Annotated in this window: 49 protein-coding genes and 1 riboswitch (1 of these 50 running past the window's edge); of the genes, 33 read left to right on the top strand and 16 right to left on the bottom strand. The window is 64.3% G+C overall.

The window, feature by feature from the left end; genetic code table 11:
• Nucleotides 1-3,666, bottom strand: partial view of a XopZ family type III secretion system effector gene (gene xopZ / locus J7367_RS15110; protein WP_057659435.1) — the 5' portion only. 501 nt of this gene lie to the left of the window's left edge; the window shows 3,666 of its 4,167 coding nt (coding positions 1-3,666); it begins with the start codon at nucleotides 3,664-3,666; its stop codon lies beyond the left edge, outside the window.
• A gap of 236 nt (nucleotides 3,667-3,902) precedes the next feature.
• Here xopZ and J7367_RS15105 point away from each other — a divergent pair, with 236 nt between their 5' ends.
• Both J7367_RS15105 and crcB read left to right on the top strand, forming a co-directional pair.
• On the top strand, nucleotides 3,903-5,276 hold the full coding sequence (locus J7367_RS15105; RefSeq protein ID WP_057659437.1) for a replication-associated recombination protein A: 1,374 nt from the start codon (nucleotides 3,903-3,905) through the stop codon (nucleotides 5,274-5,276).
• A 2-nt stretch (nucleotides 5,277-5,278) separates the two neighbouring features.
• Nucleotides 5,279-5,346: riboswitch (Fluoride riboswitch) on the top strand.
• 109 nt (nucleotides 5,347-5,455) lie between these two features.
• The gene (gene crcB / locus J7367_RS15100) at nucleotides 5,456-5,857 is read left to right on the top strand and encodes a fluoride efflux transporter CrcB (protein ID WP_022559136.1); all 402 of its coding nucleotides are present in this window, start codon (nucleotides 5,456-5,458) and stop codon (nucleotides 5,855-5,857) included.
• Between the two features lie 316 nt (nucleotides 5,858-6,173).
• On the opposite strand, the gene J7367_RS15095 is transcribed toward crcB, so the two are convergent.
• The 3 genes from J7367_RS15095 to J7367_RS15085 all read right to left on the bottom strand — a co-directional run bounded on the left by J7367_RS15095 (nucleotide 6,174) and on the right by J7367_RS15085 (nucleotide 10,573).
• Nucleotides 6,174-7,379 carry an acetyl-CoA C-acyltransferase gene (locus J7367_RS15095; protein WP_057659439.1) on the bottom strand — a complete coding sequence of 402 codons (1,206 nt, stop codon included), beginning with the start codon at nucleotides 7,377-7,379 and terminating at the stop codon, nucleotides 6,174-6,176.
• A 164-nt stretch (nucleotides 7,380-7,543) separates the two neighbouring features.
• The gene (locus tag J7367_RS15090) at nucleotides 7,544-9,916 is read right to left on the bottom strand and encodes a 3-hydroxyacyl-CoA dehydrogenase/enoyl-CoA hydratase family protein (protein ID WP_007963816.1); all 2,373 of its coding nucleotides are present in this window, start codon (nucleotides 9,914-9,916) and stop codon (nucleotides 7,544-7,546) included.
• A gap of 24 nt (nucleotides 9,917-9,940) precedes the next feature.
• Nucleotides 9,941-10,573 (bottom strand): TetR/AcrR family transcriptional regulator, encoded by a 633-nt coding sequence (locus J7367_RS15085; RefSeq protein WP_007963815.1) that lies wholly within the window; start codon nucleotides 10,571-10,573, stop codon nucleotides 9,941-9,943.
• A 218-nt stretch (nucleotides 10,574-10,791) separates the two neighbouring features.
• On the opposite strand from J7367_RS15085, the gene ndk reads away from it, so the two are divergent.
• From ndk to glp, 8 genes are all read left to right on the top strand, one after another.
• Nucleotides 10,792-11,217: a nucleoside-diphosphate kinase gene (gene ndk, locus J7367_RS15080; protein ID WP_007963814.1), complete on the top strand. Its 426-nt coding sequence runs from the start codon at nucleotides 10,792-10,794 to the stop codon at nucleotides 11,215-11,217.
• A gap of 30 nt (nucleotides 11,218-11,247) precedes the next feature.
• The gene (rlmN, locus tag J7367_RS15075; protein ID WP_254894380.1) at nucleotides 11,248-12,441 is read left to right on the top strand and encodes a 23S rRNA (adenine(2503)-C(2))-methyltransferase RlmN; all 1,194 of its coding nucleotides are present in this window, start codon (nucleotides 11,248-11,250) and stop codon (nucleotides 12,439-12,441) included.
• A gap of 10 nt (nucleotides 12,442-12,451) precedes the next feature.
• A complete protein-coding gene (gene pilW, locus J7367_RS15070) occupies nucleotides 12,452-13,240 on the top strand; it encodes a type IV pilus biogenesis/stability protein PilW (protein ID WP_057659442.1) in 789 nt (262 codons plus the stop codon).
• A complete protein-coding gene (locus J7367_RS15065; protein ID WP_007963811.1) occupies nucleotides 13,237-14,097 on the top strand; it encodes a helix-turn-helix domain-containing protein in 861 nt (286 codons plus the stop codon). Before pilW ends, J7367_RS15065 begins: the two co-directional genes overlap by 4 nt.
• A 69-nt stretch (nucleotides 14,098-14,166) precedes the next feature.
• Complete coding sequence (locus J7367_RS15060; protein ID WP_007963810.1) at nucleotides 14,167-14,805, top strand: tetratricopeptide repeat protein; 639 nt, start codon at nucleotides 14,167-14,169, stop codon at nucleotides 14,803-14,805.
• Nucleotides 14,805-16,022: an outer membrane protein assembly factor BamB gene (bamB, locus tag J7367_RS15055; protein ID WP_057659444.1), complete on the top strand. Its 1,218-nt coding sequence runs from the start codon at nucleotides 14,805-14,807 to the stop codon at nucleotides 16,020-16,022. Before J7367_RS15060 ends, bamB begins: the two co-directional genes overlap by 1 nt.
• 10 nt (nucleotides 16,023-16,032) lie before the next feature.
• Complete coding sequence (gene der, locus J7367_RS15050) at nucleotides 16,033-17,430, top strand: ribosome biogenesis GTPase Der (RefSeq protein WP_007963808.1); 1,398 nt, start codon at nucleotides 16,033-16,035, stop codon at nucleotides 17,428-17,430.
• Nucleotides 17,431-17,741: 311 nt separating this feature from the next.
• Nucleotides 17,742-18,962 carry a gephyrin-like molybdotransferase Glp gene (glp, locus tag J7367_RS15045; protein WP_057659445.1) on the top strand — a complete coding sequence of 407 codons (1,221 nt, stop codon included), beginning with the start codon at nucleotides 17,742-17,744 and terminating at the stop codon, nucleotides 18,960-18,962.
• Between the two features lie 347 nt (nucleotides 18,963-19,309).
• Here the strand turns inward: glp and moeB are convergent, their stop codons facing one another.
• Nucleotides 19,310-20,515, bottom strand: a complete 1,206-nt coding sequence (moeB, locus tag J7367_RS15040) for a molybdopterin-synthase adenylyltransferase MoeB (RefSeq protein WP_176214978.1) — start codon at nucleotides 20,513-20,515, stop codon at nucleotides 19,310-19,312.
• Between the two features lie 185 nt (nucleotides 20,516-20,700).
• Here moeB and J7367_RS15035 point away from each other — a divergent pair, with 185 nt between their 5' ends.
• The 5 genes from J7367_RS15035 (at nucleotide 20,701) to J7367_RS15015 (ending at nucleotide 26,338) form a co-directional block, all read left to right on the top strand.
• Entirely contained in the window at nucleotides 20,701-23,364 is a 2,664-nt protein-coding gene (locus tag J7367_RS15035) for a TonB-dependent receptor (protein WP_057659448.1), read from the top strand.
• A gap of 82 nt (nucleotides 23,365-23,446) precedes the next feature.
• Nucleotides 23,447-23,662, top strand: coding sequence for a hypothetical protein (locus J7367_RS15030; RefSeq protein WP_042675080.1), 216 nt, complete (start codon nucleotides 23,447-23,449; stop codon nucleotides 23,660-23,662).
• A gap of 380 nt (nucleotides 23,663-24,042) precedes the next feature.
• Nucleotides 24,043-24,621: a DUF4142 domain-containing protein gene (locus J7367_RS15025; RefSeq protein ID WP_022559146.1), complete on the top strand. Its 579-nt coding sequence runs from the start codon at nucleotides 24,043-24,045 to the stop codon at nucleotides 24,619-24,621.
• A 3-nt stretch (nucleotides 24,622-24,624) separates the two neighbouring features.
• Nucleotides 24,625-25,155, top strand: coding sequence for a hypothetical protein (locus J7367_RS15020; RefSeq protein ID WP_057659449.1), 531 nt, complete (start codon nucleotides 24,625-24,627; stop codon nucleotides 25,153-25,155).
• Between the two features lie 13 nt (nucleotides 25,156-25,168).
• Entirely contained in the window at nucleotides 25,169-26,338 is a 1,170-nt protein-coding gene (locus J7367_RS15015; RefSeq protein ID WP_057659452.1) for a zinc-dependent alcohol dehydrogenase, read from the top strand.
• A gap of 194 nt (nucleotides 26,339-26,532) precedes the next feature.
• Here J7367_RS15015 and J7367_RS15010 read toward each other — a convergent pair whose 3' ends face one another.
• Nucleotides 26,533-27,303 carry an OBAP family protein gene (locus tag J7367_RS15010; RefSeq protein ID WP_057659454.1) on the bottom strand — a complete coding sequence of 257 codons (771 nt, stop codon included), beginning with the start codon at nucleotides 27,301-27,303 and terminating at the stop codon, nucleotides 26,533-26,535.
• A 147-nt stretch (nucleotides 27,304-27,450) separates the two neighbouring features.
• Here J7367_RS15010 and xth point away from each other — a divergent pair, with 147 nt between their 5' ends.
• On the top strand, nucleotides 27,451-28,443 hold the full coding sequence (gene xth, locus J7367_RS15005) for an exodeoxyribonuclease III (protein WP_057659456.1): 993 nt from the start codon (nucleotides 27,451-27,453) through the stop codon (nucleotides 28,441-28,443).
• 36 nt (nucleotides 28,444-28,479) lie between these two features.
• Here xth and J7367_RS15000 read toward each other — a convergent pair whose 3' ends face one another.
• The gene (locus tag J7367_RS15000) at nucleotides 28,480-28,755 is read right to left on the bottom strand and encodes a PQ-loop domain-containing transporter (protein ID WP_057659459.1); all 276 of its coding nucleotides are present in this window, start codon (nucleotides 28,753-28,755) and stop codon (nucleotides 28,480-28,482) included.
• Nucleotides 28,756-28,934: 179 nt separating this feature from the next.
• On the opposite strand from J7367_RS15000, the gene J7367_RS14995 reads away from it, so the two are divergent.
• The 4 genes from J7367_RS14995 (at nucleotide 28,935) to J7367_RS14980 (ending at nucleotide 32,460) form a co-directional block, all read left to right on the top strand.
• Entirely contained in the window at nucleotides 28,935-30,209 is a 1,275-nt protein-coding gene (locus J7367_RS14995; RefSeq protein ID WP_139792651.1) for a molybdopterin molybdotransferase MoeA, read from the top strand.
• A 37-nt stretch (nucleotides 30,210-30,246) separates the two neighbouring features.
• Complete coding sequence (locus J7367_RS14990; protein WP_057659461.1) at nucleotides 30,247-30,816, top strand: molybdenum cofactor guanylyltransferase; 570 nt, start codon at nucleotides 30,247-30,249, stop codon at nucleotides 30,814-30,816.
• Nucleotides 30,800-31,162: a hypothetical protein gene (locus tag J7367_RS14985; protein ID WP_057659462.1), complete on the top strand. Its 363-nt coding sequence runs from the start codon at nucleotides 30,800-30,802 to the stop codon at nucleotides 31,160-31,162. The genes J7367_RS14990 and J7367_RS14985 overlap by 17 nt, the downstream gene beginning before the upstream one ends.
• 230 nt (nucleotides 31,163-31,392) lie before the next feature.
• Complete coding sequence (locus J7367_RS14980; RefSeq protein WP_057659464.1) at nucleotides 31,393-32,460, top strand: AraC family transcriptional regulator; 1,068 nt, start codon at nucleotides 31,393-31,395, stop codon at nucleotides 32,458-32,460.
• A 111-nt stretch (nucleotides 32,461-32,571) separates the two neighbouring features.
• On the opposite strand, the gene J7367_RS14975 is transcribed toward J7367_RS14980, so the two are convergent.
• The 4 genes from J7367_RS14975 to J7367_RS14960 form a co-directional block, all read right to left on the bottom strand.
• Complete coding sequence (locus J7367_RS14975) at nucleotides 32,572-33,498, bottom strand: SDR family oxidoreductase (protein ID WP_057659466.1); 927 nt, start codon at nucleotides 33,496-33,498, stop codon at nucleotides 32,572-32,574.
• Entirely contained in the window at nucleotides 33,491-34,924 is a 1,434-nt protein-coding gene (locus J7367_RS14970; RefSeq protein WP_057659468.1) for an NAD(P)-binding domain-containing protein, read from the bottom strand. The genes J7367_RS14975 and J7367_RS14970 overlap by 8 nt, the downstream gene beginning before the upstream one ends.
• A 489-nt stretch (nucleotides 34,925-35,413) precedes the next feature.
• Nucleotides 35,414-36,238 (bottom strand): alpha/beta hydrolase, encoded by an 825-nt coding sequence (locus J7367_RS14965; protein ID WP_007964368.1) that lies wholly within the window; start codon nucleotides 36,236-36,238, stop codon nucleotides 35,414-35,416.
• Between the two features lie 693 nt (nucleotides 36,239-36,931).
• Nucleotides 36,932-38,266, bottom strand: coding sequence for an Nramp family divalent metal transporter (locus J7367_RS14960; protein WP_057659469.1), 1,335 nt, complete (start codon nucleotides 38,264-38,266; stop codon nucleotides 36,932-36,934).
• Nucleotides 38,267-38,408: 142 nt separating this feature from the next.
• On the opposite strand from J7367_RS14960, the gene mntR reads away from it, so the two are divergent.
• From mntR to orn, 3 genes are all read left to right on the top strand, one after another.
• Nucleotides 38,409-38,876, top strand: a complete 468-nt coding sequence (mntR, locus tag J7367_RS14955; RefSeq protein ID WP_022559153.1) for a manganese-binding transcriptional regulator MntR — start codon at nucleotides 38,409-38,411, stop codon at nucleotides 38,874-38,876.
• Nucleotides 38,873-39,388 (top strand): tRNA adenosine(34) deaminase TadA, encoded by a 516-nt coding sequence (gene tadA, locus J7367_RS14950; RefSeq protein ID WP_057659471.1) that lies wholly within the window; start codon nucleotides 38,873-38,875, stop codon nucleotides 39,386-39,388. The genes mntR and tadA overlap by 4 nt, the downstream gene beginning before the upstream one ends.
• A 72-nt stretch (nucleotides 39,389-39,460) precedes the next feature.
• Nucleotides 39,461-40,045: an oligoribonuclease gene (orn, locus tag J7367_RS14945; protein WP_007971273.1), complete on the top strand. Its 585-nt coding sequence runs from the start codon at nucleotides 39,461-39,463 to the stop codon at nucleotides 40,043-40,045.
• Between the two features lie 218 nt (nucleotides 40,046-40,263).
• On the opposite strand, the gene J7367_RS14940 is transcribed toward orn, so the two are convergent.
• Nucleotides 40,264-41,256 carry a mechanosensitive ion channel family protein gene (locus J7367_RS14940; RefSeq protein ID WP_057659473.1) on the bottom strand — a complete coding sequence of 331 codons (993 nt, stop codon included), beginning with the start codon at nucleotides 41,254-41,256 and terminating at the stop codon, nucleotides 40,264-40,266.
• The gene (gene ppsA, locus J7367_RS14935) at nucleotides 41,256-43,634 is read right to left on the bottom strand and encodes a phosphoenolpyruvate synthase (protein WP_057659475.1); all 2,379 of its coding nucleotides are present in this window, start codon (nucleotides 43,632-43,634) and stop codon (nucleotides 41,256-41,258) included. Before ppsA ends, J7367_RS14940 begins: the two co-directional genes overlap by 1 nt.
• 142 nt (nucleotides 43,635-43,776) lie before the next feature.
• Between ppsA and J7367_RS14930 the strand changes: the two genes are divergently transcribed.
• The 3 genes from J7367_RS14930 to J7367_RS14920 all read left to right on the top strand — a co-directional run bounded on the left by J7367_RS14930 (nucleotide 43,777) and on the right by J7367_RS14920 (nucleotide 45,854).
• Nucleotides 43,777-44,598, top strand: a complete 822-nt coding sequence (locus tag J7367_RS14930) for a pyruvate, water dikinase regulatory protein (RefSeq protein ID WP_003482830.1) — start codon at nucleotides 43,777-43,779, stop codon at nucleotides 44,596-44,598.
• 188 nt (nucleotides 44,599-44,786) lie between these two features.
• Entirely contained in the window at nucleotides 44,787-45,296 is a 510-nt protein-coding gene (locus J7367_RS14925; RefSeq protein WP_007964391.1) for a DUF1249 domain-containing protein, read from the top strand.
• Nucleotides 45,297-45,365: 69 nt separating this feature from the next.
• Nucleotides 45,366-45,854 (top strand): 8-oxo-dGTP diphosphatase, encoded by a 489-nt coding sequence (locus J7367_RS14920; protein ID WP_057659476.1) that lies wholly within the window; start codon nucleotides 45,366-45,368, stop codon nucleotides 45,852-45,854.
• 359 nt (nucleotides 45,855-46,213) lie between these two features.
• On the opposite strand, the gene J7367_RS14915 is transcribed toward J7367_RS14920, so the two are convergent.
• Nucleotides 46,214-46,972: a 3-hydroxybutyrate dehydrogenase gene (locus J7367_RS14915; RefSeq protein ID WP_057659478.1), complete on the bottom strand. Its 759-nt coding sequence runs from the start codon at nucleotides 46,970-46,972 to the stop codon at nucleotides 46,214-46,216.
• An 84-nt stretch (nucleotides 46,973-47,056) separates the two neighbouring features.
• Between J7367_RS14915 and J7367_RS14910 the strand changes: the two genes are divergently transcribed.
• From J7367_RS14910 to J7367_RS14890, 5 genes are all read left to right on the top strand, one after another.
• Nucleotides 47,057-47,719, top strand: a complete 663-nt coding sequence (locus J7367_RS14910) for a CDP-alcohol phosphatidyltransferase family protein (RefSeq protein ID WP_007964395.1) — start codon at nucleotides 47,057-47,059, stop codon at nucleotides 47,717-47,719.
• Nucleotides 47,720-47,773: 54 nt separating this feature from the next.
• Nucleotides 47,774-49,000, top strand: a complete 1,227-nt coding sequence (gene phaE / locus J7367_RS14905; RefSeq protein ID WP_057659480.1) for a class III poly(R)-hydroxyalkanoic acid synthase subunit PhaE — start codon at nucleotides 47,774-47,776, stop codon at nucleotides 48,998-49,000.
• Nucleotides 48,997-50,073 carry a class III poly(R)-hydroxyalkanoic acid synthase subunit PhaC gene (locus tag J7367_RS14900; protein WP_057659482.1) on the top strand — a complete coding sequence of 359 codons (1,077 nt, stop codon included), beginning with the start codon at nucleotides 48,997-48,999 and terminating at the stop codon, nucleotides 50,071-50,073. The genes phaE and J7367_RS14900 overlap by 4 nt, the downstream gene beginning before the upstream one ends.
• Nucleotides 50,074-50,223: 150 nt before the next feature.
• On the top strand, nucleotides 50,224-50,382 hold the full coding sequence (locus J7367_RS14895; protein ID WP_057659484.1) for a PspC domain-containing protein: 159 nt from the start codon (nucleotides 50,224-50,226) through the stop codon (nucleotides 50,380-50,382).
• 8 nt (nucleotides 50,383-50,390) lie between these two features.
• A complete protein-coding gene (locus tag J7367_RS14890; RefSeq protein ID WP_007964398.1) occupies nucleotides 50,391-50,867 on the top strand; it encodes a hypothetical protein in 477 nt (158 codons plus the stop codon).
• Here J7367_RS14890 and J7367_RS14885 read toward each other — a convergent pair.
• Nucleotides 50,825-52,036: an FAD-dependent oxidoreductase gene (locus J7367_RS14885; RefSeq protein ID WP_057659486.1), complete on the bottom strand. Its 1,212-nt coding sequence runs from the start codon at nucleotides 52,034-52,036 to the stop codon at nucleotides 50,825-50,827. The genes J7367_RS14890 and J7367_RS14885 overlap by 43 nt on opposite strands.
• 193 nt (nucleotides 52,037-52,229) lie before the next feature.
• Between J7367_RS14885 and J7367_RS14880 the strand changes: the two genes are divergently transcribed.
• Nucleotides 52,230-52,457: a hypothetical protein gene (locus tag J7367_RS14880; RefSeq protein WP_017157548.1), complete on the top strand. Its 228-nt coding sequence runs from the start codon at nucleotides 52,230-52,232 to the stop codon at nucleotides 52,455-52,457.
• A 102-nt stretch (nucleotides 52,458-52,559) separates the two neighbouring features.
• Nucleotides 52,560-54,920: a Tex family protein gene (locus tag J7367_RS14875; RefSeq protein WP_022559161.1), complete on the top strand. Its 2,361-nt coding sequence runs from the start codon at nucleotides 52,560-52,562 to the stop codon at nucleotides 54,918-54,920.
• Nucleotides 54,921-55,417: 497 nt separating this feature from the next.
• Here the strand turns inward: J7367_RS14875 and J7367_RS14870 are convergent.
• Nucleotides 55,418-57,671 (bottom strand): PAS domain S-box protein (locus J7367_RS14870; protein ID WP_057659488.1); only part of this gene is annotated, 2,254 nt, incomplete at its 5' end.

Genomic DNA, 57,671 nt, shown 5'->3' with positions numbered 1-57,671 from the left:
CACAGGATCGATTTCGTTGTTGAACATCCACAAGGTGGAGAACGTATTGCTGCCGGCCGAGCGTAGTTCCCTGCTATAGCCGAGATCGAGCGTGGCCATGGACAGCCGCGCCACTGGGGTGGGCGGCGCATTGCCGGTGCTTGGGTGCGTCCACTGCTGGGCGACGAGACTGGCCGATGCGCGTCCTGCAATCTCCACCCTGGATTGCGCGCTCGAATCCTTCAGCACCATCGTCATGTAGCCTTCGATCGGTGTCTGCGAACGGGAGGTTTCCCGCCGTGCTTTTAAGCCGAGCGATGCCCCCAGGGTGGCGCGGCGCGGTCGGCCGTCCATGTTTCCCACACGCACGCCGGCAGCGACGCTGAGGCTGGATTCGGTGGCCGAAGCGTTGCGCTCGGCATGGCCGATCAAGCCGACGGTGATGCTGGGGTGGTGCGCCAGCAGCTCCCCCAGAAAGTCGCGCTCGGTGAACCGGCCTGCATCGCCGCCGGACTGCTCGGCGAGCTGCAGCAAGTGTTCAAACATGGCCAGAAATTGCGCGCGCTGCTCCAGCTCCTGGCCCTTGCCCCGCCGTGGTACGCGGATCTGCACGCCGTGCTCGATGCCCGACTCCTTTTTCATGCGCCACTCGGCTGCGCCCGTGATGCCCACCGGTGCGCGTTCGGTGCCGGGTAGCAGCACGCCCGCGCTAATGCCGGTACTGGCGTTGAACTGCCGCGCCTTCTGCCGCCCGATCTGCAGCGACAGCCCGGTCCGCCCCATGTAAATCTCTACCGAGCGATCGGAACTGGTCTGACCGCCCGCGGAGAGTTTCAGTCCCAGGCCGCTGGGAATGATCGCAAGCGCAGCCGACAGCGGCGTCGTGTTGAGTCCGATCACACGTTGTTCGGTGAGACGCAGCTTGTCGCGCCATTCCAGCCGTTCCATCAGGTTGCGCAGGCATTGGAATAGCGCGCGTGGCGACTTGACGCGGGAGGTGTCGCCCTCATGCAGAAAGCGACTGGCATGACCAACGGCCTGGTGAAAGTGGTTGCGCGCGACCGACGCCCGTTCTTCATCCAAGGGCGCTGCACCGACCGGCAGGTCGCTCGGCTGTCCGGCGTGGTCGAGCAGGCCGCGTTGGATCAGACGCAGCGTTTCCGGCAGACGCATGTGGCCCGCGCGTAATGCAGCCCAGGCGGACGCGACCGCCGGATGGCACGCCGCCGGCTGCAGATCGTCGGCCTCCTTCACGGAGGCAGCCACCGAGTGCTGAAGCTCCTGGGCACGCCGTTCGATCGTACCCAGCGCCTTCGCAGTGAAGGTCAGGTCGGTCGCGTTCTGCTCGTGTGGGAGCCATTGCGCGTATTCCAATAGCGCCTGCATTGCCAGTTCGTCCTGCGATGGCATTCGTCCGCCCGCCAGTTGGATCTGGCGGCGCGCGACGAGCCAACGGGTCAAGTGGCCGGCCGCCTCTCGGAAAGCGTCGTTGGCACGCCGCTCAGCGGTAGGAAGCGCTTCGGAGGCGCCGACCTTCATTCCCAACGCAAGGGCGTTGAAGGGATTGAGGGCGCGCTTGCCGCGCCGTCCGCTGCCTGCTACCGCCCATTGCGCAAACATCTGCAGGCATGCGTTGACGCGCGCATAGGGTGAACCTGCTGCGGTGGTTTCGTAGCCGTTGCGGAACGCATGAAAGGCGCCGCGCTGGGCATCGGTTGCAGACTGCAGGCCCTGCAGCGGCGAGTCTCCATGCACGGCATAGCGCGCTCCCATTTGCGCATCGCCCAGCCAGGTGCGTTCAGCCTGTTCTGCGTCCGGCGTCAGTGCGAGCCGGTGGCTGGCACGCAGGTGGACCTGCGCTGCCTCCAGCCATTCCCTGGAGGGGGGCGTGGGTTCTTCGCGCAGCATGTGCGAAAGAACCTGCATGCCGCGCGGGACGCTGGCCAACAGGCCGACGCAGGCGGTGACCGTCTCCATCGGCTGGACCGCCTCGGCAGCGACGCAGACCTGGGGCGACGGGATCAGCTCACGCAAGCGCACCACGCCCAGGCGTCGCAGCACGTTGGCCGCTGCCGTCGCATCGCCCTCGCTGGCGATCGCCAAGGCCTGCAGGGCGATGCGCAACGCGTCGACCGGCTGCAAGGCGTCGGTCCCGAACGCAGCGCTGCGGCCATGCAGACCGTCAGCCCAGGCGCGTAGAACCTGTCGACTCACGAGGTCGATGGTTTCCTCGCGAAAGCCGGGTAGGGCCTCGAGCAGTGCCTCCATGGTGTCGGCGACGATATCGGCAGCGACGGGCCGGGCCTCTTCGGCCGGCGGATGTGCGGCTGCATGTTCCACCACGCGTTGCATGTCGCCGTTCGCTGCTTCCAGCGCGCTGACCGTCTGTTCGTGCTGCCACAACTCCTCGGTGTTGATTCGCGACGAATGCCGCGCCTGCTGCAGTTTCGCGTCGACCTGGGCGAGGCGCTCCTGTAGGCGCCGCGCATTTCGCTGACAGCGCTCGGCATGCGTGCGTTGCAGGGTCAGCATGTTCTCGTCGCGTGCCAGCCGTGCGCGCAGTGGCTCGATTTCCCGGTTCCGCTCTGCAGCAAGGTGCGAGCCGAGCGTGCGAGGCGCCAGCCTGTTGGCAGAGCTGCTCGCTTGATCTGACTGCAACGCATCGCGCGCTTGCGCATACGCGCTCCGCAATTGATCGATCTCCGCGTTGGCATCCGCAAGTGCTTGCTCTGCTTGTGCTGCCTGCGCCGAGCCGCGGCCGAAAAAGACCGCTTTGGCCAGCGTATCGCCGCGCGCACGCGCCTGCTGCACCGCGTGTTCGAGCCGAGTGCAGGTGCGCTGCAGCTGTAAGCGATCGACGCCCTGCTGCGCGTTGGCCGAGGATGAGCCGGCGTGCGCTGCGACAGCACGCGACGGCTGATCGCCCGGTAGCGCGTTCAATGCAGCGCGCGCGGAGAGAATGTCCGACTCGAGATCGTGGATTGCGGCCGCCACCGCATCAGTTTGCAGATGACATCCCTGCAGCTGTTGCAGCAGTTCGGCGCGTTCGCGCGTCAGCACGTGGATGCTGTCGCTGAGGTTGGCGGCGCGCCGGGCTCTCAAGGCCAACTGCTCGCGTGCAGCCTGTAGCGTTTGTGCATGCGCGTAGATCAGTTCGTCCTGGCGACGCCGAGAGATGCGTGCGGCCAAGTCGAGGTTGGATTGCTCCAGGCGGGCGATCAGCGCCTCGTTGAGATCCTGGGTGGCGTTGGACAGCAGCGGGGGTGCTCGCAGATCACGTGCGGGATCGGCGTTACGATCCGATGGACCGGCTAGTCTGTCCTGCTCGCACTGCAACGAGGAGTAGCGCAGCAGCGCCGTATGTGGTTTTGGCGAACCGCTACTGATGCCCAATCGCTCTGCGGCCTTCCTGCAGGGCCGCGGGAGAGCATGTTTGCGCTTGGGGGGGGCCTTCAATCCGGGCTCCAAGACGCTTGGCTGTCTCGCTTGCTCAAGCAGCGTCGCGGACCAACCCAGCGGATCGTCCTGGGCCTGGATCAGTTCCGCCTCGAACGCGCATGGGTCCGGAGTCGCCAATTTGTTGTGCGTCTGCCGCTTCGCCGAAGGTCTGGATGGATGCGAGATGGTCTCGGCCATCCCGGGAAGGCAAGCGGTGATGACAGAGGGGCGAAGCGGAATGCGGGGCATGATGAAATCCGTACGCTGACGTGCCGCTTGCGCTGGCGCAGCTCGCGGCCGATGCGGGTGCAGGCAAGCGATGACATGCGATCACTCGTTACTGAGTAACAGTATTGCGCTGCGCATTCGATGCGGTGCACCTGCGCGAAGTGGTCGCTTGGAAAGAGAACGTCGGCGTCGCTGCCAGCGATGGTCGAACACTGCGTTGTGGAGCGTCCATCAGGCGCAGGCGGTAGAATGAAGGGGTGAGCAAAGCCAAACGTCCCGACTCGATCACACCCGATCTGCTGCATGTCGATCGCAGCGCCATGGGGCCCCTGGCAGAGCGGATGCGGCCGCGCACGCTTGACGAGATGGTGGGGCAGAAGCGCTTGCTGGCTCCCGACAGCGCCTTGCGGCGCGCGGTCGAATCCGGGCGCGTGCACTCGATGATCCTGTGGGGCCCGCCGGGATGCGGCAAGACCACATTGGCCTTGTTGCTGGCGCACTACGCAGACGCCGAATTCAAGGCGATCTCGGCCGTGCTGTCCGGCCTGCCGGACGTGCGGCAGGTGCTGGCAGAGGCGGCGCAGCGTTTTGCCGGTGGCCGCCGCACCGTGTTGTTCGTCGATGAGGTGCATCGCTTCAACAAGGCGCAGCAGGATGCGTTCTTGCCGCATATCGAACGCGGCACGATTCTGTTCGTCGGTGCGACCACTGAAAATCCATCCTTCGAGTTGAACTCAGCGTTGTTGTCGCGCTGCCGCGTGCATGTGCTGGAAGGCGTGTCGCCGCAGGACATCGTCGCGGCCTTGCAGCGTGCCTTGCGCGATGCCGAGCGCGGCTTGGGGACCGAGACGATCCAGGTCAGCGAAGCATCGCTGCTGGAAATCGCCAGCGCCGCCGACGGCGATGTGCGTCGGGCCCTGACGCTGTTGGAAATTGCTGCGGAACTGGCGGCAGGCGAGGGTGGCGAAATTACGCCGCAGACGTTGCTTCAGGTGCTGGCCGACCGTACGCGCCGCTTCGACAAGAACGGCGAGCAGTTCTACGACCAGATTTCGGCGCTGCATAAGTCCGTGCGCAGCTCCAACCCGGATGCAGCGCTGTACTGGCTGACGCGCATGCTCGATGGCGGGTGCGACCCGGCGTATCTGGCGCGTCGCTTGACCCGCATGGCGATCGAGGACATTGGCCTGGCCGATCCGCGCGCGCAGAGCATGGCGCTGGAAGCCTGGGACATCTTCGAGCGCCTCGGCAGCCCGGAAGGCGAGTTGGCATTCGCACAGCTGGTGCTGTATCTGGCCAGCACTGCCAAATCCAACGCCGGCTATGCTGCCTTCAATCAGGCCAAGGCCGAAGTGCGCGCCACCGGCACGCAGGAGGTGCCGCTGCATCTACGCAACGCACCGACCAAGCTGATGAAGACGCTGGGTTACGGCCAGGATTACCAGTACGACCATGATGCCGAGGGCGGTATCGCGCTGGATCAGACCGGCTTCCCGGATGCGATGGGCGAGCGCGTGTACTACAACCCGGTGCCGCGCGGGATGGAGATCAAGCTGAAGGAAAAGCTCGATCGGCTGCGCGAGGCGCGCGCGCAGGCACGGGCTGACAAGGCCGGCAAGCCCGCGGCATAATCGGCCGCACAGGAGATGGCATTCCTCCTCGAACCGCCCGCACCCGCGCGCTGATGATGCCTGCCCACCCTCGCCGGGGCGGCAGGTCTGTGCCCCGGCATCGCTCTTGACTCAGGAAGGATGACGCCGATGTCGCGCATTATTTTTTCGAAAGCACGCTCCGGTCACGAGGTGTGCGCATGAACGCACCGATGTGGTGGCAACAGCTGTTGCTGGCCATGACCGGTGGTGCACTGGGATCCGGTTTGCGTTTTGCGATCGGTGCCTCGTTGATCCAACGCTTCGGTACCGTCTTCCCGTGGGGAACGCTGACGGTGAACCTGCTCGGGTCGTTCGTTGCCGGCGTGTTGCTGGTCTGGCTGGATGCACGCGGGCCATCGAGCTGGCCGCTGCGGGCCTTGTTGATCGTTGGGGTGATCGGTGGGCTGACCACGTTTTCGTCGCTGATGATGGAGTGCCTGGTATTCGCGCGCACCGACCGCTCGACGATGATCGGCATCTATCTGGCGGTGACCTTGCTGGCTGGACTGGCGCTGGTCTTCGCAGGTGCGCGGACCGGTCAATGGCTGGTGACGCGCTGAGCGCGGCCGCCTGGTCGCGCTCAGCGGCGCGCCCATTGCCGTATCTACATCGCCAGCTTCAATCGCCGCGGCGAGATGATCGATGCATCAGAATGCAACGCATCGCGTTTCGGTGGGCACGCGGGGGGATATGCGTTGGATCGCCTCGCCGGAACGTTGGCGAGATCGCGTTGACCGGCAGAGCAAAGGGCGTACTTGCGCACGCCCTTTGGTGACAGCATGGAGATTTGATCGCTAAACCTGATCTCCGTAGGTCGATGACACCTATGGAACACCAGATCGACCCCGGAAGGCCGACCCGGCGCTCCAGCGCGCCTCACAGCGCTTCGATGATGCCCGCAGCGCCCATGCCGGTCCCGATGCACATGGTGACCATGCCGTACTTCTGCTGACGACGGCGCAGGCCATGCACCAGCGTGGCGGCACGGATCGCGCCGGTGGCGCCCAGCGGATGGCCAAGGGCGATTGCGCCGCCCAGTGGGTTGACCTTGGACGGATCCAGCTCGCTGTCGCGGATGACCGCCAACGCCTGCGCCGCGAAAGCTTCGTTGAGCTCGATCCAGTCCAGCTGGTCCTTGGTCAGGCCGGCCTGCTTGAGCGCCTTGGGAATGGCGGCGATCGGTCCGATACCCATGACTTCCGGGCGCACGCCAGCGACCGAGAAGCTGACAAAGCGGGCCAGCGGAGTGAGGCCGTAATCCTTGATCGCCTGCTCGGAGGCCAGCAGCACCGCGCCGGCGCCATCGCTCATCTGCGACGAATTGCCGGCGGTGACGCTGCCGCCGAACTGGCCGTTGCGAAACACCGGGCGCAGCTTGGCCAGGCCCTCGAGCGAGCTGTCCGGACGCGGACCTTCGTCGGTGTCGACCAGGCGCTTGCGCAGGGCGATCACATTGCCGGCCAGGTCGGGCTGATGCGAGTGGATTTCGTACGGGCTGATTTCGTCGCGGAACTCGCCGGCCGCAATCGCCGCGATCGCTCTCTGGTGCGAGGCCAGCGCGAACGCATCCTGGTCTTCGCGCGACACCTTCCACTCTTCGGCGACCTTCTCGGCAGTGATGCCCATGCCGTACGCAATGGCCACATGGTCGTCGGCGAACACGCTTGGCGACATCGCCACCTTGTTGCCCATCATCGGCACCATCGACATCGACTCGGTGCCGCCGGCCAGCATCAGGTCGGCATTGCCCAGACGGATCTGGTCGGCCGCCATGGCGATGGCCTGGATGCCGGACGAACAGAAGCGGTTGATGGTCTGACCGGCCACCGAATTGGGCAGGCCCGCCAGCAGCACGCCAATGCGCGCCACGTTCATGCCTTGCTCGCCTTCGGGCATGGCGCAGCCGATGATGGCGTCGTCGATGCGCGAGGTATCGATGCCTGGCGCCTGCGCGACCACTGCGCGCAGCACGTGCGCCAGCATGTCGTCGGGACGGGTATTACGGAACACGCCCTTCGGCGCCTTGCCCACCGGCGTACGCGTGGCGGCGACGATGTAGGCTTCCTGGATCTGCTTGCTCATTTGGCTTTCTCCGAAAGCCGGGATTGGGGATTCGGGATTGAGGATTCGTCGAAGCGGATCCCGGTGCCCGAATGTTTCCTGCCCGGCGGATGAATTTGTTTGAAGCGAGAAGCGTCAAGAGTGGGGATCCGCTGTTACGAATCCCCAATCCCGAATCCCAAATCTCAGTTCCTCAACGGCTTGCCCGTCTTCAACATGTGCCCAATCCGGGCCTGGGTCTTTTCCTGCTGGGCCAGTTCGACAAAGTGCTTGCGCTCCAGCTTGAGCAGCCATTCTTCATCGACCAGCGCGCCGCGATCGACTTCGCCACCGCACACCACCGTGGCGATGCGGCTGGCGATTTCGTAGTCGTATTCGCTGATGAAGCGGCCTTCCAGCATGTTGACCAGCAGCATCTTGAAGGTGGCGATGCCGACGTCACCGGCAACCTGGATGTGGCGTGCCGGCAGCGGGGCGCGGTAGCCGCCCTCGGCCAGTGCGCGCGCTTCGGCCTTGGCGATGTGCAGGCTCTCGTAGCTGTTGAACACCACTTTGTCGGTGGCGCGCAGCAGGCCCAGTTCCTTGGCATTGACCGCCGAGTTGGAGACCTTGGCCATTGCCACGGTTTCGAAGGTCTTTTTCAGCTCGGCAAACACGTCGCCGCCCGGGCCTGCGGCGATCGACGCACGTACCGCGATTTCCTTCAGGCCGCCGCCGGCCGGCAGCAGGCCGACGCCAGCTTCGACCAGGCCGATATAGCTCTCCAGCGAGGCCACCGTCTTGGCGCTGTGCATCTGGAACTCGCAACCGCCGCCCAGTGCCAAGCCGCGCACGGCCGAGATCACCGGCACCTGCGCGTACTTGATGCGCTGGCTGGTGGCCTGGAAATTGGCGACCAATGCTTCGAAGGCATCGACCTTGCCAGCCTGCAGCAGGCCGAGCGCGCCGGCCAGGTCGGCGCCGGCGGAGAAGGGCTCCTTCTGCTGCCAGATCACCAGGCCGGCGAAGTCCTTCTCGGCGCGGCCAACGACTTCCTGCAAGCCATTGAGCACGTGGTCGGAGACGGTGTTCATCTTGGTCTTGAAGCTGACCACCGCGATGTCGTCGCCGTCATGCCACATGCGCACGCCGTCGTTCTCGAACACGGTTTCGCCGGGCGAGAACTGCTCGCCCAGCAACGGATCGGGGAAGCGTTGGCGCTTGTACACCGGCAGCGCCGAGCGCGGCAGCTTGGCGTCGCGCGCCGGGCTATACGAGCCTTCGGCGCCATGCACGCCATCGCGACCGTCGAACACCCAGTTCGGCAACGGTGCGCTGCTCATGCTCTTGCCGTTGGAAATGTCTTCGGCGATCCACTGCGCCACCTGCTTCCAGCCCGCTGCCTGCCAGGTCTCGAACGGGCCCAGCGACCAACCGTAGCCCCAGCGAATCGCCAGATCCACATCGCGTGCGGTCTCGGCGATATCGGCCAGATGGAAGGCGCTGTAGTGGAACAGGTCGCGGAACGTCGCCCACAGGAACTGCGCCTGCGGATGCTCGCTTTCGCGCAGCTTGGCGAACTTCTCGGCCGGATTCTTGATCTTGAGGATCTCGACCACTTCCGGTGCGGCACTGCGATCGGCGGCGCGGTAATCCTGCTTGTGCAGGTCCAGCACCACGATGTCCTTGCCGACCTTGCGGAAGATGCCGGCCCCGACCTTCTGGCCCAGCGCGCCCTTGGCGATCAGCGCCTCCAGCCACTTCGGCGAGGTGAAATACTGATGCCACGGGTCGTCCGGCAAGGTGTCGCCCATGGTCTTGATGACGTGCGCCATGGTGTCCAGGCCGACCACATCGGAGGTGCGATAGGTGGCCGACTTGGGACGGCCGACCAGCGGGCCGGTCAGCGCATCGACTTCGTCAAAGCCCAGGCCGAATTCCTGCGTGTGATGGATGGTGGACAGGATCGAGAACACGCCGATGCGGTTGCCGATGAAGTTCGGCGTGTCCTTGGCATACACCACGCCCTTGCCGAGCGTGGTCACCAGGAAGGCTTCCAGGCCTTCGAGCACGGCCTTGTCGGTGCCCTTGGCCGGAATCAACTCGGCCAGGTGCATGTAGCGCGGCGGGTTGAAGAAGTGCACGCCGCAAAAGCGGTGGCGCAGCTGCTCGGGCAACACATCCGACAGCTTGTTGATGCCCAGGCCGGAGGTATTGGATGCCAGCACTGCATGCTCAGAGACGAACGGGGCGATCTTCTTGTACAGGTCCTGCTTCCAGTCCATGCGTTCGGCGATCGCTTCGATGATCAGATCGCAGTCGCGCAGTTGCTCCAGCCCGCTCTCATAGTTGGCTGGCGTGATCGCCTCGGCCAGCGCCTTGCTGGCGAGCGGGGCAGGGCTCAGCTTGCCGAGATTGGCGATCGCCTTGAGTACGATGCCGTCGGCCGGGCCTTCCTTGGCAGGCAGGTCGAACAGCACGGTGTCGACACCGGCATTGGTGAGGTGGGCGGCGATCTGCGCGCCCATGACGCCGGCACCGAGCACGGCGGCGCGACGGACTAGCAACGGGTTGGACATAGCGATAGGCCTCTTGTGGAACGTTTACGGTGTGGAATGGGCGCGGAAACCGGGCTCCGCGAAACGAATGAGTTCGCGCGCCGCGCGCGCGCGATGGTCGGCCTCGCTGACGCCCGCAGGCCGCTTGATGAGCCCGAAGTCGGCCATGGCATAGGTCAGTGCGCCGGCAAGAAAATCCAGCCGCCAGTACAGCTCTTCCTTGCTCAGGCCCGGCACGCAGCCGGCAATGGCCTTTCCGAATTCGCGCAGCACATGCCCGTAGTGGTCGGACAGGAACTTGCGCAGGTTGTCGTTCTTTTCGGCATATGCGCGTGCGATCACGCGTACGAACGCGCCGCCGTTCTGGCGGTCCTGCGCCATCGCCAACGCCGGCTCGACGAAGGCAGCGAGCACGGCTGTGAGCTCGCCGGGCTGCGACTTCTTCGCCGCTTCCAGCTGCTGCAGGCGCGCTGCGGTCATTTCGTCCATGCGCCGGCGGAACACCTCGTTGACCAGGTTTTCCTTGGAGCCGAAGTGGTAATTGACCGCCGCGATATTGACGTCGGCCTGCGTGGTCAGCTGGCGCAGCGACGTGCCGGCGAACCCGTGCTGGGCGAACAGCTCCTCGGCCGCACCGAGAATGCGGTCCTTGGTGGAGAAGTGGGCGGGCTTGGGCATGCGCGAAGACAGGACTCAATCAAACGATTGTTTGAGTCTACGGGCTCGCCCGCCGGCAGGTCATGTCGCAACGCAGCACGATTCAGGAGGCGGTGTGCAAACGCAGCGTTGACGAGATAGAATTGACCATCGCAAAGAAGCCTAAGCCCGCGTTTTGTCGCGGGTTTTTTTCATGATAACCTCGGGCCTTCAGTGGCCCGCCCAACGGAGAACTTCCCATGGCGCTGGAGCGCACCCTGTCCATCATCAAGCCCGACGCCGTTGCCAAGAACGTCATCGGCGACATCTACAGCCGCTTCGAAAAGGCTGGCCTGAAGGTCGTGGCCGCCAAGTACAAGCAGCTGTCGCGTCGTGAAGCCGAAGGCTTCTACGCCGTTCATCGCGAGCGTCCGTTCTTCAACGCGCTGGTCGAGTTCATGATTTCCGGCCCGGTGATGATCCAGGCGCTGGAAGGCGAGAACGCCGTTGCCGCACACCGCGACCTGCTGGGTGCGACCAATCCCAAGGACGCTGCGCCGGGCACCATCCGCGCCGACTTCGCCGATTCGATCGATGCCAATGCCGCCCACGGCTCGGATTCGGTCGAGAACGCTGCCAACGAAGTCGCGTATTTCTTTGCCGCCACCGAAGTGGTCTCGCGCTGAGGCCGAGTGAGTCGAATCGTGAATGAGGTCGTGATCCCTTCCGTGCTGCAGGACGGCTCCGTCCGTCCCCCGGAGCCGCGCAAGCAGAACCTGCTCGACCTCGATCGCGAGGGTCTGGAGCGCTTCTTCGCCGATACGCTCGGCGAGGCGCGTTACCGTGCCCATCAGGTGATGAAGTGGATCCATCATCGCTACGTCACCGATTTCGACCAGATGACGGACCTCGGCAAGGCGCTGCGTGCGAAGTTGCACCAACACGCCGAGGTTCTCGTCCCGAACGTGGTGTTCGACAAGCCTTCGTCCGACGGCACCCACAAATGGCTGTTGGCCATGGGCACCGACGGCAAGAACGCCATCGAAACCGTGTACATCCCCGACAAGGGCCGCGGCACGCTGTGCGTGTCCTCCCAGGTCGGCTGCGGCTTGAACTGCACCTTTTGTTCGACCGCCACCCAGGGCTTCAACCGCAACCTCACCACGGCCGAAATCATCGGCCAGGTGTGGGTGGCGGCGCGCCATCTGGGCAATGTGCCGCACCAGCAGCGCCGTCTCACCAATGTGGTGATGATGGGCATGGGCGAGCCGCTGATGAATTTCGACAACGTCGTGCGCGCGATGAGCGTGATGCGCGACGATCTTGGCTACGGGCTGGCCAGCAAGCGGGTCACGCTGTCGACCTCCGGCCTGGTGCCGATGATCGACCGGCTCTCCACCGAAAGCGACGTCTCGCTGGCGGTGTCGCTGCATGCAGCCAACGATGCGCTGCGTGAAAGCCTGGTGCCGTTGAACAAGAAATACCCGATCGCCGAGTTGATGGAGTCGTGCGCGCGCTACTTGCGCAGCAGCAAGAAACGCGATTCGGTGACCTTCGAATACACCTTGATGAAAGGCATCAACGACCAGCCGGAGCATGCGCGCCAGTTGGCCAGGTTGATGCGGCAGTTCGACAACGCCGTGCAGTCCAAGGACGCCGGCAAGGTCAATCTGATTCCGTTCAATCCGTTTCCTGGAACGCGCTATGAGCGCTCGGGCGAGACCGAGATTCGCGCGTTCCAGAAGATCCTGCTCGATGCGCAGGTGTTGACGATGGTTCGCCGCACCCGTGGCGACGACATCGATGCCGCATGCGGGCAGCTCAAGGGGCAGGTCATGGACCGCACCCGTCGCCAGGCGGAGTTCCGCCGCACATTGGAAGGGCAGGCCGATCGAGATGCGGCAGCGTGAACTCGCGTTAATGGCGGCCGTGGCGATCGCGCTGAGCGCGGTCGGTTGCGGTGGTCGCAATGCCAAGGCCGGCTCGGCCAAGAGTGTGGAGGAAGTCGCGCCGGTGTATTCGTTCCGCGACGACAAGGCCACCAAGAATCGCCTGGCCGTCCAGGAGAAATTGGGTCTGGCCCGCAACCGGCTGCAGACCGGCGATTACGCCAGCGCTGAAGATCAGGTGCGCGCCGCCTTGAAAAAGGACCCGCAGTCGGCGGATGCCATCGGCCTGCTGGCGCTGATTCAGGGCGCCAGGGGCGATGCGGCGGCAGCTGGTGCGTCGTACCGGCGGGCCGCAGAAATCGCGCCGCAACGCGGCGACGTGCTGAATAACTATGGTGCCTGGTTGTGCGCGAATGGCTCGCCCAGCGAAGCGTTGACCTGGTTCGATCGCGCACTGGCCGACCGGACGTACGCCTCGCCTGCGTCTGCATTGGGCAATGCCGGCGGGTGCGCGCTTAAGGCAGGACAGCCTGAGCGAGCAGCGGGCGATCTGCGCAAAGCGCTCGATCTAGACCCGAATAATCCGTATGCGCTCGAATCGATGGCACGTCTGGAAGTCGGGCGCCGCAATTATTTCGAAGCCCGCGCTTTTATCGAACGCCGCCTTGCGGCTGCACCGGCAACTGCTTCCGTGTTACAACTCGCCATTCAGATTGAGCAAGGGCTAGGCGACAAGGTAGCTGCCGGCCGTTACCAACAGCGGTTGGTCAAGGAATTCCCTGACGCAGCGACCGCTACTCCCGGGGCCAATGCATTGTGATCAGTGATTCCAATCCGAACCTTTTCGAGCAGGAAAAGGGCTGCGGACAGCATTTGCGCGAAGCGCGCGAGGCGGCAGGTCTGAGTGTGGACGCGGTGGCCGGCAAGTTGCGCATGCCGGCACACGTGGTGCACGCCTTGGAGCAGGAGGACTGGCAGCGACTGGGCGCGCCGGTGTTCGTACGCGGGCAGCTGCGCAGCTATGCGCGCTTGTTGCAGGTCGATCTGGAGCCGCTGTTGCAGCAGGCCACGATTGCGCCGATCGAGCCGGTCAAGCTGGTCAGTCACACGCATACGCCGCGCGCGCGGCGCATTCTCGAAAGCACCGCGCGCAAGGCCATGTATGTGGTCATTACCGGCGTGTTCGCGGTACCGGTCTGGTATGCGACGCGCTCGCATCTGGATGGCAAGGCGCCAAGCACGGTGTCCTTGGACAGCATGCCGGAGGCTGCAAAGTCCGCTGCGCCACGCAATCCAGCAACGCAGGCCGCCGCAGCGCCGCGCGAGCAGCCGGCGCCGTATATCGCATCGATGACCCCGGTGCCGCGTGCTACCGCCGACGTCCAGGCGCCTGCGGCGGCAGTTGCTCCCGGCGGCAGTTTGTCGTTGAGTTTCAGCGGCGACAGCTGGGTGCAGATCCTGGCACCGGATGGCAGTGCGGTCGAAAAAGCCCTGATACGTGCCGGTGAACAACGCACGTATTCGCCCGGTCAGGTGGGGCGCATCGTGCTCGGCAATGCCTCGGCGGTACAGGTTCAGCAAGGCGGCAGTATCGTCGATGTGAAACCGTTCCAGCGCGCTAACGTGGCCCGTTTTGCGGTATCCTCCGACGGCTCCGTGGTACCTGCTTCCGAGTGAGGCGGACTGCGGTTTTTCATTTATCCCTTTGATGTTCCGCGCCTCCGGGATGACGGAGCGAGAGTACGCATGGCGATCGACGATCTGCTGGACGAACACGAACAAGGCGAACGCGTTCGTTCCTGGTTGAGAAAGAATGGCGCGGGTCTGGTGGGCGGTGTCCTGCTTGGTCTGGCACTGATCCTGGGTTGGCAGTGGTGGCAGACGCGCACCAACACCGCATTGGTCGAGGCCAATGGCCGCTACGAGGCGGTGGTGAAGTCGATTCAGGCCAAGGACCTGGACAAGGCCGCCAAGGACATCGTGGCGCTGGACGACGGCAAGGGCGGCATTTACGCCGAGTTGGCGGCGCTGCGTCTGGCCAAGGCCCAGGTCGATGCCGGCAAGAATGCCGAGGCGATCAAGACCTTGCGCGATGTCCCGGCCGAAGGCGAGCTCAAGCAGATCGTGCAGCAGCGCCTGGCGCGCCTGCTGACCGAAAGCGGCAAGCCGGACGAAGCGATCAAGCTGCTAGCCGAGGCGCAGGATCACGCCAGCTTGGAGATCCGCGCCGATGCGCTGGTCGTGCAGGGCAAGCCGGATGAGGCCCGTGCGCTGTACACCAAGGCCCTGACCACGGTGGATGTGGCCTCGCCGCAGCGCCGGTTGCTGGAAACCAAGCTGATGGATGTGGGCGGCAAGGTACCCGATCCGGCGGAGCAGATTTGATGAAGCAGGTTGATATGTACAAGCGCGTTGCGTTGATTGCTTTGATGGGTCTGTCGCTGGCTGGCTGCAGCACCGTCAAGGGCTGGTTTGCCGGGAAGGATGCTGCCGCCAAGAAGGCGCAGGAACCTGCCGAGCTGGTGAAGTTCGAGCCATCGGTCAAGGTCGAGAAGATCTGGTCTGCCGGCGTCGGCAAGGGTGAAGGGCATATCGGCGTCCGTCAGCGCCCGGCCGTGGCCGACGGCAAGGTATATGCAGCGGCGATCACCGGTGGCGTAGAGGCACTTGACCTGCAGACCGGCAAGCGCGTCTGGGAATACAAGCCCAAGAAAGAAGAGCGTAACGACCGCAAGTTCAAGCAGCGTCTATCCGGTGGTCCCGGTGTAGGCGAGGGCCTGGTGGTGATTGGTAGCCTGTCCGGCGATGTGATTGCCTTGAACCAGGCCGACGGCACTGAAAAGTGGCGGGCCAAAGTGCCGAACGAAGTGATCGCTGCGCCGGCCATCGCACAGAACCTGGTGCTGGTACGTAGCAACGACGGTCGGGTGACCGCGTTTGATGCCGCAACCGGCGAGCGTCGCTGGTTCCACGCCGAAGAAGGCCCGACCTTGTCCGTCCGCGGCAATGCGCCCATCGTGACCGGCCCGGGCGTGGTGTTCCTCGGTAACGACAGCGGTACCTTGAGTGCGCTGGCGCTGCAGGATGGTCGCCCGTTGTGGGAGCAGGCCATCGGCGTGCCGGAAGGCCGCACCGAGCTGGAGCGCATGTCCGACGTCGATGGCGCGCCGGTGCTGGATGGCACCACGCTGTATGCGACCAGCTTCAAGAATGAAACCCTCGCATTGGAAGGCCCGAGCGGCCGCCCGCTGTGGACGCGCGATCATGGCGGCGCCGGCGGCGTTGGTGTGTCGTCGGCGGTCGTGGTCGTATCGGACAATGCCGGATCGGTGTGGGGACTGGACAAGAGCAGCGGTGCGGCGATGTGGTCGCAGGCTGCGTTGGCACGCCGTTCGCTGACCGGTGTGGCCATCCAGGGCGATTACGCCGTGGTTGGCGACTACAAGGGCTATCTGCACTGGCTGAAACTCAGCGACGGCGCACTGGCCGCGCGCGCACGTGCTGGACGCGATACGCTGATGGCGCAGCCGCAGGTGGTCGACGGCATTTTGCTGGTACAAAACACCGACGGCGATCTCACCGCCTTCCGGTTGGCACAATAAGGATCTTGCGATGCTGCCCCTGGTCGCCCTGGTTGGACGGCCCAATGTCGGCAAGTCCACCATCTTCAATGCGCTGACGCGCACCCGTGACGCGCTGGTCCACGACCAGCCCGGCGTCACTCGCGACCGCAACTACGGGGTCTGCCGTCTCGACGAGCAGCAGCCCTTCATCGTCGTCGATACCGGCGGTATCGCCGGCGACGAGGAAGGTCTTGCCGGGGCCACGGCCCGCCAGGCACGGGCCGCCGCCGGCGAAGCCGATCTGGTGCTGTTCGTGGTCGATGGCCGCGAAGGCGCGTCCTCGCTCGATGACGAGATTCTTGCCTGGTTGCGCAAATTGGCGCGGCCGACCGTGCTGGTGATCAACAAGATCGACGGCACCGACGAAGAAACCGTGCGCTCGGAATTCGCGCGCTACGGCTTCTCCGACGTGGTGGCGTTGTCTGCCGCGCATCGGCAGGGCATCGACGAATTGCTTGACGAGGTGGGTGCGCGGTTGCCCGAGGAAGGGGCCGGCGAGCTGCTGGACAACGACCCGGCGCGCGTGCGCATCGCCTTCGTGGGGCGCCCGAATGTGGGCAAGTCGACCCTGGTCAATCGCCTGCTGGGCGAAGAACGCATGATCGCTTCGGAAGTGCCGGGCACCACGCGCGATTCGATCGCGGTGGACCTTGAGCGCGATGGCCGGCAGTACCGCCTGATCGATACCGCCGGCCTGCGCCGTCGCGGCAAGGTGGAAGAGGCGGTCGAGAAATTCAGCGCGTTCAAGACGCTGCAGGCGATCGAGCAATGCCAGGTCGCGGTGCTGATGCTGGACGCCACCGAAGGCGTGACCGATCAGGACGCGACGATTCTCGGCGCGATCCTGGATGCCGGGCGTGCCCTGGTCGTGGCGATCAACAAATGGGACGGGCAAAGCGATTACCAGCGTGCGCAGGCCGAAGATCTGCTGTCGCGCAAGCTGGGCTTCGTCAACTGGGCCGAGGCGGTGCGGATTTCCGCATTGCACGGCTCGGGCATGCGCGAGCTGTTCCACGCGATTCACCGCGCTCATGCATCGGCTACGCATGAGTTCAGCACCAGCGAAGTGAACCAGGCGCTGGAAATCGCTTATGAGACCAACCCGCCGCCGAGCATTCGCGGGCATGTCTCCAAGCTGCGGTATGTGCACCCGGGCGGCGCGAATCCGCCGACCTTCATCGTGCATGGCACGCGCCTGAAGGTGTTGCCGGAATCGTACAAGCGCTATCTGGAAAACTTCTTCCGGAAGCGTTTCAAGCTGGTTGGTACGCCGGTGCGTTTCATCTTCCGTGAGGGCGCCAATCCGTACGAGGGCAAGAAGAATCCGCTCTCCGATCGTCAGGTGGCCCGCAAGCGGCGCCTGATGCGGCATGTCAAAGGGAAGTAACGGCGCGCAGGCCGCCTGAGGCGTGATGTCCAGGCGGTGCGGGAGGCGTGTGGATCTGTGGCTTGCGCGCGGTAAATCGTTCTCAGAGCCCGGGATTTGCACGTTTCGTGCATCTTCCTGAGCGTTCGATCGAGGCTTGAGACAGTTCCTGCCGCGTGCATGCGTTCGTTCTTGGGCACTCGTGGCGGCGCGTGCAGGTGCAAGCGAAAGTCGCTCGTAGCGCAGCGCGTTATTAAGGCCCATCTCCTGCTTCGGCGGCCGGGTGGTGCCGCCATCCTTCGCGTTGGCGATGCGCTGGTATCCTGCGCGGCATGACCGATCATCCTTCCCGCATTCCGTACACGCAGGCGCTGCAGATTCTGCACAGTGTCGCGGCCAGCAACCGTTCGCCCGATGAAAACATCGCCACCTCGCGTGCCGATGGGCGGATTTCTGCAGGCGACCTGATCGCACCGCTGGCGCTGCCGCCGTTTGCCAACAGCGCGATGGATGGCTTTGCGCTGCGGCACGCCGATATTGCGGCCGGCGATGCGTCGTTGCAGCTGGTTGGCGAACAGTTTGCCGGCGAGCGCTGGGCCGGCACACTGGCTGCCGGGCAATGCCTGCGTATCACCACCGGCGCGCCACTGCCCGATGGCGCCGATACCGTGATTGCCAAGGAAGATGCCGACGAACGCGACGGCATGGTGCGGTTTCAGACCACGCCTGCACCGGGCGCAGCTGTGCGCTTGGCCGGCAGCGACGTACGCGCCGGCGATCTGGTGATCCAGGCCGGGCAGGTGCTGACGCCTGCACGCATCGGTCTGGCTGCTGCGCTGGGGGTGTCGCGGCTTGCGGTCGCGCCGCGCCCGACCATTGCGGTGCTGGCCACTGGCGATGAGCTGATCGAGCCAGGCATGCCGCTCGGCCCGGGACAGATCTACAACAGCAACCGCGACATGCTGATGGCGCAACTGCGTGCGTTGGGCTACGCGCCGACCGCCTGGCCGACATTGCCGGACGACCCGCAACGTATCCGCACCATGCTGGAAGATGCGGCCGCGGCGTTCGATGTGGTGATCACCTGCGGCGGCGTTTCTGCTGGCGAAAAGGATTATCTGCCGCGTCTGATCGGCGAATTGGGGCGCATCCATTTCTGGCGTGTGCGCATGCGCCCGGGAATGCCGGCGGTGTTGGGGCAGATTGGTCGCTGCCTGGTCTTGGGACTGCCGGGCAACCCGGTCTCGGTGCTGGCAACGCTGATTGCCTACGGTGTACCGTTGCTGGATGGATTGCAGGGACGCAGCGAGCCGCGCCCGGTCTGGCATGCGGCCTTGGCAAGCCCATGGGAAAAGCGCCATGAGCGGCTGGAATTCCTGCGTGGGCGATTGGAATGCGGCGAAGATGGGCGGCTGACCGCACTGCCGCACCGCGGCGACGCCTCACATCTACTGCGTGGCGCGGCCGACAGCAATGCATTGATCGTGTTGCCCGAGCAGGCGCGGCGCTTCGAGGCCGGCGAGATCGTGCGGGTGATTCCGTACGCGTTGTGAGCGTTTGCTTGATCGATGGTGCCCGGCAGGATGACGCGCGCCTGGTTGGAGTGTTTACGCGATGCGCAGGGGATGCGGCGTGCGGGGCGCGTCAACGCGCAGGATAATTGCGTAAGCGTTTTGGTCGTGGCGTAAAAGCGACGCTTCGAAAAAGCGAACGCCTCGACATTGAGAGCGAATCGCTCGATAGCCGCTCTCGGCGGAAGAAGGGTTGGGTGAGGGTACGGCGGAAGACAGCCATCCACGCCCACGTCGCCGAACTGCTCAACGCAGCGATACACCTGGTTGCTTCGGTGGCAAGTCAATCAGGCAACTGACGGACACCACACCGCGGCGATGAGCTGACCTCAACCAACCGCACTACCGCAGAACGCCGCGTAGTCCGCATAACCGCGAAATACCGCGCCAGGCGCACAGACCGGGCAGTGCGGGTCCGGCGGCAAGCGGATGTCGCGGAAGCGCATCGCCAACGCATCGAAACTGAGCAGGCGGCCAGTGAGACCGGCGCCGATGCCGAGCAGCAGCTTGATCGCTTCGGTCGCCTGCAGGAGTCCGATCACCCCGGGCAGTACGCCGAGCACTCCAGCTTCGGCACAACTGGGCGCGAATTCCGGCGGCGGCGGTTCGGGAAACAGGCAGCGGTAGCAGGGCGCATGACCGCGGTGGCGGCCGGCATCGAAGACGCTGACCTGTCCTTCGAACTGCTGCACGGCGCCGTAAACCAGTGGTTTAGCGAGTTTGACGCAGGCATCGTTGAGCAAATACCGCGCGGGAAAATTATCTGCGCCATCGACCACCACATCCACGTCCTGCAGCAGCGCTTCGACATTGTCGGCCGTCACGCGCGTTTGCACCGCCTCGATGTCCACGCGCGGGTTGAGCGCGGCGATGCGCCGTGCGGCGGAGTCGACCTTTGCAGTGCCGACGCTGTCTTCGGTGTGCAGAATCTGGCGTTGCAGGTTGCTGCGGTCCACCACGTCGTCGTCGGCAATGCGTAGATGCCCCACACCGGCTGCGGCGAGGTAGAACGCTGCCGGCGAGCCTAGTCCGCCGGCGCCGATCAACAACACCCGTGCACGTGCCAGGCGCCGCTGGCCTTCCAGGCCGACCTGCGACAGACGCAGATGGCGTGAATAACGCTCAAGAAAATCCTGCTCGTCCGCCGGCAATGTCGGGCGTACCAGCGGCAGGCCGGCGCTGGCCCATGCGCTGGTGCCGCCGGCCACCGATGCCACGTGCGCATAGCCGTGCGTGCGCAAGATGGCGGCCGTGTGCGCCGAGCGTTTGCCGCTCTGGCAGATCAATACGATTGCGCGGGTTTGCTCGGGCAGATGGACTGCAGGCTCCATTTCCAGGGAGTGCTGTGCGATCGCCATCGCACCTTCGGCCTGGCCGCTGGCACGCTCATGCAGTTGCCGGATGTCGACCAGCAAGGCACCCTGCAGGGCGCGGGCACGGGCATCGGCGGGAGAGATGTCGTGGTTGCTCATGCAGCCATTGTCGCGCAAACGCAGCAGCTGCGATGTGCAATCTTGCCCACGACACGCACGCACCTCGCTGCTGATGAAAGGCGCGTCATGATCGCGGCGCGATGGCGGATGCGATCACGCTGCACTGCGAGCGGCACCGCTGTAATTCGGCCTCGTTCAGCACCTCGTGCGGCTCGTGCGGCCCGGTTTGCCTGTCTTGCGCAGCGCGCCCAGCCGCATCGTCGCAGTGCCTGCCTCAGGAGGCCATCATGCTTATTCCATCGCAGCACGCGTACGTCGCGCGGCGTGCCAACACGTATCGACCGCTGGGTTTGTGCATCGGACTGGCCATGAGTTGCAACGCGGCGGCGCAACAGGCCGCGCCCAACGCCGATGGCGCGGCGCCAGCCACGTCCACGTTGGAGGCGGTGCAGGTCAAAGGCGTGCGCAGCAGCGTGGAAAGCGCCATTTCGATCAAGCAATCGAATGCGGAAATCAGCGATTCCATCGTGGCCGAAGACATCGGCAAGCTGCCCGACAACAGCGTGGCTGCGGCCTTGCAACGTGTAACCGGCGTACAGGTGGCGCGCGCCGGCGGCGAAGTGGGGCAGGTGCTGGTGCGCGGCTTGCCGAACGTCATCACGACCCTGGATGGGCGCAACGTCTTCACAACGGTGGGACGCGACATGGAGCTGGCAGATGTTCCGGCCGAATTGCTGCGCAGCGTGGAGGTGTACAAGACCACCGGCGCGCAATTTCAGGAAGGCGGCATCGCCGGAGTGGTCGATGTGCATTTGCGGCGACCGTTCGATTTCGATCAGGACAGCACGATTGCCGGCAGCGTAAGCGCGTTGCGGGGCGATCAATCCGGCAAGACCGTTCCCAATGGCAGCCTCACCATCAGCCAACGCCGCGACACCGCGATGGGCCGCATGGGCTGGATGGGGAGCGTGTCCTATCAACGCCGCCCGTATCAGGAATCCAACACATTGTATGGCACTTACGATGCGAAGCCGAACCCGCTTGATCCGGCCCAGCAGATTTACGTGCCCTACGGCGCAGGGGGATTGATGGCGCGCGGCGATCGCAAGCGCAAGTCGGCGAATTTTTCGTTTCAATGGGCGCCGAGCGAGAACAGCGAGGTGTATGTCGACACGCTGTACATCGGTTACGACAACCGGCCCCAAGTGAATTACTGGTTGCCATTCCCGGGGCTGGCGACGCCAGAGAACACCGAATCGGTCGGTCTGCGGCCGGGCAGTGACGTGCTGGCCGACCTGGTGGCGCGCGACATGCGCACGCTCTCCAGCACGCAGGCGCACAAGAACGCGTCGGACACCTACCAAGCTGCGCTGGGTGGGCGTTGGAGTGGCGAGCGCATGCGTGCGAGCAGCGAACTCGCCTATACCTATAGCACCGCCGAGAACCGCTCATTCACGCTGGACATGAACACGCAGGCGCCGCGATTGAACATGCGTTCGGCGGGAGGCGCTGCAGATGTCTGGATCACCCAGGCCGATGGCAGCGCGTACGACATCACCGCGCCAGGCAATTGGGAACTGAGTCAGTACTACGACAGCTGGAACACCCAGAAAGGCGAGGAGTGGGCGTGGCGGGCCGATGCCACCTTCGATCTGGAGCTGGGGCCGTTGCGATCAGTGGACGTGGGTGCGCGCGCAAGCAGGCGGACGGCGACCAATCATTCCGGGGATACCGGCGCACGCAACAATCTGAGCGGCGCACCGATCTACTTGAGCGACGTGCCCGGCCTGGCATCGGTAACGCCCGGCAACATGCTCGACGGCGCGCGTGCATTCACCAGCGAGCGCTGGGCATCGGCCAACCAGGATTTTCTGCTGCAGCAAAGCACCCAGGTGCGTACCTTGATGGGGCAGCCGCCGGGCCCGCCCGATGAAAATCCTGCCTTGTTTTTCGACGATCGCGAAGACAGCTATGCGATCTATGCGCAGGTGAATTACGGTTTCTCGCTTGGGTCCATTCCTGTGGATGGACGTGTCGGCGCGCGCGCGACGCGATTGGATTCGCAATTGCAGGGCAGCCAGTCGCTGGATGGCGTGCTGAGCCCGGTCAGCATCGATCGGCGTATCGACAAGGTGTTACCCAACTACAGCGCCAACCTCAGCTTGCATGAAAACCTGATGCTGCGGCTCGCCGGCAGCACGACGATCACGCGACCGGAATTTGCCGATCTCAATCCGCAGCTGGCCTTGTACCGGTCCACCGAATCGTTGCCGGCGCGCGGCAATGGCGGGAACCCGAAGCTGCGTCCGGTGGAATCGCGCAATGCCGATGTGTCGCTGGAATGGTATTTCCGTCCCGGCTCCTTGCTGTCGGTTGCCGGCTTTCATCACAAGATCGATGGCTATATCCAGAATTACGCAGCCGATGAATCCATCGATGGCATCGTCTATTCGATCAGCCGACCGCGCAATACCGGCGAGGGCAGCTTGAAGGGCGTGGAGGTGGGGTATACGCAGTTCTACGACTTTCTGCCGGGTTGGTGGTCCGGCTTCGGCAGTCAGCTCAACTACACGTATCTCTCGGCCGAGGCCGATTCGCCCGAGGGTATCAGCCAGCCGGTGACCAACGTGTCCAAAAATTCCTACAACGCGATTCTGATGTACGAATACGCGCGGTTCTCGGCGCGGGTCGCCTACAACTGGCGCGGCGACTATGCGGTGAGTTTCAACAGCTCAGGCGATCAGCCCGAACAGATCAATCAGGGACGGGAGAAGTGGCTGGATGCGGCCGTCAATTACGAGCTCAACAAGCATGTGACCTTGTTTGCCGAGGCCACCAATCTGCTCGGCACCACAACCAACAATTATTTCGGTCAGCGGCATGGCGACTTCCCGCGCGAGATCGCATCGCCCGAACGCACTTACACGCTGGGTTTTCGCTTCCGATTATGATGCGGATAACGCGGTCTGCGCGAGACGTTGGCATCAGGCTCACCGGCGCAACGGTAGCGTGAGCCCAGCAGAGGAGACCGTGATGACACCTGACATCGATGCACAACTGAAACAGCTTGCCGAAGCGTTGCCGGACATGCGCACTCAGCACCCGGACGACTTCTGGGATGTGTTCCGAGCCCGTTCCGAGAAAATCACCGGTGCGGCGCAGTCGCAGGAGCAGGCCGCGCAGATCGTCAAACGTATCGACGAGATATTGGCCGCCAACCAGCTGGGACCGGCCGATCCTGGGGCGTGACGCGGGACTGCTGAAGAGATGTGGCAGGTCGGAGCGTATGCCGCAAAGTCGACGTCGCAGCGCTGCAGTGCGAGTTTCACTTGAGGTGGCTGTGCCGTTGATGCGGAGCAGGCCGGCTGGCGGTGCGCATGCAGGCGATTACGTCCTTCCGGAACAGGATCTCCGTCACCCGATGACGCGGTTTTCCGCGTTGCCGCGCAGTGGCGTGGCAGTCAGCGAATTCAAGGCTGGAGAAAAATCGTCAGCTGCGCGACCTTCATACAATGTGACGATGCGTTGCGCTGCAGCAGGCGCCCTTCGCCAGGTCTCGACGCTGGCGCGACGATCGAGTCACGCAACGAAGCCCAGCATCGAGCCACATCATCCAGCTGGAGACTTCCATGAGCACGCGCCACCCGATCATTCTTGTCCTGGCCTTGTGCGTTGGCGTCGGCGTATCTGCGCAGGCGCAGAACACGACACACTCTGCAATGCCCGCCGGGCAGCAAACCGCAGGCGCAGCGACACCTGGCGAAGACGAGCGCGAGGCGCTCGGCATCCTGAGTGCCATCAACACCAGCGAAATCAACGCGGCAAATCTGGCATTGCAGAAGCAGGTGCAAGGCGGCGCGCGCGACTACGCCACGCGCATGGTCAAGGAGCATACCGACAACAACCAGAAGATCGCCAAGTGGCAACCGGACACGTCCGCCACGGGGGCAAAGCTGCAAATGACAAAGGGCAAGGCGGAATTGGCCAAGCTGCAAAAGCTGGACGGTCATGCGTTCGAAACGGCCTATATCACCGCGATGGTGAAAGACCACAGCGATGCATTGACGGCGCTCGACAACAAGCTGATCCCGCAGGTAAAGACTCCGCCGGTGCTCGAACACCTGCAGACCACGCGCCATCACGTCGCCGATCATCTGAGTAGTGCCAAGGCGCTACAGGCCACCGGCAAGAACGTAGGAGCCCTTTAAGCCATGGCTGCTTTATCGATCAATCCGGTAGGCACCGACGATGAAGGCACGCACATCGTGCGCAGCATGACCATTCGTGCCGAACCTCACCAGATACTGGATGCCTGGTGTGATGCAAATGTGCAGCAACGCGTGCTGGAAGGCGCCGCCGAACTGGTCTCCGGCGACGGCCAGGCGTCACGCTGGAAGCTGCATGCACCACTGCATCAGGATGTGCAGCTGACCCTGCGCCGCGCCGATGCGCGGCTGGGCGAGTCGGTGCGTTACGACGCCGAGGGCGAGCATGGGCTGCAGCTCACCATCGTATTGCAGGTGCACCCTGCACATGGGCGCGAAGCCAGCGAGGCGACGCTAAGTCTGCACTACGCGGTTGAAGGCATGCTGGCGCAGGTGTTGACCAAGTTGGTGAATCCCGCGCCGTACGTGCTGGCCGGCAAGGGACTACGGCGGCTGCGCGCATGGCTGGAAGCCGGTGAGGTGCCGACCTTGTTGCATACCCCAGCGGCGCGTGCGTCGACGCACGCGCATTCTTAAGGAGGGCTTTTCCGTGCGAGCACTTTGCTGGAATGGCGTTAACGATTTGCGCGTGGAAACCGTGTCCGACCCGGTGCTGGTCAACCCACGCGATGTGATCCTGAAAGTCGGGCTTACCACGACCTGTGGTTCTGATCTGCATTTCATCGACGGCTACCTGCCAACCATGCGCGAGGGCGATGTCATCGGCCATGAATTCATGGGGACGGTGGTGGAGGTAGGCACCGCGGTGAAGAACGTGCGTGTGGGTCAGCGCGTGGTGGTGCCGTCGTTTATCTCCTGTGGCGGTTGCTGGCATTGCGAGCGCAAGGAATTTTCGCTGTGCGACAACACCAACCCTAACTGGGAGATGCAGGAGCCGCTGCTTGGGCATCCAACCGCCGGCATTTATGGCTATACGCATGCCTTTGGCGGCTACGCAGGGTCGCACGCCACCTACATCCGCGTGCCGCACGCGGATGTCGGGTGTTTCGAGGTGCCTGATGGTGTGTCCGATGAGGATGCGCTATTTCTGTCGGATGCAGGTCCCACCGGTTTCATGGGTGCAGACTTCTGCGATATCCAGCCCGGCGACACGGTGGCGGTCTGGGGTTGTGGTGGGGTGGGGCTGATGGCGCAGCAAAGCGCGCGCATCCTGGGCGCAGAGCGGGTGATCGGCATCGACCGGCTGCCTAAGCGTCTGGCGATGGCGCGCGACGTATTAGGTGTGGAGGTGATCGATTATTCGGCGGTCGACAGCGTGGTGGATGTCCTGCGCGAAATGACCGGAGGGCGTGGTCCGGATGCGTGTATCGATGCGGTCGGCATGGAGGCCCATGGCACCGGCATCGGCCATACCTACGATCGGGTCAAGCAGGCCTTGCACTTGCACACCGATCGCGGCCAGGCGCTGCGCGAGGCCATCCTCGCCTGCCGCAAAGGCGGCATCCTGTCGGTTCTGGGCGTGTACGGGGTGATGGACAAGTTTCCGCTGGGTGCGGTGATGAACAAGGGCCTGACGGTACGGACCGCGCAGCAGCACGGGCAGCGATACGTGCCCAAGTTGCTGGACCTGGCGCAGGCTGGACGATTGAAATCCGGCTTTCTGCTGACCCATAAGATGCCGCTGGAAGACGCCGTGCGGGGCTACGACATGTTCAAACACAAGCACGATGGGTGCGTGCGCGCGGGGTTTGTTCCCTAGCGCCAGAGACCTTGGCAGCACTGAGTTGCCTGCGAGCGCGGCAGAAAATTGCTTGCCATCCGGCGTGCGTAACAAGCGCATGGTGCGCGCACGCTGCCAGCTGCATCGGGCGTTCTTCCTGACCTGCATGCATTGCCACGCACGTGCACCACGCCTGACCCTGCTGCACGTGTGCAGCAGGGCCTCTTCTGGGCTCAAGGATGGCTGCCCTTTGCGTCCGTGACGCCAGGAATGGGTTGGGCATCGGAAAAATGTGCACGCAATGCATCCACGCCCTCTTGTGGCTTTGCCAGCGGCACAAGATCTTGACGGTTGGCGCGGCGTTCTGCGGTGGACACCGAGACGGCCCGGTCGCGTTGTGCAACCAACCGCTGCTGCAGTTCCCCGTCGCGATTGAACGACCACGCCAGCATCGGCTCGCCCAGCGGCAAGGTGTCGCCGGGCGTGGTGCCCTTGCGCGAATGCCAGGTGTGCCAGGTCTTGCCGTAGCTGTTGATCTTGCTGCGCATCAATTCCTTCTCGGCGAGCTGCGGCAGGTTGGGAGCGGAAAGCTGGCCGGAAAGGATCTCACCGTTATGCGGATGCCAGAAGCTGCGCTCGTGTTCCGGCAACTGCGCAAACAACGTCTCGGAGATGATGTATTCGATACCGGTGAGGTTGGCGCGGTCGGTATTGCCGTCGTAGAGCGCGCATTGCGCGAGATCTTCGTTGACCTGCTGGCAATAGTGATGCGCCTCCATTTGCTCATCTGGTGCGTCCTTCATCGGATGAAAACCGACCAGATAGATGTCCAGCTTGCCGACCAGGCCGCTGGGTTGCAGCACTTTCGCGCCGGCTTCCAGCACATTGGTCTTGGCACTTTCCGGTGCGCCCGGCGGGGTGACCGACGGCGGGCTGCGCGAGCAACTGGTGCAGAGCGCAACGCCGATCAACAGTGCGGAATGTCGCATGGCGCTTCCCATCAATGAGTGTGCTTCAAGCTAAGAGCGTGGGCGGTTTGCCAGGCGTGAGCGCGGGCCGTGTCACGCAGTGCAGCTTCACCTCGCTTGAGCATCGGCTTCATCAGGCGGCGGTCATGCTGTTGCACCACGGAAGCGGCCACTTGCATGCCCATGTCAGGCACCTCACGTAAGATCGCGACGTTCAACGTCAATGGTATTGCCAGCCGTCTGCCGCACCTGCTGGAATGGTTGCAACGCGAGCAGCCGGACATCGTGGGCCTGCAGGAATTGAAGTCGACGCAGTCTGCGTTTCCTGAGCAGGCGATCCGCGATGCCGGGTACGGTGTGATTTGGCACGGCGAAAAGTCCTGGAATGGTGTGGCACTGCTTGCGCGGGGTACCGAGCCAGTGGAAATTCGTCGCGGGTTGCCCTGGGATCCGCGCGACACGCAGAGCCGCTATCTGGAGGCGGCGATTCATGGCGTGGTGGTGGCCTGCCTGTACTTGCCCAACGGCAACCCGCAGCCCGGGCCGAAGTTCGACTACAAGCTTGCATGGTTCGAGCGCCTGATCCGGCACGCGAAAACGCTGGTGGACCTGCCGCATCCCGTGGCGCTGATCGGCGACTTCAACGTGGTGCCCACCGATGCGGATATCTACGACCCCAAGGGCTGGCGCAAGGATGCCCTGCTGCAGCCGGAAAGCCGTGAGGCCTACCAGACCCTGCTAGCGCAGGGTTGGACCGATAGCTTGCCGGCAATTCACGGCCAGACGCCGATCTATACGTTCTGGGATTACTTCCGTCAGCATTTTGCGCGCGACCGTGGGTTGCGCATCGATCATCTGCTGCTCAATCGCACGCTGGGGCCCGGCTTGCAAGATGCCGGCGTCGACAAGTGGGTACGTGCACTGGAAACGGCCAGCGATCATGCACCGACCTGGATCAGCGTGCGCGTGCCGGATGCGCCCGCTGAAGCGGCGCCGGATACCACGCCTGTGGCGAAGGTGCGCAAGCCGGGCGCAGTGAAAAAGGCGGCTGTGTCCAAGGCGGCCGCGAAGAAGACGTCGAGTGTCACTGCAAAAAAAGCGGTGAAGAAGATCGCCGCAAAGAGGACCACAGCCGGATCGGCGACACCACGCAAGTCGGCGAAAAAGAACAGCTGATCAGCTCACCGGCCGGCCGGAGTCGACGCAGCCTATCTACGCTGCGCGTTCCAACTTGCGGCGCTTGACCCGCTGCAATGCGTAGCCAGTCAGGGCCGTCAGCAGGATCAGCACATTGCTGACGATAAACACCGCGTTGCCAACCAGATAGCTGTAGAGGATGAACAACACCGAGGCGCTGATCTGGCCGAGGAACAACCAGCGCGAGACGCCCTGCGCGGCATCGGAGCGCCATTGTTGGTAGATCTGCCGGATCAAGGTGGCGATCAGGATGATGCTGGCGAGCCAGCCCACGAAGTCGACGAATTGCATGCGTGCAGTTGCTGAAGGAAGGCCTGCAACCTTGCAGCGCACACTGTCTGCATACCGTTCGAGCAGCTTCAAGCGTAGTGCTCAGGGATGCCCAACACATGGCGGATAGACATACGCCGCCGCAACGGCCACGCCTGTACCTGCTGCGCCAGGGGCCGGTATCCTAGCCGGGTCATCCATTGGTCGGCACTGTCCTGCACATGATCAGCTATGCCGAAGCACTCGCGCTGGTCCACGCGCACGTCGCAACCCTCGCCAGCGAGTGGGTGGCAAGCGCCGACGCCGAGGGCCGCGTGCTCGCCGACGCCTTGTCGAGCCAGGCAGAGTTGCCGCCCTTCGACAACAGCGCAATGGATGGGTTTGCACTGGCGACCGCGGGGGTGGGTGCGTTGGCAGACAGCGAGTACGTGGTGAGCGGCACCGTTGCGGCAGGGCAGGACGCCGGTGCGGCCGCGATCGGTGCGGCCTGGGAAATCATGACCGGCGCCGGCGTGCCGCCGGGTGCCGATGCGGTGGTGCCGATCGAGCAAGTGCAGATCCTCGAACACGACGGCGAGCGCCCCTGCCGCATCCGCCTGCGCCAGCCGGTGCGTGCGGGCCAGCACATCCGCCGTCGCGGCGAAGACGTGCGCTTGCACGATCGCGTGATCGATGCCGGCACCGTGCTGCGCGGTGCGCACCTGATGCTGCTCGCCGCCCTGGGCTGCGCGCATGTGCAGGTGGTGCGGCAGCCGCGCGTGGCCTTGATGGCCACTGGACGCGAGTTGATCGGCGACCCCGCACACCCCCTGCTGCCGGGCCAGATCCGCGATGGCACCAGCAGCTATCTGTTGGCTCAGTTGCATGCCGCCGGTGCCGAGGTCGTGTGGCGCGGGCAGGTGGGCGACGACGATGTTGCGTTCGATGCGGCACTGGCACAGGCCCGCCATGCCGGTGCCGATCTCATCCTGAGTACCGGCGCGGTTTCGCGTGGTCGTTACGATTTCATCCCGGATGCGTTGGCACGTCATGCTGCCGACGTGCTGTTTCATAAGGTTGCGGTGCGACCGGGCAAACCGATACTGCTTGCACGCTTTGGTGATGGCGCGCTGTATGTGGGCTTGCCCGGCAACCCGATGGCCAGTGCGGCCGGGCTGCGATTTTTCGTCGAGCCCGCATTGCGCGGTCTGTTGGGCATGCCGGTTGAGCATGGCTTGCGCGTCGCATTAGAAGCGCCGATGCAGGCCCGGCCGATCTGGCGGCAGCATCTGCGGGCACGCCTGCTGTGCAGCGCGGCCGGGCAGTTGTCGGTGCAGATCCTGCCGCAGCAGGAGTCCTTTCGCGTGGCACCGTTGCTGCAGGCCAACGTCTGGGCAGTGCTGGAGCCGCAGGAGGAAGGAGCAGCAGCGAGCACGCATGCCGAGGTGTTCGGCTTGGGCCATCTGCAACCGGCCGCGCCGGCCATCGCGCCATGAACCTGCCGGTGCGTGCCATCCATCCTGGGGCTGTTGCATGACGCTGCAGCAGCCGTGGACGGGCGTGGTGCTGGCCGGTGGACGTTCCTCACGCATGGGGCAGGACAAGGCGTTGCTGCCCTGGCATAGGCGTCCGTTGCTGGAACAGATGCAGGCGCTGCTGCGACAGGCCGGTGCGCAACACGTGGTGGTCAGCGGCAACCGGCCCGAATACGCCGGCATTGCCGATGTCCAGCCCGAGCTCGGCCCGCTCGGAGGGCTGGCAAGCGTGATCGCAGGCGTGGCCGATGCGACCACGCTGGTGGTGGTGCCGGTGGATATGCCGCTGTTGTCGGCTGCGTTGCTGGCCAAGCTGCTGAGGCCTACGCAGTTCCGCTGTGTGGCCTTCGAGGACCAGATGCTGCCGATGTGCCTGCGCCTGGATGCCAGCGTGCGCGAGGCGTTGACGGTGTTGATGGCAGGCGCTGCATCGTCACGCTCGCTGCGCGCCTTGCAGCATTCACTGCAGTGCCATCGCGTGACTGTCACCGCCAGCGAACGCGCTGAGTTCGTCAATTGCAATACGCCCGAGCAATGGAGCCGGCTGATCCATGAAAATCCAGATTGAAGGCCAACATCTGCGGTTTCGTATCGACGAGGACGAGCTGGCCAGCCTGCTGGCCGGCCGCAGCGTCGACAATCTCAGTCGCTTGCCCAGCGGGCAGGGCGCACGGCTGGTCCGTCATAGCGTCAGCCTCACCGGTGGCCATGCGGCCTGCAATTGCGCCACCGATCATTGGCAGTTGGCGATCCCGCGCGATGCGCTGGAGGAATATGCACGGCAGTTACCGCGCCGCGATGGTCTTAAGTTCAGTTTCGATGCGGGCGCCGGGCACGCCGAGGCGATGGCCTTGCAAGTCACCTTCGACGTGGATGTGCGCGATAGCGCGCGCAAGCGCCTGCCGCGCGACTGAGTCCGCTGTCGATGGCGGTGCGCGTTCAGAGCAGGCTCGCGCGGCACTGGGTGCGCTAAGCTGCTGCCGAGCGGTCGAGCCCGCATTGCCGCGAGGAGATGGCGCATGCAGGACGTTCAAACCCGGCCGGCCTCTGCATCCGCCAGGCGCGTGTCTGGTGCCGATCTTGCCGGCAGCACTGCGCCGCGCGGCCGCGTTGGCTGTCGTCACGCGTTGGCAGGTGGCTGAGCATGCCGCGTGCAGTGGATTCGGCAATACGCAGGCAGGCGTCCTTGGCCAGCCGCCAGGCAGATCAGGCGCCGGCCAATGATCGCCGCATCGCCAATATCGTTCCCAACACGGTGCGCTCGCTGCTGGGCCTGGTCGAAGATCGCGGGCATCCGCCGGGGCGGCTGTGCAAGGGGCTGGGATTCACCGACCGCGACCTGCTGCTGTCCTACCAGCAGGTACGTGCGCTGATCCTGCGCGCGCGCCGGCTGCTGGACGAGCCGGCGATGGGCTTGGCGGCCGGCATGCGGCAACGGCCGGTGTCCTGGGGCCTGACCGGGCTGGCCATGCTCACCTGCGAAACCTTCGGCGAAGCGATCGGCTATGGGCTGAGCCATCAGCACGAAGCCGGGGCGATGATGCAGCACGTATTTGCGCAACAGGGGCGCGAAGCGTCCATCGAACTGGTGCCGCATGTGTTCGATCTGGAGATCGAGCCCTATCTCATCGAGGAAGCCTTTGCCGGCGCCCTCAATGTCAGTCGCTGCATGCTGGGTCCGGACATCCGACCGCGCGCGGTGGAACTGGCCTTCGCGCGATCGGCCCCGCTGGAGATCTACACGCGCTTTTTCCGCTGCCCGGTGCGTTTTGCTGCCGGCAGGAACCGGATGACGCTCGATGCCAAGTGGTTGGCCGCGCGGCTGCCGGGCTACGACCGCACCACCTGCGGGCTGTTGCGGCAACAATTGGAGACGCTGATCCAGCGGCCGCCGTCGCGCAATGAATTGGTCGAATCGATCGCATTGCGGCTGCGCAGCGATGCCGAGCGTGCGCCGCGGCAGCCGGAGCTTGCGCGCCAGGCCAATTGCAGCGAGCGCACGCTGCGGCGCCGGCTCGGCGCGCAGCAGGTCGGCTACCGGGCGCTGCGCGATGCCGCCCGCTACGAACGCGCGCAGGATCTGCTGCGCAATTCGCAGATGACCGTGGCCGAGGTGGCGCATGCGGTGGGATACGCCGATGCACGGGCGTTTCGGCGCGCCTTTCAACGCTGGGCTGGTCAAGCGCCCGGACAGGCGCGCGGGTCGCGATGAGCTGATCAAGGCGGGCGGGGAGTCGGGACGACATGCGTGCTGGCGTCCTATGGGAGCTTCGGAATCCGCCAGCAGTGCTCCGCCACATGCCGGCAACGGAAGTGGTGACAATCAGATGCGTCGCGCGTTCGCTTGCACCGGAATGGGCGGGTCTGCGCATTGATCAGGCGGCACCACTTCCCAGCCATCCTGGCATGGGCGAATCAGGCCGCGTTGCTGCAGCGATGCAAGATAGGTGCGATGCCCGCGCTCGGCGCTGCGCGCGAACAGCGGCAGGGCGCGCGTCAGCAGGTTGGGCAGCAACATGGCCAGCCGCACCGTCCACGACTCGCTGGGGCGCACGAAGCGCTCCAGGCACGGCGCATCCAGGCAGCGCAGCACCTGCAGTGCGACTTCGTCAGGCTGTTGCGGCCGATCCATGAACTGTAGCTTGTTGCCGCCGTGGAGGGCCTCGCGCATCAGCATCGGGGTGTCGGTGGCCGACGGGTTGACGATGGAGACGCGAATGCCCAGGCGCACGCCATCCGGTCCCAGGCAGAGCATGGCACCGCGCAGACCGAACTTGCTGGCCGAATAGACCGTCGACTCGGGCAACGGGAACATGCCGCCCAGCGAGACGATGTTCACCACGCGCCCGTCGCCAGCGCGCTGCAGTAGCGGCAGTAACCGGTGCGTCAGCAACAACGGCGCCAGCAGGTTCAACTCCAGTTCGCCGCGGATCGACTCGGGCGTGCGCTTTTCGAACGGCGTGGTGCCGACGATGCCGGCGTTGTTCACCAGTATCTGCAATTGCCCCCAGTCCGTGTCGAGTCGCTCTGCGAGCCGGTCGCGCGAAGCGGAGTCGGTCAGGTCGGCGACCTGCGCGCATGCCAATGGACCCAGCGCCTGCACCGCACGTGCCAGTGCATCGGCATCGATATCCACCAACAGGCAACGTACGCCGCGCTGTATCAGGCGCGCGGCGATCGCGCGTCCCAGTCCGCCGGCGCCGCCTGTGATCACCGCATGCCAGCCGCGCAGATCCTGCGGCCTAGCCATGGGCAACCTCGCTATCGGCCAGCCGTGCGGTGGAGGTAGTGCGCATGCGTGGATCGCCACTGGCGTCGAGCTTGAGCGCGTCGTACATGTGTTCGCCCAGCTCGCCCCAGCCCAGTTGTCTGCGCAGCTGCTGCAGATAGCGTTTGAATGCATGCGCCTCGATGTAGACGGCGTGGCGCTGCGATGCCACGAAACGGATGCCGCCGGACAGGTCCGGCGTATCGTTTTCGATCAACGCATCGAATCGGCGTGCGCTGGCCGGATCGCGGCGTTGCGCGGTCAGGTAGGACGCGATCATGTGGGCCTGGGTGTCGAACAGCTTGTACGCGCTGGAATTGGTTTCCAGGTAGCCGATCCCGAACAGGTTGCGATGCGTGCGGTTGAACATCGACAGGTACATCTGCGGGCGTCCGCCGTTCCAGAGGAAATACGCGCTGGCGTACGGGCAGCTCCAGCGGTAGCCAGTGGCGCAGAGCAGCAGTTCGATCTGCTCGCGGCTGCCGTCCTTGAACACCACGTGCCTGCCGTCCAGTCGCTCGATATCGGGTTTGACAGCGATGTTGCCGTGCTGCAGATGGTGCAGCAGCTGGGCGTTGAGCAACGGGTGACTCTCGAACAAACGGTGGTCCGGCTTGGGCAACCCCAGCTTGGTCAGATCGCCGTTGACCAGGCGCAGCAGCGCCGAGAAGATCGGGCGCGCCAGCCATAACGGCAGGTGCGGGCCGGTCTCGGCGATCTGGTCGACCGGAATCCCCATCAAGTGCTTGGGAATGAAGTGATAGCCACGGCGCACGCTGAGAAAGGCGCGCTGCGCATGCATGGCCGCCTCGCAGGCGATGTCCGCGCCGGAGTTGCCGGCGCCCAGCACCAGCACGCGCTTGCCGCGGAATTCGTCGCCATGCCGGAAACTCACCGAGTGGCGGATGTCGCCATCGAAGTGGCCTGGCAATTGCGGCATGCTGGGGTCCCAGTTGACGCCCGATGCGCAGATGACCGCGGCGTAGATGCGCTGCGAGCCATCGGCCGACGCCACCTGCCAGCGCCCGTCCGCCTGTTTGTCGATGCGCAGGACGGCGGTGTCGAACTGGATCTTCTCGCGCAGACCAAACGTCTGGGCGAAGCTGCGCAGGTAGGCCAGGATCTGTCGATGCGACGGGTAGTCGGGGTAATGGCGCGGCATGGGATGGCCGATGAAGGCCGATAGATCGCGCGAGGAAATGAAGTGGGTGGAGTCGTAGATCGGCGAGCCGGGGTTGCTGACGTCCCATATCCCGCCAAGGTCGCCGTGGCGTTCGAACTGGTCGTAGTCCAGCCCCTGCGCCTTCAGCGCACGCGCCGCGCTGAGCCCACCCGGGCCAGCACCGATGATGCAGACCGCATCGCTGCGGTCGAGCTGGAATGGTTGGGACGGAGAAGGCGTACGCATGGTCGTGGCGATGTCCGAGCCGAGATGACGTGCTCGACTGTAGGCGGATGAGCGCCCGGCGCTGGGGACTTTTTCGGCCAGGCAGAGGGCGAAACCGGCCACGCTGGGCAACTGTTGCCCGCGTTCCCGTACGCAGTGACGTGGTGCCGATGACAAGCGCTGGCGGCTAGCAGTCGAGCGCCATTGCGCAGCGGCGGGCCGCCATTTCCCGCAGACGCGTTGCGCGGCGCTCCGGCGACCGGCGTCGCGAACGCACGTGTCGGCAGCAGGACACGGCGCGCCGAGCGTTGCCTGCGAGCGATGCGCAGTCGCGTCCAAGCGCGTCGAAACCGGATCTATCACTGGCAAGGTGCCGGTATGAGCGCACCGTCGATGCGGGCTGACAACAACCTGTCTGAGTGCGTGAGCTGTTCTTGCACAATCCCTGACGCCAGATCAAAAAAGGCCGGCTCTCTCGAGCCGGCCTTTCGCTGATCCATTCAACCTCGATCAGGCGTTTGCGAACGCCAACAGATCCTTGTTGAACTGGTCCGCATGGGTAACGGTCAGGCCATGCGGCGCGCCGGCATAGATCTTCAATTCTGCATTCTTGATGATCTTGGCCGACATCTTGCCGGACGCATCGATCGGCACGATCTGATCGTCGTCGCCGTGTACCACCAGCGCCGGCACATCGATCTTCTTCAGGTCGGGCGTGTAATCGACTTCGGAAAATTCCCTGATGCAGTCGTACTGGCCCTTGTGCCCACCCAACATGCCCTGCAGCCAGAACGCATCGCGCATGCCTTGGGTGACCTTGTTGCCATCGCGGTTGGCGCCGAAGAACGGCGTGGTCAGGTCCTGGTAAAACTGCGACCGATCCTTGGCCACGCCGTCGCGAATGCCGTCGAACACGCTCATCGGCAGGCCGCCCGGGTTGGTCGGGCTCTTGACCATCTGCGGCGGCACGGCGCCCACCAGCACCACCTTGGCCACGCGCTTGCTTCCATGGCGGCCGACGTAATGCGCCACTTCGCCACCGCCGGTGGAATGGCCCACCAGGATTGCGTCTTTCAGATCCAGCGCCTCGATCACCGCAGCCAGATCGTCGGCGTAGGTATCCATATCGTTGCCGTCCCAGGTCTGCGACGAACGGCCGTGGCTGCGGCGGTCATGCGCAATCACGCGATAGCCGTGCTGGCCCATGAACAGCATCTGCGCATCCCAGGCATCGGCGCTAAGCGGCCAGCCGTGCGAAAACACGACCGGTTGGCCCTTGCCCCAGTCCTTGTAGAAAATAGTGGCGCCGTCGGGACGTTTGACGAAATTGGACATCTGCTTGACTCCGTGAGTGGACGAGTGGGGCGGCGAGGTGGATGGCATGCGCGTGGCCGCGGCAGCGCTGGCGAGATGTGGCAGCGATAACGCTGCCACGGCTGCCGTGCCGGAAATGAGAAAGTGGCGGCGCCCGGCATCGGCCGGATGCGCCTCGAACGGATCCATAAGAACTCCTGCAGGCGAGGGCATGCAGCCCGGCGGTCGCATGCGCGCGTTGGCGCGTCATGTCAGGCATGCCCAAGCAGCGCAAGGCCACTGCAGGCAACGGACAGACCGGTGCATGCGCCAAGTAGAGCGCGTGATGCTCGAGGCAGATTGCACGCGCGTGCGCAGTGCACCCACGAGTACAGAATGTGATCGATTCGCGCGATGCGCAGCCGTCATGGAAGAATCGTAAGCATGCGCACAGCGCTTGCAGCTGCTTCGAGCAAGTCTGGCGCGGTACTTCGCTCTTCAATCACGTCGCCGAACCTGTCTGGTGCGGCGAGGGCACCGCACCCCGACGCCGTCGATTCCGCTGAGAGACCTTGCCCACCCATCATTGCAGGACACGTTTTGGAATCTCTCAAGCATCACCAACAGCGATGGTGCGCGTTGAAGGGAAGAAAGCGCGACACCGTCTTCCAGTTGTCCGGGCGATAGGAAACACTTGATCGAACGCTGGCGCAATACCCGCACCGATGCCGCATCTCAATGCAGCGCGGTATCCCACAGCAGCTTCAGATTGAGGCATACGATCACCGCAGCGATCACCCACGCGATGCGTATCAGCCACGCTGGCGCTACCAGCGCGCCCATCAACTGCCGGTCGGACACGAAGCGCACCAGCGGAATCACCGCAAACGGCAGCTGCATCGACAACACCACCTGGCTGAGTACCAACAACCGTGCGGTACCGGCTTCGCCATACAGCCAGGTCACGATGACCACCGGCACGATGGCGATGCCGCGGGTGAGCAAGCGCCGTATCCATGGCGGCAGGCGTAATTGCAGGAAGCCTTCCATCACGATCTGCCCGGCCAGCGTTGCGGTCACGGTGGAGTTGATGCCCGAGGCGAGCAGCGCCACCGCAAACAGCGTCGAGGCCAGGCCGACGCCAAGCATCGGCGCCAGCAACGCATGCGCCTGTTCGATCTCCTGCACGTCGGTGCGGCCCTGCGCATGGAACACCGCCGCGGCCAGGATCAGGATCGAGGCGTTGATGAACAGCGCGAACATCAACGCCACCGTGCTGTCTGTGACCGCCCAACGCAGCGCGGATTTCCGGCCGACATCGGTCCGTGGATATGCGCGCGTCTGCACGATCGACGAGTGCAGATACAGGTTATGCGGCATCACCGTCGCACCGATGATGCCGATCGCCAGATACAACGCCTGCGGGTCGGTGACCACCTGGGCATGCGGAATGAAACCGCCCAGTACCGCCGCGATCGGTGGCGCGGCCAACGCGATCTGGATGCCGAAACACACGAAGATGATCAGCAGCAGCGCGATCACGAAGGCTTCCAGCGCGCGGAAACCGCGGTTCATCAGCAGCAGCACCAGCACCACATCCACCGCGGTGATGATCGCGCCCATGGTGAGCGGAATCCCGAACAACAGCTTCAACGCAATCGCGGTACCGATTACCTCGGCCAGATCGCAGGCGATGATGGCCAGCTCGCAAATGCCCCACAGGGCCAGATTGACGCCACGCGGATAACGCACGCGACAGGCCTGCGCCAGGTCCAGCCCGGTGGCGATACCCAGCCGCGCCGACAGGCCTTGCAGCACGATCGCCATCAGGTTCGACAACAGGATCACCGACAGCAGCAGGTAGCCGAACTGCGAGCCGCCGGCCAGATCGGTGGCCCAGTTGCCCGGGTCCATATAGCCCACCGACACCATGTAGCCAGGTCCCAGGAAGGCCAGCAGACGGAACCACCAATGGCCGCCGTTGGGCACGGAGACGCTGGCTTGGTGGTCGCCCAGACCGCCGATGGCGGTGGCTGACGATGGTGCTGAGGCGGCGGTGTCGGCGGGCATGCAGCTTGGTCGAAACGGGTCTAGCGAATGATATAGCAGTTGCTATGCTATTGAGCATTGGCAATTTCAATCGTATTGATCTGCTGCGTGCTTCAAACTATGCGCTCCGGCATCGATGCCGGCGACGATGACGAGGAAGAGGGTGGGCAAGAGCGAAAAGGTGGAAGCGGCCGCGCCGGTCCTGATCGATGCGCAGGTGCACATGGAGAGCTTCCGTCAGGTACGCGAAGCGCGCCGCGCCGAGCTGGTCGAGGACTACGTGGAGCTGATCTCCGATCTACTGGTGGATGGCGGCGAGGCACGTCAGGTCGATATCGCGGCGCGCCTGGGCGTCGCGCAGCCCACCGTGGCCAAGATGCTCAAGCGGCTGGTGCGCGACGGTTGGGTCGTGCAGCGGCCCTACCGCGGGGTGTTCCTGACCCCGGCCGGCGAGGCGCTGGCCGCATCCAGCCGGCAGCGCCACCAGATTGTGGAGCGCTTCCTGCTTGCGCTCGGCATCGATGAAGCCACCGCGCGTCGCGACGCGGAGGGCATCGAACACCATGTCAGCGAAGCCACGGTTGCCGCGTTCGCCGCGTTCCTGGACCGCCAGGGCGGTTCGGCCCCGTGAGCATGCCCACCGCTACGCCGACCGATACGCCGCACGCGACGATCGATATGCACTGGATGCAGCACGCCTTGCAATTGGCCGAGCGTGCCGAGCGCGACTATGACGAGATCCCGGTGGGCGCGGTGCTGGTCGATGCGCAAGGCAACGTGCTTGGCGAAGGCTGGAACTTCAATATCGCCAGCCACGATCCCAGCGCGCATGCCGAAATCGTGGCGATGCGCGAAGCCGGGCGCAGGCTGGCCAATCACCGCCTGATCGGCTGCACGCTCTACGTCACCCTGGAGCCGTGCGCGATGTGCGCGATGGCGATGATTCATGCGCGGATCGCGCGCGTGGTGTTCGCCGCCTGCGATCCCAAGACCGGCGCCTGCGGCAGCGTCTTCGACCTGCTGGCCGACCCGCGCCACAATCATCGCGTGCAGGTCAGCGGCGGCGTGCTCGCGGCCGAGGCGAGCCTGCGGCTGACCAATTACTTCAGGGCCAAACGCGGCAAGCCGCCACTTGCGCCCTGAGCGACGCGGCCGCGGTATGATGCGCGCCCTTTCCAGCACCCGGCCGGCGACGGCCCCCCACAGGACGGCGACATGGCAGAGAACCTTGCAGGCAACGACCGACTGATCTGGATCGATCTGGAAATGACCGGCCTGGATACCGATCGCGATTCCATCATCGAGATCGCCACCATCGTGACCGATGCGCAGTTGAACGTGCTTGCCGAGGGGCCGGAACTGGCCATTGCGCATCCGCTGGAAACCCTGGAAGCGATGGACGAATGGAACCGCAATCAGCATCGCCGCTCGGGTCTGTGGCAGCGCGTGCTCGACAGTCAGGTGACCCACGCGCAGGCCGAAGCGCAGACGGTGGCATTCCTGGGCGAGTGGATCCGCGCCGGCGCCTCGCCGATGTGCGGCAACTCGATCTGCCAGGATCGCCGCTTCCTGCACCGGCAGATGTCGCGCCTGGAGCGCTATTTCCATTACCGCAACCTGGACGTGTCGACCATCAAGGAGCTTGCGCGACGTTGGGCGCCGACGGTGGCCAACGGGTTTGCCAAGAGTTCTGCGCATACCGCCCTGAGCGATGTGCGCGATTCAATCGACGAGTTGCGCCACTATCGTCAGTTCATGGGGGCGCTTGGTGGCGATACCCAGGCCGACGTGCCGGCCTGAGCGCTGGCCATGGCGTGGTTGCATGCTGTTGGCGTCTCACTGGTGTCCAACGCCAACGGCACGCACGCGTGCGGCAGCTAATTTCCAAGCCGACTGCGCGGGTTGGAAGCCACACGGTGGCAACGCATCCAATAAATGCATCCAACACGAAAAGCATCAACAAAAAGGCCGCATCGTTCGACGCGGCTTTTTGCTTTTCCATCACGCCATCGCGTGCATCAACGCGCCAATGAAGGCCCCTTGCTCAGGTCGCCATCGTCGGCGATGCCTTTCAGCAACAGGTCGGAGATCGGCTTGCCATCGGCATCGTGGTGATACACGTGCAGGTCGCGCTGCGGGTAGGGGATGTTGAGTCCGTTTTCCAGCAACTGGTTGCGGATCTGCTCCAGCGTGGTGCTCTTGGCGGCGCCGAAGTTGCCGTTGGTCGCATACGCGAACAACATCAGGTCGACCGTACTCTCGCCCAGGTTGGTCACCTGCACGAATGGTGCAGGCGATTCCAGGATGTTCGGGTTGTCCTGGGCGATCTGCAGCAACAGCTGCTGCGCTTTCTTCAGATCGTCTTCATAGCCCACGCCGACCGTCACTTCCAGGCGGCGGTTGGGCAAGGTGCTGTAGTTGACGATGGGGGCAGTGGTAATCGTGCTGTTTGGCAGGGTGATCATGCGTTCGTCGAACGAACGGATCCTGGTCTGGAAGATCCGGATCTCGTCGACGATGCCTTCCTGGCCGGCAATCAATACGTGATCACCATCGCGCATCGGCCGCAGCACGATGAGCATCACGCCAGCAGCGATGTTGGACAGCGAATCCTTCAGCGCAAGACCGACCGCCAGGCCCGCTGCGCCGAGCACTGCGATCAGCGAGGTCGGTGGCACACCGATCTGACTCAACGCGCTGACGAAAACCAACACCAGCAACAACGCGTACATCACGTTGCGCAGGAAGTTGGTGAGCGTGATCTCGACGCGTGCGCGGGTAAGCGCACGGTGCAACCATTGACTGAGTTGCCGCGCCAGCCACATGCCGACCACGACGATCAGCAGTGCCATCCCCCAATTGACCGCGTACTGCGCCCACGGGATGGCGGCCCAATTGAAGGCCGGCTCGCTGGTCGCGGCCGGCTTCGCGGCTGCCGCTCCTGCTGCCGCAACCGGTTTTGCAGCAGCTGCCCCTGCAGCTGCCGCCCACATTGCACCCATCGGTCCCATCAGCCCTCGCTCTTGAGCTTGGCCAGACGCAGCCAGGTGTCGACCACGGTGTCAGGATTCAATGAAACCGATTCGATGCCTTCCTGCATCAGCCATTCGGCCAGTTCCGGGTGGTCGGACGGCCCCTGGCCGCAGATACCCACGTACTTGCCCTTGGCGCGCGCCGACTTGATCGCCATCGACAGCAGCTTCTTCACCGCCGGATTCCGCTCGTCGAACAGGTGCGCGACGATCGACGAATCGCGATCCAGGCCCAGGGTGAGCTGGGTCAGGTCGTTGGAGCCGATCGAGAAGCCGTCGAAGATCTCCAGGAACTCATCGGCCAGCAGCGCGTTGGACGGCAGCTCGCACATCATGATGATCTTTAGCCCGTTCTCTCCTTGCTTGAGCCCGTTCTGCTCCAGCACTTCGATCACCTTGCGACCTTCTTCCAGCGTGCGCACGAACGGGATCATCACCCAGAGGTTGTCCAGGCCCATCTCGTTACGCACCTTGAGCACCGCCTTGCATTCCAGCGCGAACGCCTTGGTGAAGGAGGGGTCGACGTAACGGCTGGCGCCGCGGAAGCCGATCATCGGGTTTTCTTCATGCGGCTCGTAACGCGAACCGCCGATCAGGTTGGCGTATTCGTTGGACTTGAAGTCCGACAGACGCACGATCACCGTATTCGGCGCAACCGACGCGGTCAGCGTAGCGATGCCTTCGGCCAGGCGATTGACATAGAAGCTCACCGGATCGCCATAACCGGCAATCTTGGCGTCGATCTTCTTGCGAACGTCGGCGTCCTGCTTGTCGTATTCCAGCAGCGCGTTCGGGTGGATGCCGATGTGCGCAGCGATTATCATCTCAAGACGCGCAAGACCAATGCCGGCATTGGGCAACTGGCCGAAGTCGAAGGCCCGCTCCGGGTTGGCCACGTTCATCATGATCTTGAGCGGGGCAGGCGGCATGTTGCCCAGATCGGTGGTGGTGCGCTCGAACGGCAGCAGGCCCTCGTAGATGAAGCCGGTGTCGCCTTCGGCGCAACTGACCGTCACTTCCTGGCCGTCGCTGAGCACGTCGGTGGCATTGCCCGAGCCCACCACCGCCGGCACGCCGAGTTCACGCGCGATGATCGCTGCATGGCAGGTGCGGCCGCCGCGGTTGGTGACGATGGCAGAGGCGCGCTTCATCACCGGCTCCCAATCGGGGTCGGTCATGTCCGCAATCAACACATCGCCAGCCTGGACGCGATTCATGTCGTCCAGCGAGCGCACCACACGTGCCACGCCGCTACCGATCTTGGCACCGACGGCGCGGCCTTCGGCCAGGATCTTGGCGTCCTTGGCTTCCAGCGCAAACCGTTCGATCTGGGTCGCGTGGCTGCGCGACTTCACCGTCTCAGGACGCGCCTGCACGATGAACAACTTGCCGCTGACCCCGTCCTTGGCCCACTCGATGTCCATCGGGCGGCCGTAATGCTTTTCGATCACCAATGCCTGCTTGGAAAGTTCCTGCACGTCCTCGTCGCTGATCGAGAAGGTGCTGCGCAGTTCCACCGGCGTGTCTTCGGTGCGCACCCGCTCGCTGGGCACGTCCGAATAGACCATGCGGATGGCCTTGCTGCCGAGCGAGCGGCGCAGGATCGCCGGCTTGCCTGCAGTGAGCGTGGGCTTGTAGACATAGAACTCGTCCGGGTTAACCGCGCCCTGCACGACCATTTCGCCCAGGCCGAAGCTCGATGTGACGAACACCACATCGCGGAAACCGGATTCGGTGTCCAGCGTGAACAACACGCCGGCCGCACCCACGCCCGAGCGCACCATCAACTGCACGCCGGCCGACAGGAACACGTCTTCGTGCTTGAAGCCGTGATGCACGCGATAGGCGATCGCACGATCGTTGTAGAGGCTGGCGAACACTTCCTTGACCTTGTGCACCACATCGTCGGCGCCGGTCACATTGAGGAAGGTCTCCTGCTGGCCTGCGAACGAGGCGTCCGGCAGGTCCTCGGCGGTTGCCGAGGAGCGCACGGCCACGGCAACCTGGCCGCCGCCGTTTTCGGCGCACAACTGGGCGTAGGCGCTGCGGATGTCGCGGTCCAGTTCGGGCTGCAGCGGGGCATCGATCACCCAGCCGCGGATTTCCTTGCCGGCCAGCGTGAGTGCGTTGACGTCTTCGACATCCAGCGTTGCCAGCTTGTCGAAGATGCGCTTGGACAGATCGTTGTGTGCGATGAAGTCCTTGAAAGCTTCCGCGGTGGTCGCATATCCACCGGGAACCGAGACGCCCAACCCGGCCAGGTTGCCGATCATCTCGCCAAGTGAGGAATTTTTACCGCCTACGCGGGCCAGGTCGGCCAGGCGTAGCTCATGCAACCACAGGATATTCTCGTTCAAGCGCGATGCTCCGTAAGGCCATCGCCCGAGCGGGCTGAATGGCCGCGACCGTAGGAAGAAGCCGCTATGATGCAGTGCACAGCGGAACCTGCACAAGCATGAATCCGTAAGTTTTGGACACCAGTTCAAAGAGGTGGTCTTGATGTCAACAATTCGGCCGGTGTTTTACGTCTCCGATGGAACCGGTATCACCGCTGAAACGATTGGGCATAGCCTGCTCACGCAGTTCAGCGGTTTCAACTTCGTCACCGACCGCATGTCGTTCATCGATGATGCAGATAAAGCGCGCGATGCGGCCATGCGTGTGCGCGCCGCAGGCGAGCGGTACCAGGTGCGCCCGGTCGTGGTCAATTCGTGCGTCGATCCACAATTGAGCATGATCCTGGCCGAAAGTGGCGCGCTGATGCTGGATGTGTTCGCACCCTTCATCGAGCCGCTGGAGCGCGAGCTCAATGCGCCGCGTCATTCGCGCGTGGGCCGCGCGCACGGCATGGTCGACTTCGAAACCTATCACCGCCGCATCAACGCGATGAACTTCGCGCTGAGTCATGACGATGGCATTGCGCTCAATTACGACGAGGCCGATGTGATCCTGGTGGCGGTGTCGCGCGCGGGCAAGACACCGACCTGTATCTATCTGGCCTTGCATTACGGCATTCGCGCCGCCAACTATCCGCTCACCGATGAAGATCTGGAAAACGAGCAGTTGCCTCCGCGGTTGCGTAATTACCGCAGCAAGTTGTTCGGTTTGACCATTGATCCTGAGCGGTTGCAGCAAATTCGTCAGGAGAGGCGCGCCAATTCGCGCTACAGCGCGGCAGAGACCTGCCGGCGTGAAGTGGCGATCGCCGAGCGCATGTTCCAGATGGAGCGCATTCCCTCGCTCAGCACCACCAACACCTCGATCGAAGAAATCTCCAGCAAGGTGTTGTCCACTCTGGGCTTGCAGCGCGAGATGTTTTGATCGGGGATCAGGCTTGGCAGCCGCCACGAGGCTCTTGCGAACGTGCGCACCGGATGGAGCGCTACCGGTGCCGTTGCGGCGGCGGCTAGGGGAGTAAAGCGGGCGGGGCAGTGCTCCACCAAGGTAGGCCTGTCGTTGGGCCCCCGTCAATGCTGCCCGTGCGGCGGCGCAGCGTGTAGGATCGGTCCATGGCGCAAGCACTGAGCAAACTCGAACGCATTCCCAAACTGAGCCGCTTCGGCTGGCTGATGGGCTTGTATGCAGAAAACTTCCAACATCTGACCCGGTTATTTGCCCCGGCCGATCTGGCGCCGGGCTCGTACGTGTCCTCGATCGGCGATGGCCTGAACCTGCGGCTGGACGTGATCGAATGCCACCGCTACACGGTGGAACTGCGCCTGACCTACGACCTGTGCGACCCGGTCACCGGCGAGCCGGACCCGTCGGCGTATGTGCGGCTGTACCGCGATGCGCGCCAGGCCGAGACCACGCATTGCTATGTCGGTCGGCGCTGGCAGGACGTGATGGGCATGTTCCCGCCGCCGGCCGAGCTGATCAGCCACCGCATGCGCATGAATACGTTTCTGGGCAAGTGGCTGGAGTATTTGGCCGAACGCGGACACGGCGTTGCGACCCTGCGCCTGGATACCGATCGCGTGGCACCGCCGCGCCCGAACCCGCAGGCCGCCGTCGGCTGAGCCGGCGTTGCCGCCGCGTGCGCATGTCGCTTCAGTCATACTGATGCGCTTCGTGTCAGATCCCATGCCATGCCCTATACCCCGATTGTCGCCACGCTCGGCTACCTGTTGTCGCCGGACGGCACCCAGGTGCTGATGATCCATCGCAATGCCCGCCCCGGCGACCAGCATCTGGGCAAATACAACGGCCTGGGCGGCAAGATGGAGCCGGACGAAGACGTGCTGGCTTGCATGCGCCGCGAGATACGCGAGGAAGCCGGCGTCGACTGCGGCCAGATGCAGTTGCGCGGCACCATCAGCTGGCCGGGCTTCGGCAAGCAGGGCGAAGACTGGCTGGGCTTCGTGTTCCTGATCCACAGCTTCGAGGGCACACCGCACATCTCCAATCCGGAGGGGACGCTGGAGTGGATCGCGATCGAGCGGATGGATCAGGTGCCGATGTGGGAAGGCGACCGCAATTTCCTGCCGCTGGTATTTGATGGCGATCCGCGCCCGTTCCACGGCGTCATGCCCTATCGCGACGGGCGCATGCAGTCGTGGACGTATTCGCGGATCTGATCGCTGCGCGTGCACAGCGTGGGGCGCGTGCCGCCGGCACTGCGCCGGCAGAGATCTAGCCGGGCCCGACTGCTGTAGATCGACGTCCTCGGCGCGGGAGATAGGTCAGCGGACCAGCGCTGCACATCCGATCGGCGAGCCGTGCCGGCTGGCAGCGCAGCATTCAGTCCAGCCAGGCTCAACCGTTCGGCGTTGCAGATCGAGCGTCGGGGAGTCTCTCGGTTTTCCGCAGAACGGCAGGCCTCGCCCACTTCTCCACACCCCCTGTGGATGGACGCTGCGCAAGTCTGTGGACAAGTGCGCGGACCCCCTGCGCCATCTGGCACGCGCGATGGCTGATCAAAATTTCGCCAGTGTGATCATTGGGCCGTCCAGCCGCCATCGATGGCGATGGCCTGCCCGGTGATGTTGCGCGCGGCATGCGACATCAGAAACGCCACGGTGCCGGCCAGCTCGTCGTAGTCGATGAAGGCGCCCTTGGGCATCGGCTTGAGCATCACATCGCGCACCACCTCGTCCTCGGTGATGCCGCGGATGCGCGCCTGATCGGCAATCTGCCGTTCCACCAGCGGCGTACGCACATAGCTGGGGCAGAGCGTGTTGACGGTGATGTCGCAATCGGCGGTTTCCAGCGCGATGACTTTGGTCAGGCCGACCAGGCCATGCTTGGCGGCCACATACGCACTTTTGTATGGGCTGGCCACCAGCGAGTGGATGCTGCCGATATTGACGATGCGGCCATAGCCGGCCGTACGCATGCCGGGCAGCACGGCGCGACTGAGGCGTGCGGCGCCGGTGAGCATCACATCCACCAGCAGCGCCCACTGCTGCATCGGGAACTCCTCGAGTGCGGCCACATGCTGCAGGCCGGCGTTGTTCACCAGTACCTGCGGGGCGCGCGATGCATTGGCCAGTGCCCGCGCAATGCTGTCTGCATCGGTCACGTCCAACGCCAGCGCCTCCGCCGAGCCGCCTGCCTGGCGCAATGCATCCGCCGTGCGCTCGGCGGCCGCTAGCTGCACATCGCTGACGAGCAGATGATGGCCGTCGGCCGCCAGTTGGGTGGCGATACCGGCGCCAATGCCGCTGCCCGCGCCGGTGATCAGGATGCTGCGCATCGGATGTCCTCGTGAAGTCGTGCGCGGCCGGGAGCGGTCACGCGGATCGCCAGCCTAGCCGAGTGCAGCGAAACGGTCGCCTGCATGGCGCGCGCGCGTTACCCTTTGTGTCTTGCTCACCTTAGGTTCCGCATGAAACGCCATTTTTCGATGCTGCGCGATTTCCAACTCGCGGACTGGTTCACGCTTGCCAACGCGTTCTGCGGCACCGGTGCGGTGTTTGCGGCCATGCGGTTCCTGCAAGAGGGGCATCGCGGCGATCTGCTGCTTGGCATGGCATTGATCCCGCTGGCGTTCGTGTTCGATGCGCTGGACGGGCACGTGGCACGCTGGCGCAAAGCGTCGTCCACGCTGGGCCGCGAACTGGATTCGTTGGCGGACGTGATCTCCTTCGGCGTGGCGCCGGCGGCGTTGGGCTATGCCTGCGGCATGCGCGGCGGTTGGGACTGGCTGGTGCTGAGCTATTTCGTCTGCTGCGGGGTCAGCCGGCTGGCGCGCTACAACGTCACTGCCGAAGAGATCGCTGGCGAGGCCGACAAGGTGCCGTATTTCGAAGGCACGCCCATTCCGACCAGCCTGGTACTGGTGATCCTGCTCGCGGTTGCCGCCAGCAGCGGGCACATCGGCGACACCTTGTGGTGGGGCCAATGGCAGCTGGGGCCATGGCAGTTCCATCCGCTGGTGCTGCTGTTTGCGGTGTCCGGCTCGCTGATGATCAGCAAGACGCTGCGTATCCCCAAACCCTGAGCGGCACACCGCGACGCACGCGGTAGGATGGCTGGGTAAAGGTCACTGGATGGGATGATGGCAAGCAGCGGTTCGGACAACGGCAACTTCGACGACAAGGCGCGCCAATACTGGGCTGCCTGGGGAGATGCCATGCGCCACGGCCAGGCCGGCGCCGCTGCGCAACAACCGCCGCCCACGTCCGGTAGCGACGCCCCGCAGGATTGGCGCAAGGCCGTGGATTGGTGGTCGCAAGTGCTGCCCACCCAGGCCGCCCCGCAGGCGCAGGAAGCCATCGACCGCTTTCGCACCCAGGCCGGCGATTGGTTCGGCACCATGCAGCAGGTGGCCGCGCAGTTTGCCGGGCACGACACCTCGGCCAATGAAGTCGCCGATGCCTGGCGCCAGGCCGTACAAGGGCAGGGCGAGCAGCTGATGCAGTGGACGCTGGGTTCGCTGCGCGGCGGCAGCCCGGGCGGGTTCGACCCGTGGCTGCAGGACGCGGCGCAAGCGCTGCAAAAGTGGCGCGAGGAAAATGCGCCCTGGCTGGACATGCCGGCGTTCGGGTTGAACCGCAACCACCAGTCGCGCCTGCAGAAACTGGCACGCGCGCAGCAGGAGTTCCAGGCCCAGTCGGAGGCCTATGGCGAGCAACTCAAGGCCTCGATCGAGCAGGCGTTTGCGCGTTTCGCGTCCAAGCTGAGCGAGCACGAGAGCAGCGGCAGCCAGTTGACCAGCGCCCGCGCCCTGTTCGATCTATGGATCGAAGCGGCCGAAGAGTCCTATGCCGATGTCGCCTTGTCGGAGCAGTTCGGCAAGGTGTACGGCGGCTTTGCCAACGCGCACATGCGCCTGCGCGCTGCGCTGCAGGAAGAGGTCGAGCAACTCAGCGAACGCTTCGGCATGCCCACACGTTCGGAGATGGACGCCGCGCATCGCCGCATTGCCGAACTGGAACGCCTGGTCAGGCGGATGCTGCGTAACGCAGCTTCGCCGGCGAGCAAGCCCGCTGCATCGGCGCAGCGTGCACCGGAGACACCGGCAGCGGGCAAGCGCGCGTCGTCCGCCGGGGCCAGCGCTGTCGCGCGGCCGGCCGGCGCAGCACGGGCAGTCAAGCAGGGTGCATCGAAGAAGGCGCCCGTCGACAAGACCGCGACGAAAAAGGCGGCTCCCAAAAAGACGCCAGCCGTTGCTAAGTCGACGAAAACGACCTCGCCCAAGAGGCACGGTGGCGCGACATCCTCGCCCGAGCCTGCGGCCCGCAAACGCGCCGCAGCTAAAAAACGTGGAGCGCAGGCATGAAAGGCCCATTGGGATTCAGCGCCGAAGACCTGATGCAGGAAACCCTGTCGATGCAACGCAAGTTGCGCGAAGGGCTCAAGCTGCTGCCGGGCGTGGACGATGTGGATTACGGCGTCACCGAGCGCGAAGAAATCTGGCGCGACGGCAAGGTGGTGCTATATCGCTTCATCGGCGAGCAGGCGCCGGTGGCCAAGACGCCGCTGCTGATCGTCTATGCATTGGTCAATCGCCCCTACATGGTCGATCTGCAGGCGGACCGCTCGCTGGTGAAAGGGCTGTTGAGTCACGGCCAGGACGTCTACGTGCTGGATTGGGGCTACCCGGACCGCTCCGAGCGCTACCTCACCCTGGAAGATTATTTGCTGCGCTACATCGACGGCGCGGTGGATCATCTGCGCGCGCAGTCCGGGCTGGACGCGATGGATGTGCTCGGCATCTGTCAGGGCGGAACGTTCTCGTTGTGCTACGCCGCGCTGCAACGCGACAAGGTGCGCAACCTGATCACCATGGTGACGCCGGTGGATTTCCATACTCCCGACAACATGCTGTCCAACTGGGCTCGCATGGTCGATGTGGATCTGTTCGTGGACACCATGGGCAACGTGCCCGCGGATCTGATGAACGCCAGTTACCTGATGCTCAAGCCGTTCCGGCTCAATCTGCAGAAATACGTGGGCCTGCTCGACATCCTCGACGACAAGCAGGCGCTGGAAGATTTTCTGCGCATGGAAAAGTGGATCTTCGATTCGCCCGACCTGGCGGGCGAGGCTTTCCGCGAATTCGTCACCGTGTTCTATCAGCGCAACGGGCTGGTCACCGGGCAGGTGAGCATCGGGGGGCAGGCGGTCGATCTGCAGGCGCTCGACATGCCGGTGCTGAATATCTACGCCGAACACGACCACCTGGTGCCGCCGGACGCTTCACGGGCGCTAGGAGGGCTGGTCGGCAGCGACGACTACAGCGAACTGAGCTTCCGTGGCGGGCATATCGGGATCTACGTCTCCGGGCGTGCGCAGCGCGAGGTGCCGGTAGCAATCCATCGCTGGCTGCAGGAACGTGGCGGCAATGCCTGAGATCGCTGCCTGCACGCGCAGGTGACGCTGCGCTGAGCAGGCCCGGCGGCCGTCACGATCCGCAGCGGCCGCGTTTTCTAGACTGTTGGCTACGTTCTGCAGGAGTCTTGCCATGTCTACACCACGCTGTCCCGCTCCCTCAACGATCGCATGATCGCCGGTGTCGTTGGCGGCATCGCGCGCCGTTTTGGCTGGAGCTCCACGCTGCTGCGCATTTTGTTCGTGATCGTATCGATCGCCTCGGCCGCGTTTCCCGGCATCCTGGTCTATCTGATCCTGTGGCTGCTGATCCCCAACCAGGCCGATTGAAGCCGGTAATGCGCGGGCTGCCTGCATTGCAGGCGCTTGGCGCGGTGTGGACGCTGCCCAATACCTTGATCGGGCTTGCGATCGGCGCGGCCGGATGGTGTTTTGGCGCGCGTCCCGTCTGGTCGCCGCGGGAACACGCCGTGGTCTTCCGCGCCTGGCCATGGGGCCCGGGTGGCGCGATGACATTGGGCAACGTGATCCTGCTCAACGGTGCATCGCTCGACCTGCAGTGCAGTACCTACGCGCACGCCGCAGGCCGTTGCCGACATCCACCGGTGCGCCTGGGCGACCACGAGCGCGCGCATGTCTATCAGTACATGCTGCTGGGGCCACTGTTTCTGCCCGTATATTTTCTGTGCGGCGGTATCCATGTGCGCAACCCGCTGGAGCGGGCTGCCGATACGTACGCGATGCATGGCCATGGTTGGTGGCCGTGGGAGTTTCAACCCAAGCGCGAGAAGCCGAACAATCCGGACAGCGGATGAGGCGTGCTCTCCAGTTGTGCGCGCAATAAGCCTGCACCAATGGCGCTATAGGTAATTCCGTTGCCGCCATAGGCCATCGCGAACGACACGCGCGGACCGAGTTCGGCATGCGGCCCGAAGAACGGCAATCCATCGGCAGTCTCTGCGAAGGTGCCGGCCCATGCGAACGCACGGCGCAGTCGCATATCGGGCATGGTCTTGCCAATTTTCTTCAGCAGCGTCTTGAGCTTGCTCTGCACGCGTGCGTCGCGGCGCGCGGGAATGTCGATGCTGTCGTCTTCTCCGCCAGCGACCACGCGCCCGTCCGGTGTGCTGCGCACGTACAGATACGGGCGCGCGGTTTCCCACATCATGGTGTGCTTGAGCGCACCCATGTCGCTGTCGTGCAGGGGGTCGGTCACGAAGGCGTAGCTGCTGCGATTGCGCGCCACCGGCTGCGAGAGCCAGCGCTGGTTGCCATAGCCGGCCGCCAGGATCACGTGACGGGCACGCACGCCCACACCGTCTTCGGTGCGCAGGTCGACGTGCGGCTCGTGCGGTTCGATCGAGGCAATGGCGGTGCGGTCGTGGATGCGTACGCCGTACTGCTCGCACTCGGAAAACAGGCGGTAGCAGAGGCGGTACGGGTCCACGCTGGCGGCCAGGCGGCTCAGGATCGCGCCATCCGAGTGCACGCCGTAGTTGTGCCAGAGCGGCTCGCGTTCGATCCATTCCACCGGCAGTTTGTGCGCCTTGCGGGCCTCCAGCTCGCTGCGCAGGTCTTTTATGTCGCGCGGGCGGCTGGCGTAGTACAGGCTGTCCTGGCGCGTGAAGTCGGTGCCGCCGAAGGTATTGCACAGGCCCTGCAGGTCGAGGATGGCCTGCGCGCAGGCGCCATAGGCCAGCGCCGCTGCCTGCATGCCGTGCTGTTTGGCCAGTTCGATCATCGGCGTATCGATTTCGTATTGAAGCAATGCGGTGCTGGCCGAGGTGCTGCCCCAGCCGATGTCGCGCTGTTCGATCACCACCACTTCGTGCCCATGGCGCAGCAATTCGTGCGCAATCAGCGCAGCGGTCACGCCACCACCGACGATGGCGACTTCGCAGACGGTGTCTTGCTCCAGGCGCGGGTAGGCGCGCATCAACCCGTTGCGGATCGACCAGAACGGGTAGCCACTTTTGAGGTCCATGCGGTGTCGATCAGCGAGCAGGCGGATGGCGATTGGACGGCCAAGCGGGGTGAAGCGGCCGTGAGGCGAGCCCGGCCTTGCCGCCGTCACCAAACGGCAAACAGCCGGCGTTAACGTGCGTGGAAAGCTCCTCACGGCGCGCTGGGTATCCTCCCACCACAACGCAGCAACAGCAGCAGAAGAGGGTGTGGGTATGTCGATTGTCCTGTACGTCGGTGGCAGCAAAGATGGCGACAAGGGCGTGGTGCCTTACGGTTTCAGCAAGTCGCGCGCGATGACCGATGCTGGCCCGGAGGTGTATGTCGAACGCATGGTGCCGCTGAAGGATGTCGGCAAGGTGCGCGTGATGGCGCTGGAATCGCTGCACGAAAGCATTCTGGTCGAACGTGCCGCCACCCATTACGCACGTCAGGTCAGCTGAGCGCGGCTGCATAGGTTTACGGCGGCGTTGTCAACGGGTTTCCGTGGCGGGCCGGCACTGCGAAAATGCATTTTTCAGTGAAGCGGTTTACGCCGCGCCGTCATGCACGATAGCCAGCTTGCCCAGCAGATTGCTCGCACCATCGCCGATGAGATCGGTGCCCAACCCGCCCAGGCGCACGCCGCCATCGCCCTGCTCGACGAGGGCGCCAGCGTCCCCTTCATCGCCCGCTACCGCAAGGAAGTCACCGGCGGCCTGGACGACACGCAACTACGCAATCTGGAAACGCGCCTGACCTATCTGCGCGAGTTGGAAGAGCGCCGCGCGGCGATCCTGTCCAGCATCGGCGAGCAGGGCAAGCTCAGCGATGAATTGCGCAACGAGATCGTGGCGGCCGACACCAAGTCGCGACTGGAAGACCTGTACCTGCCTTACAAGCCCAAGCGCCGCACCCGCGCACAGATCGCACGCGAAGCCGGGCTGGAGCCATTGGCCGATGGCCTGTTGGCGGACCCGACGCAGTCCCCGGACGTGGCCGCGGCGGCCTTCATCGATGCCGAAAAGGGCGTGGCCGACAGCAAGGCGGCGCTGGAAGGCGCGCGCGCCATCCTGATGGAGCGCTGGGGTGAAGATGCCGCACTGGTCGGTGAGCTGCGCAGCTGGCTAGGCGATAACGGCGTGATCCGCGCACGGGTCGCCGAGGGCAAGGAAGAGGCCGGTGCCAAGTATCGTGATTACTTCGATCACGCCGAAACGCTGGCGAAGATTCCCTCTCACCGCTTGCTGGCGCTGTTTCGCGCACGCCGCGAGGAAATCCTGTACCTGGATCTGGATCCGGGCAGCGATGCCGAGGCCGGGCACCAGTACGCCGAAGGCCGCGTGGCGCGCAATGCCGGTATCTCCAACGAAGGCCGTCCGGCCGATCGCTGGTTGCTGGATGCGTGCCGGCTGACCTGGCGCGCCAAGCTGCATATGCACTTGCTGTTGGACCTGTTCAATCAGGCGCGCGAAAAGGCCGAGGCCGAGGCGATCGCGGTGTTCGGCGACAATCTCAAGGACCTGATGTTGGCGGCGCCGGCAGGCCCGCGCGTAGTGCTTGGGCTGGATCCGGGCATCCGTACCGGTTGCAAGATCGCCGTGGTCGATGCCACCGGCAAGCTGGTGGCCACCGAAACGATTTATCCGCACGAGCCGAAGCGGCAGTGGGATCAGTCGCTGCAGACCATCAAAAAATTGTGCATGCAGCACAACGTGGAGCTGATCGCGATCGGCAACGGCACCGCCAGCCGCGAGACCGACAAGCTGGCCGGTGAGGCGATTGCGCTGTGCGGCGCGGCCAAATTACAGAAGGTGGTGGTGAGCGAGGCGGGCGCATCGGTGTATTCGGCCTCGGAGTTCGCGGCCAAGGAATTTCCGAATCTGGATGTATCGCTGCGTGGTGCCGTGTCGATCGCGCGCCGTCTGCAGGATCCATTGGCCGAACTGGTGAAGATCGAGCCCAAGGCGATCGGCGTGGGCCAGTACCAGCACGATGTGGATCAATACCGTCTGGCCAAGGCATTGGAAGCGCGGGTGGAGGACTGCGTCAACGCGGTCGGTGTGTACGTCAATACCGCCTCGGCGGCGTTGTTGTCGCGCGTGTCCGGTTTGTCGGGCACGGTAGCGGAAAATATCGTGCGTCACCGCGACGACAATGGCCCGTTCAAGCGGCGCAAGGACTTGCTCAAGGTGCCGCGGCTGGGCGACAAGACCTTCGAGCAATGCGCCGGTTTCCTGCGCATTGCCGATGGCGACGAGCCGCTGGACGTGTCGGCGGTGCATCCGGAAGCGTATCCGGTGGTCGAGCGCATCGTTGGCAGCACCGGCAAGCCGATCAAGGCATTGCTGGGCGACGGCAGTTTTCTGCGTGGCCTGAAGCCGGAGATGTTCACCGACGACCAATTCGGTGTGCCGACGGTGCGCGACATCCTCAAGGAGCTGGAAAAACCCGGCCGCGATCCGCGCCCCGAGTTCAAGGCGGCGCAGTTCGCCGAAGGCATCGAGGACATCAAGCACCTCAAGCCGGGCATGGTGCTCGAAGGTGTGGTCAGCAATGTGGCCGCGTTCGGTGCGTTCGTCGATATCGGCGTGCATCAGGATGGACTGGTGCACATCTCGGCGTTGTCGGAAACCTTCGTCAAGGATCCACGCGATGTGGTCAAGGCCGGCGACATCGTCAAGGTCAAGGTGCTGGAAGTGGATGTGGCGCGAAAGCGCATCGCGCTGACCTGCCGTTTGTCCGATACGCCGCCAGCGGCGGATGGCTCTGCGCAACCGCGCGATGCTCGCGGCAGCGGTCCGGGGCAGGGCAGGCGCGATGGTGGTGGACGCGGTCAGGCGCAGGCCAACAGCAAACCGCGGATCACCGCACCGCCGGCAGACAATGCGCTGGCAGCGGCATTCGCGCGTGCCAAACGTAGCTAAGTCGCGCTTTTGATGGTTTGGTTGATCGGCGTGGTTCGGTGGCGTGGCATGGATCTAACGTCGTAATGGGCTGATCTGCGGCTTGGCTGCAGGGCCCTTGCCCGCTCACCATCGCAGGACACGCTGCAAGTACGTCCTTGTAAGCTCCTTGGCGGCATCCATGCCGCCAAGGGTCACGCGACGGTGAGCGGGCAAGGACCAGTGGAGTTGGTCGGTATGCAGAGTTTTCAACGCAGCTAGCAACCAACGACGCGGTGTTCCTCGCTTTTCAACAAGCCCAGCAAACTGTCTGGTGCGGTGTCCCTGCCGCCATCGGGCCCCCAAGGACGGGTTCACGGCGTGTCCTGCGAACGGCGAGGGCACCGCGCACTCGGCCAAGCAAGCTTTTCACTCTCTCAGTGCTGTAGAAAGTGAAAGCACCCGATGCCGCGAGGTGTCGTTGATTTGGTCAATCAACGACAAGGTGCTGGCCAGCCATGCTCTGGTGCTATCAGGCCTCATCTCGTACTGCGTGTCGGCAAGATCAAGCGTTCGATCAGATCGACCAGGCCTGGCGGTTCCACCGGCTTGCCCATGTGCGCATCGAAGCCGGCCACTACCGCGCGGTCGCGGTCTTCTTCGCGGACATAGGCGGTGAGGGCGACGGCCGGAATATGCCGTGGCAGATCGGCGCGGCCCGAACGCACCGTGCGGATCAGATCGTAGCCATCGCGCACTGGCATCGCGATATCGCTGACCAACACATCGAAGTGCGCGTTCGCCAGGCAGTGCTCGGCAGCGTCCACCGACCCGGCAGCCTGCACCTGCGCGCCGGCCAGCATCAGGAACTGCATCACCGCTTCGCGCGAATCCTGATCGTCGTCGACCAGCAGGACGCGCGCACCAGCCAGGCGGTCGCGGCACTCGTCCGGCAGCGCGCCCACGTGGGGGGTATCTGCCGAGGCAGGGCGCAGGTCGCTCACCCCGTGCTGAAACGGCAACACGATGGTAAATAGCGCGCCGTGGCCTTCGCCCGCGCTGGACGCGCCCAGGCTGCCGCCATGCAGGTCCACCAACTGACGCGAAATCGACAGGCCCAGCCCCAGGCCGCCCACGCGTCGGGTGGTGCCTGCATCGGCCTGACGAAAACGGTCGAACACATGCGGCAGGAACTCCGCCGCAATGCCGATCCCGGTGTCCTGCACGCACAGGCGCAGGCGCTCGTCTTCGACGTCCATCGCCACGCGCACCGTGCCGCCGGCAGGAGTGAATTTCAGCGCATTGCTGAGTAGGTTGGTCAGCACCTGCTGCAGTCGCCCGGCATCGCCGAAGAACCACAGTTCGCCATCGCAAGGCGCATCCAGCTCCAGTGCGATCTTGCGCGTCAACGCGGTCGGCTGCATGAGTTCCAGCGCGCTGCGCACCAACCCTGCAATATCGAAATGCTCGGCCTGCAGGCGGATCTTGCCGGACAGGATCGCGCTCATATCCAGCAGGTCGTCGATGATCTGCGTCTGCGCGCGCGCACTGCGTTCGATGATCACCAGTCCGCGGCCCAGATTGGCCGGATCTGCGATGTCCGATTGCATCAACCGGGACCAACCCAGGATCGCGTTGAGTGGCGTGCGCAACTCATGGCTGAGCGTTGCCAGGAATTCGTCCTTGACCCGGTTGGCATGCTCGGCCTGCGCGCGCGCGGCGGTTTCCGCCTGCAACGACAGCTTGAGCTTGGCATCCACCCGGGTGCGTTCGATGACGATGCCGGCCAGGTGCGAGGCCGAGCGCGCCATCGCCTGCTCGCGTAAGGATGGTAGGTGAGGGCGGTCGTAATAGATATTGAGCGTGCCCAATACCTGTCCGTTGCTGGCCAGGATCGGGGTGACGCAACACGCGGCGATGCCCATCGCCGCCGAGATCGCATGGTGGGCGCTGAAGCTTGCATCGGCCTGGATATCGGTGCAGATGACCTGACGACCCAGATGCGCCGACAGGGCGCAGGGCGGACCCTCCGGCCCGATCGGCGAGGGCTCGAAGTGCCCGCGGTACTCGATCGGAAAATGCGGTGCCGAGCCGAAACTCAAGGTGTGGCGGACCTCATCGCGCACCATCACCGAGCAGTACAACGGGATTTCACCACGTGCCTCCACGCTCAGTGCGATCGCATCCAGCACCGCCGGCAACGGCGCACCGGTGGTGATCAAACTCAGGATCGCGCGGTCGGAGGCGGTGGCATCTTCGATGTGCTTGCGTTCGGAGATGTCGGTGAGCGAGCCGATGTGCCCTAGGAAACGCCCGTCGCTGGCGAAGTGCGGCGACGCGGTGTCGATGCACCAACGGTATTGCCCATCGTGCCGGCGCACGCGGTATTCGGCGAGGAATTCGCCGCGTTGATCGAGCGCCTGTTCGAAGGCGTGCCGCACGCGTGCTGCATCGTCGGGATGCATCACATCCCACCAGCCCTGGTCCAGGGCCTGGTCTTCCCCCTGTCCGGTAAAGTCGTACCAGCGCGGATTCCAGTACACGCAATCGCCTTGCGCGTCGGCCATCCAGATCATCGCTGGCACCGTCTCGCAGAGCGCACGGAAGCGCACTTCGCTTTCGCGTAATTGCTGTTCGAATGCGCGCCGGTCATGAATGTCGGTGTAGGTACCGATCCACTCGCTGATGCTGCCCTCGTCGCCGCGCACCGGTAGCGCGCGCACCAGGTGCCAGCGCGATTGCCCATCGTGACGCAGCAGTTCGCACTCCACTTCTAAGGAAGGTCTGATCAAC

It is taken from the genome of Xanthomonas sp. D-36-1, from assembly GCF_017746155.1.
Taxonomy (GTDB): domain Bacteria; phylum Pseudomonadota; class Gammaproteobacteria; order Xanthomonadales; family Xanthomonadaceae; genus Xanthomonas; species Xanthomonas cissicola.
The sequence above is the reverse complement of the archived record's forward strand: the minus strand, read 5'-3'. Positions and strand labels throughout refer to the sequence as shown.

Bases quoted from the DNA above. Each gene is read 5' to 3' on its own strand.
- J7367_RS14890 (WP_007964398.1), top strand. From the start codon at position 50,391: ATGCGCGGGCTGCCTGCATTGCAGGCGCTTGGCGCGGTGTGGACGCTG.
- J7367_RS14910 (WP_007964395.1), top strand. From the start codon at position 47,057: ATGGCGCGCGCGCGTTACCCTTTGTGTCTTGCTCACCTTAGGTTCCGC.
- J7367_RS14930 (WP_003482830.1), top strand. From the start codon at position 43,777: ATGTCAACAATTCGGCCGGTGTTTTACGTCTCCGATGGAACCGGTATC.
- J7367_RS15060 (WP_007963810.1), top strand. From the start codon at position 14,167: ATGGCGATCGACGATCTGCTGGACGAACACGAACAAGGCGAACGCGTT.
- J7367_RS14985 (WP_057659462.1), top strand. From the start codon at position 30,800: ATGAAAATCCAGATTGAAGGCCAACATCTGCGGTTTCGTATCGACGAG.
- bamB (WP_057659444.1), top strand. From the start codon at position 14,805: ATGAAGCAGGTTGATATGTACAAGCGCGTTGCGTTGATTGCTTTGATG.
- der (WP_007963808.1), top strand. From the start codon at position 16,033: ATGCTGCCCCTGGTCGCCCTGGTTGGACGGCCCAATGTCGGCAAGTCC.
- pilW (WP_057659442.1), top strand. From the start codon at position 12,452: ATGGCGGCCGTGGCGATCGCGCTGAGCGCGGTCGGTTGCGGTGGTCGC.
- J7367_RS14880 (WP_017157548.1), top strand. From the start codon at position 52,230: ATGTCGATTGTCCTGTACGTCGGTGGCAGCAAAGATGGCGACAAGGGC.
- J7367_RS14975 (WP_057659466.1), bottom strand. From the start codon at position 33,498: ATGGCTAGGCCGCAGGATCTGCGCGGCTGGCATGCGGTGATCACAGGC.
- J7367_RS15025 (WP_022559146.1), top strand. From the start codon at position 24,043: ATGAGCACGCGCCACCCGATCATTCTTGTCCTGGCCTTGTGCGTTGGC.
- J7367_RS14980 (WP_057659464.1), top strand. From the start codon at position 31,393: ATGCCGCGTGCAGTGGATTCGGCAATACGCAGGCAGGCGTCCTTGGCC.
- J7367_RS14940 (WP_057659473.1), bottom strand. From the start codon at position 41,256: ATGGGACCGATGGGTGCAATGTGGGCGGCAGCTGCAGGGGCAGCTGCT.
- phaE (WP_057659480.1), top strand. From the start codon at position 47,774: ATGATGGCAAGCAGCGGTTCGGACAACGGCAACTTCGACGACAAGGCG.
- J7367_RS15020 (WP_057659449.1), top strand. From the start codon at position 24,625: ATGGCTGCTTTATCGATCAATCCGGTAGGCACCGACGATGAAGGCACG.
- J7367_RS14920 (WP_057659476.1), top strand. From the start codon at position 45,366: ATGCCCTATACCCCGATTGTCGCCACGCTCGGCTACCTGTTGTCGCCG.
- J7367_RS15095 (WP_057659439.1), bottom strand. From the start codon at position 7,379: ATGAGCAAGCAGATCCAGGAAGCCTACATCGTCGCCGCCACGCGTACG.
- J7367_RS14970 (WP_057659468.1), bottom strand. From the start codon at position 34,924: ATGCGTACGCCTTCTCCGTCCCAACCATTCCAGCTCGACCGCAGCGAT.
- J7367_RS14965 (WP_007964368.1), bottom strand. From the start codon at position 36,238: ATGTCCAATTTCGTCAAACGTCCCGACGGCGCCACTATTTTCTACAAG.
- J7367_RS15085 (WP_007963815.1), bottom strand. From the start codon at position 10,573: ATGCCCAAGCCCGCCCACTTCTCCACCAAGGACCGCATTCTCGGTGCG.
- J7367_RS14895 (WP_057659484.1), top strand. From the start codon at position 50,224: ATGATCGCCGGTGTCGTTGGCGGCATCGCGCGCCGTTTTGGCTGGAGC.
- ndk (WP_007963814.1), top strand. From the start codon at position 10,792: ATGGCGCTGGAGCGCACCCTGTCCATCATCAAGCCCGACGCCGTTGCC.
- glp (WP_057659445.1), top strand. From the start codon at position 17,742: ATGACCGATCATCCTTCCCGCATTCCGTACACGCAGGCGCTGCAGATT.
- crcB (WP_022559136.1), top strand. From the start codon at position 5,456: ATGAACGCACCGATGTGGTGGCAACAGCTGTTGCTGGCCATGACCGGT.
- J7367_RS14925 (WP_007964391.1), top strand. From the start codon at position 44,787: ATGGCGCAAGCACTGAGCAAACTCGAACGCATTCCCAAACTGAGCCGC.
- J7367_RS15090 (WP_007963816.1), bottom strand. From the start codon at position 9,916: ATGTCCAACCCGTTGCTAGTCCGTCGCGCCGCCGTGCTCGGTGCCGGC.
- J7367_RS14875 (WP_022559161.1), top strand. From the start codon at position 52,560: ATGCACGATAGCCAGCTTGCCCAGCAGATTGCTCGCACCATCGCCGAT.
- J7367_RS14915 (WP_057659478.1), bottom strand. From the start codon at position 46,972: ATGCGCAGCATCCTGATCACCGGCGCGGGCAGCGGCATTGGCGCCGGT.
- J7367_RS15030 (WP_042675080.1), top strand. From the start codon at position 23,447: ATGACACCTGACATCGATGCACAACTGAAACAGCTTGCCGAAGCGTTG.
- J7367_RS14960 (WP_057659469.1), bottom strand. From the start codon at position 38,266: ATGCCCGCCGACACCGCCGCCTCAGCACCATCGTCAGCCACCGCCATC.
- J7367_RS15035 (WP_057659448.1), top strand. From the start codon at position 20,701: ATGCTTATTCCATCGCAGCACGCGTACGTCGCGCGGCGTGCCAACACG.
- xth (WP_057659456.1), top strand. From the start codon at position 27,451: ATGTCAGGCACCTCACGTAAGATCGCGACGTTCAACGTCAATGGTATT.
- J7367_RS15000 (WP_057659459.1), bottom strand. From the start codon at position 28,755: ATGCAATTCGTCGACTTCGTGGGCTGGCTCGCCAGCATCATCCTGATC.
- J7367_RS14885 (WP_057659486.1), bottom strand. From the start codon at position 52,036: ATGGACCTCAAAAGTGGCTACCCGTTCTGGTCGATCCGCAACGGGTTG.
- orn (WP_007971273.1), top strand. From the start codon at position 39,461: ATGGCAGAGAACCTTGCAGGCAACGACCGACTGATCTGGATCGATCTG.
- J7367_RS14900 (WP_057659482.1), top strand. From the start codon at position 48,997: ATGAAAGGCCCATTGGGATTCAGCGCCGAAGACCTGATGCAGGAAACC.
- J7367_RS14990 (WP_057659461.1), top strand. From the start codon at position 30,247: ATGACGCTGCAGCAGCCGTGGACGGGCGTGGTGCTGGCCGGTGGACGT.